Source organism: Streptomyces colonosanans (genome assembly GCF_001866645.1).
GTDB lineage: Bacteria > Actinomycetota > Actinomycetes > Streptomycetales > Streptomycetaceae > Streptomyces > Streptomyces colonosanans.
In genome coordinates this window covers 1-57,671 of record NZ_MLYP01000083.1, presented here as the reverse complement: position 1 = coordinate 57,671, position 57,671 = coordinate 1, and the positions used below count along the sequence as shown (strand labels likewise).

The following is a 57,671-nucleotide window of genomic DNA, read 5'->3' as shown; positions in this document are numbered from 1 at the left end:
TCGCCGACCTCGTTGCGCAGCGCCTGGACGGCGAGCGCGCCCCGGTCGTAGACCGCGATGTCGAACTGGTTGTCCGGGCCGGGGTCACCGGGCCTGACCGTCCAGAACGCGTCGTCGGCCGCGTGCGAGGCGTACACGTAGTCCGCCAGCTCCTGCGTCGTGCCCTTGCCCTCGTGCTCCGACCACAGCCACTGTGCGTACCGCGCGAAGCCCTCGTTGATCCAGATGTCCTTCCAGCCCTTCAGCGACACGGAGTCGCCGTACCACTGGTGGGCCAGCTCATGTACGACGACCGAGGTGTTCGTGCCGTTCGCGAACTGCCTCGGGCTGTAGTACACGCGGGTCTGCGTCTCCAGCGCGTACCCGGTGGTCGTGTTGGGGACGTACCCGCCGACCGAGTTGAACGGGTAGTGCCCGAGGTAGCCGGTCAGCCAGTCGACGATCTCCCCGGTGCGCTCCAGGCTCGCCCGTGCGGCCTTGTCCTTGTCGCCGAGGTCCTTGCTGTAGGCGTTGATGATCGGAACGCCGTTCGACGTCTTCCCCGTGGTGACGTCGAATTTGCCGATTGCGAGCGTGGTGAGATAGGTCGCCTGCGGCTTGTTCTGCCGCCAGGTGTAATTGGTCCAACCGTGCTTCGAACTCGTCGGCTGCAGCGTGCCGTTGGAGATCGCCTGGGTGCCGTCCGGCACGTCCACCGACACGTCGTATGTCGCCTTGTCGCTGGGGTGGTCGTTGCTCGGGAACCACCACCAGGCCGCCTCGGGCTCGTCCGCGGCGATCGCGCCGTCCGGGGTGCGGTGCCAGGTGCTGAAGCCGTAGGCGCTCTTCGAGGACGGCACCCCGCTGTAGCGGACCACGATAGTGAGCGGTGTGCCCTTGCGCAGGGGGTTCGCCGGGGTGACCTCCAGTTCGTGCTGGCCGGAGGCGGCGAAGGCGGCCTTCGCGCCGTTCACCCGCACCTCGCTCACATCCAGCAGGAAGTCCAGGTCGAAGCGCGACAGGTTCTGCGTGGCCTTGGCCCGGATGGTCGCCGTGCCCTCCAACTCGTCCGTCGCGGGCTGATACTTCAGCCTGAGGTCGTAGTGGGAGACGTCGTATCCGCCGTTGCCGTAGTACGGGTAGTAAGGGTCGCCGATTCCCGGAGCTCCGGGCTGGTAGTCGGCCGCCGATGCCGGGATCGCCAGCAACAGGGAAGCAGCCGCGAGTGCGCCCGGCGTGATGAGTCTGCGATGCACGAGAACTCCAAGTCGTAGGGGCACGAAGCCTGTTCGGAGCCTATTCAGCCTCAGCAGCCCCAGGCATGTCCATGGCACCTGCGGTCACTGAGACGACCTGTGACAGCAGGTCCCCTTCCGAGTACCGACCGTTGACGGCCCCTCAGACGGCCGGACACGCCAGCCCGGCCGCCTCCCGCGCGCACCCCCACGCCACCGTGACACCGGCTCCGCCGTGCCCGTAGTTGTGCACCAGCGTCCCACCGCCGGGGAGCACCTCACGCTCCAGCCGTACGGCCTCCCGGGCCGGCCGCAGTCCCACCCGGTGGTCGAGGACCCGGGCCCCGGCGATCTCCGGCCGCACCGCTGCACACCGGGCCACGATCGCCTCGGCCGTGCGCGGATCGGGCGTCAGCGACCAGGCGTCGTCCTCGGCGGTGCCGCCCAGGATCAGCCCGCCGGGCTGCGGGAAGAAGTAGGTGCCCGCTTCGGACGCGTGGTCCACCGACGTCAGCCAAGTGGTGATCCCAGGGTTCTCCACCACGACGAGCTGCCCGCGCACCGGGCGCATCAGCGGATCGGGAACCAGCTCACGGGCGCCCATGCCCGTGCAGTTGACCACGACGGACGCCTCGGCAGCGGGCTCCGCCAGATCCGTGACCGTACGCTCCTCGACCCGCCCGCCGGCCCGCAGCAACCGGCCGCGCAGCCATGGCAGATGAGTCGACATGTCGATGAGCGGAAGCCGCGCCCACAGCCCGGTCCCGGCGTACTCGGCATCCGTCGTGACCCGAAGGCCCTTGACCCCCGAGGCCCACGGTCCCAGTTCGTCCAGCCGCGTCTCGCCGTGTACGCCCTCGGCCATACGCACGCCCGTCTCCTCGGGTCGCGCGGCCAACTCCTCGTACACGCGGAGCGTCTCAAGGGCCCACTCGCCCACGAGGGACTCGGGTTCGATCCGGTACGGCCACCACAGCGCGCCCGCGACCGCCGAAGTGGTCCGCTCGGCGGGCTCCCGCACCCACACCCGCACCCGTCTGCCGCTCTCCGCCAGGACGATCGCGGTCGTCAGACCGATGACGCCGCCGCCCACCACGATCACATCATCGCTTCGATCTCTGTCCACGCAGGGACGCTAGCGGAATGTGTCCTGCCGTGCTCACATCACCCACGATGTGGGAATACTCACAGCATGTCCCTCGAGTACGCGACCTTCGGCCTGGCACCGGCGATCCGTGCCGGTGGTGTTCTCGCCAACGGTGACTACCAGGTGCACCGGGATTTCGTGGACTTCGTCGTCGACGGCCACCCGCTGCTGTTCCGGCTCTCCGACCTGGACGCCGTCTCCCCGCTCGCCGCCGACATACCGCCCGCGATCTTCACCGCGCAGGTGCACAGCCTCCTGCTGGAGGCCGACGCCCCGCTCGAGGGCGGCCGTTACATCATCTACGGCTGCCCGGAGTGCGAGGACCTGGCCTGCGGGGCCGTCACCGCGGTCATCGAGAGGGACGGCGACGACTTCGTGTGGCGTGACTTCGCCTGGCAGACGGAGGCTCGGGCGGATCTGGAGCTGAACGGCTACCGCGGGATCGGGCCGTTGCGCTTCCGCGGCGACGAGTACCGCGGCGCCCTCACGGCCCTGCTCGACGACCGGTCGGCGACGCGGCGCCGGGTCCTGCTGATCGGTGCCCGCGTCGCCGTCCTGGCCCGGCTGGCCGCCGCACTGCGCACGATCGGCATCGGGGCGGAGATCGCGCACGACGCCACCGGCGTGCCCGCCGAGGAACTGCGCACCTATGGCGCGGTGGCCTTCGGCAGGGTGGTCGGCGAACCGGAACGAGCCGCCCTACGGCAGTCCTTCGCACGCGTCGGCGCCGACGTGGCCTACGTCGACGGGCTCGCCCCGATCGTGCCCCTCCTCGTCGCTCAGATCGAACATGCCCTCGATCGCAGCCCGGTGGAGCGCCGCCGCCTCACCCATCTGGCCGCCACCGGCGGCGCAGCGGAGATAGAGGTCACCTCTACGTGCCGGGTCCGCGTCACCCTCTACCGCCAGGACCGCCTGCACCGCGTCCACACCCGCGAGGTCTTCGACGACGTCCTGGAACCGGGCCGCCATCGCATCGCCCTCGATCCCCGGACGACGAAAGGGGAGTCCTACGTGGTGGCCCGGACGACGGGAAGCGTGCTGGCGGCGGAAGTAGTCCACTGAGAGGGGCAAACGCCGCCTGCCGGGGCACTAGGATCGGCGGTCTGATGACTGCCACCCTCGTCGCCAAGAACCTCGCCGCCGGGCACGGCGACCGCTCGCTCTTCTCCGGGCTCGACCTCGTCGTGGCGCCCGGGGACGTGATCGGGCTCGTCGGTGCCAACGGCGCCGGAAAGTCCACTCTGCTGCGGTTGCTCGCCGGACTGCTCACCCCGGAGCAGGGCGAACTGCGCCTGTCCCCGCCGACCGCGACGGTCGGGCATCTGCCGCAGGAGCAGGAGCGGCGGCCGGGCGAGACGGTCCGGGAGTTCCTGGCGCGCCGCACGGGCGTGGCCGAGGCCCAGCGCGTCATGGACGAGGCCACCCAGGGGCTCGTCGACGGGACACCGGGTGCCGACGACGCGTACGCGGTGAGCCTGGAGCGCTGGCTCGGCCTCGGCGGCGCGGACCTCGACGAGCGTGCCGAGGACATCGCCGACTCCCTCGGACTCGGCGTCGGCCTGGACCAGCCGATGACATCCCTGTCCGGCGGCCAGGCGGCCCGCGCCGGGCTCGCCTCGCTGCTGCTGTCCCGCTACGACGTCTTCCTGCTCGATGAGCCGACGAACGACCTGGACCTGGACGGCCTGGAGCGACTGGAGCGGTTCGTCGGCAGCCTGCGGGCCGGGACGGTCGTCGTCAGCCACGACCGCGAGTTCCTCACCCGGACGGTCACCAAGGTCCTCGAACTCGACCTGGCGCAGCGGCAGATCAACCTCTACGGCGGCGGATACGAGGCCTACCTCGAGGAACGCGAGAGGGACCGCCGGCATGCCCGGGAGGAGTACGAGGAGTACGCCGACAAGAAGTCGGCCCTCCAGGAGCGGGCTCAGACGCAGCGCTCCTGGATGGACAAGGGCGTGAAGAACGCACGGCGCAAGGCCGGCAACGACAACGACAAGATCGGTCGCAAGTTCCGCAGCGAGGCCAGCGAGAAGCAGGCCGCGAAGGCGCGGCAGACCCAGCGCATGATCGAGCGCCTGGAGGCTGTCGAGGAACCCCGCAAGGAGTGGGAACTGCGCATGGAGATCGCGGCGGCCCCGCGCTCGGGCGCGGTCGTCGCGGCCCTGACGGACGCCGAAGTGCGGCGCGGCGACTTCACGTTCGGACCGGTGTCCCTGCAGATCGACTGGGCGGACCGGGTGGCGGTGACGGGAGCCAACGGCGCGGGCAAGTCGACGCTGCTGGGCGCGCTGCTGGGCCGTGTCCCCCTGGACGCGGGGCGCGCTTCCCTGGGCTCGGGCGTGCTGATCGGCGAGGTGGATCAGGCCCGCAAGCTGTTCCACGGCCCGGAGTCCCTGCTGGAGGCGTTCCGCGCGGCGGTCCCGGACACGGACCCGGCCGACGTCCGTACGCTGCTCGCCAAGTTCGGCCTCAAGGCGGACCACGTCCTGCGCCCGGCGGCGACCCTCTCGCCGGGCGAGCGCACCAGGGCCGCCCTGGCACTGCTGCAGGGCCGGGGCGTCAACCTCCTCGTCCTGGACGAGCCGACGAACCATCTCGACCTTCCGGCCATCGAGCAGCTCGAATCCGCCCTGGACTCCTACGAGGGCACGCTGCTCCTGGTCACCCACGACCGCAGGATGCTCGACGCGGTACGGGTGACACGCCGACTGGAGGTCGCGGACGGCAAGGTCACCGAGCATTAGGCACGACGGGGGCGCGTCGCCGTCTCCGGGTAGCGGACGACGGTCCGCACCACCCTTTGGACAAGCGGGCCTGGTCCCTCCGCGACATCGCGGAGGGACCAGGCCCGAGGTTTCAGCGTCGGCCGTTCTTCGAGTCGAGCAGGCCCGCGCGGCGCAGCGCGTCGGCCATCGCACTGTTGGCCGGCGGGGGAGCCTGGCGGGAGCCGCCGCCCTGGCGGCCCTGCCGCTGCTGCGGGGCACGCCCGCCACGCTGCTGGCGCCCGCCGCCGCTCTGCTTGTCCTTCGCAGCGGCCTCGTCGTCCAGGCGGAGCGTCAGCGAGATCCGCTTGCGCGGGATGTCGACGTCCAGGACCTTCACCTTGACGATGTCGCCCGGCTTCACCACGTCCCGCGGGTCCTTGACGAACGTCCTGGACATCGCGGAGACATGGACCAGCCCGTCCTGGTGGACACCGATGTCCACGAAGGCACCGAAGGCGGCGACGTTCGTGACGACGCCCTCCAGGATCATCCCCGAGGACAGGTCGGAGATCTTCTCGACGCCCTCCTTGAACGTGGCCGTCTTGAACGCGGGCCGCGGGTCGCGGCCCGGCTTCTCCAGTTCCTTCAGGATGTCGGTCACGGTCGGCAGACCGAACGTCTCGTTCACGAAGTCGGACGGCTTCAGCGAGCGCAGCGTCGACGTGTTGCCGATGAGGGAGGCCACCTCCTGGCCGGAGGTCTTCACCATGCGCCGCACGACCGGGTACGCCTCCGGGTGCACGCTGGACGCGTCCAGGGGGTCGGTGCCGCCCTGGATGCGCAGGAAGCCCGCGCACTGCTCGTACGCCTTGGGCCCGAGCCGGGCTACGTTCTTCAGCTCCGCGCGCGAGGTGAACGGGCCGTTGGCGTCACGGTGCTTCACGATGTTCTCCGCGAGCCCGGAGGAGACGCCGGAGACCCGGGCGAGCAGCGGGGCCGACGCCGTGTTGACGTCCACGCCCACGCCGTTCACACAGTCTTCGACCACCGCGTCCAGCGAGCGCGACAGCTTCACCTCGGACAGGTCGTGCTGGTACTGGCCGACACCGATGGACTTCGGGTCGATCTTCACCAGCTCGGCCAGCGGGTCCTGCAGGCGACGGGCGATGGAGACCGCGCCGCGCAGCGACACGTCCATGTCCGGCAGCTCCTGGGAGGCGAACGCCGAGGCCGAGTACACGGACGCGCCCGCCTCGGACACCACCACCTTGGTGAGCTTCAACTCCGGGTGCTTTGTGATCAGTTCACCGGCGAGCTTGTCGGTCTCGCGGGACGCCGTGCCGTTGCCGATGGCGATCAGTTCGACCGCGTGCTCCTTGGCCAGGCGCGCCAGCTTGGCGATGGCCTCGTCCCACTTGTTGGCCGGGACGTGCGGGTGGATGACGTCCGTCGCGACGACCTTGCCGGTCGCGTCCACCACGGCGACCTTCACGCCCGTACGGAACCCGGGGTCCAGGCCCAGCGTCGCGCGCGTGCCGGCCGGGGCGGCGAGCAGCAGGTCGCGCAGGTTCGCCGCGAAGACGGCCACCGCCTCGTCCTCGGCGGCCGTGCGCAGCCTCAGGCGCAGGTCGATGCCGAGGTGGACGAGGATACGGGTGCGCCAGGCCCAACGGACCGTGTCCAGCAGCCACTTGTCGGCGGGTCGGCCGCGGTCGGCGATCTCGAAGCGGTGCGCCACGATCCCCTCGTAGGACGACGGCACCGAGGACGATTCAGCGGGCTCCTCCGGCTCCAGGACGAGGTCGAGGACCTCCTCCTTCTCGCCGCGCAGCATGGCGAGGATCCGGTGCGAGGGCAGTTCGGTGAAGGGCTCGGCGAAGTCGAAGTAGTCGGCGAACTTGGCGCCCGCCTCCTCCTTGCCGTCCCGCACCTTGGCGGCCAGGCGCCCGCGCACCCACATACGCTCGCGCAGCTCGCCGATCAGGTCGGCGTCCTCGGAGAAACGCTCGGTGAGGATGGCCCGCGCGCCGTCCAGGGCGGCCTGCGCGTCGGCCACTTCCTTGTCGGCATCCACGAAGGCGGCGGCCGCGGCCAGTGGCTCGACCGTCGGGTCGCCGAGCAGCCCCTCGGCCAGCGGCTCAAGGCCCGCCTCGCGCGCGATCTGCGCCTTCGTGCGCCGCTTCGGCTTGTACGGCAGATAGACGTCCTCCAGGCGCGCCTTGGTCTCCGCGCCCCGGATCTGCGCCTCCAGCTCCTCGGTGAGCTTGCCCTGTTCGCGCACGGACTCCAGGATCGCCGTGCGCCGGTCCTCCAGCTCTCGCAGATAGCGCAGCCGCTCCTCGATCGTGCGCAGCTGCGCGTCGTCGAGCATCTCGGTCGCTTCCTTGCGGTAGCGGGCGATGAAGGGCACCGTCGAACCGCCGTCGAGCAGCTCGACCGCGGCCCTCACCTGCCGCTCCCGTACGCCGAGCTCCTCGGCGATCCTGCCTTCGATGGACCCTACGAGGGGTGTGGTCACGATCCCGTACCGCCTTCTCCACTGAGGTTGCGCGGCAATTGTGGCAGGTGGCACCGGCGAGGGGGGATCAGGGCGCCACTCGGCCGCGTCGCTCCGCCGACGTGGTCCAGGAGAACCGCGGATGCCGGCGCTCCAGGAACGCGGCGACGCCCTCCTCGGCGTCGCCGCTGCCGCGCGCCTGCCCGGCCCAGTACGCGTCCCGGTCCGTCCGCCCGTTCACGAACTCCTTGGCGGCGGCCTGGGTCAGCTGGGAGCGCGAGACCAGCAGGCGCGTGAACTCCGTCACCCGCTTGTCGAGTTCGCCCTCGGGTAGCACCTCGTCGACCAGCCCCGTGCGCAGGGCCCGCTCGGCGTCGATCAACTCGCCCGAGAACAGGAGGTGCTTGGCGGTGCCGGGGCCCACCAGCGACGTCAGCCGCCGGGTGGAGGAGGCCGGGTAGACGATCCCCAGCTTGGCCGGTGTCACCCCGAACAGCGCGCCCTGGTCCGCGAACCGCAGATCGCACGCCGCCGCCAACTGCGCCCCGCCGCCCACGCAATGGCCGCGGACCGCCGCCAGCGTCGGCTTCGGGAACGCGGCCAGTGCCTCCTCGGCCCGTACGGCCAGCGTCTGCGCCTGCTCCGGTGACCCCCGCAGCGTGGAGATGTCGGCGCCCGCGCAGAACGTCCCGCCCTCGCCGGTGAGCACCAGCGCCCGGACGCCCGGATCGGCGGCCAGCACGTCGAGCAGGGGCGGCAGCGCCTCCCACATGTTGGCCGTCATGGCGTTCCGCTTGGCCGGATGGTGAATGACGACGGTCGCGACCCCGTCGGTGACGCTGTGCAGCAACTGCGGCTCCATGGGCCGGATGCTATCCGCACGCCGCAGGGCGGACAGGGCGGGGTGGGCGTCACAGCCGTACAACCCGAAGAGTTCCGAAGGTGGCGCAACAGGGACAGGAGTGGTCGCGCGATTGACCGTGTCATACGCCAACGGTCAGATGTCGTCGATATCTGGTGACTTGTGCTCAGTCTTTCGGTGCGGACCAGCGCGTTCCCAACACTCGACGTGTGGTGACAATCGAGCGCAAGGGTGGCGACCGGACAATGGAGAACCGAGGGCGGGGGTCCGGCCCGCGCCCTGAGAGCGGTGGGAACGTACCGCACGACGGCAGAGCGCAGGGACCGCTGCCGTACGAGGGTGTCTGGCGGTTCACCGCCGCCGCCGTGGACGCCTCGGTGCCGCAGGCGCGGCACGCCGTCCGTGATCTGCTCGGCCGCCAGGGTGTGCCCGTCTCGGACGACATCGTGCAGGCCCTGCTGCTGATCGTCTCCGAGCTGGTCACCAACGCCGTCCGGCACGCGGCGCTGCTGTCGCCGATGCTCGCCGTGGAGGTCGCCGTCGGCCCCGAGTGGGTGCGGGTGGCGGTGGAGGACAGCCACCCCTACCGCCCCAGCGCCCTGGAGGCCGACCACGGCCGGACCGGCGGCCGCGGACTGCTCCTCGTCCGTGAGATCACCAGGGAGGCGGGTGGGGCGTGCGAGGCGGAGCACACGGCGAGCGGCGGCAAGGTGATCTGGGCGGCCCTGCCGCTCAAACCCGTATGGACCGTATGAGTCCGTCCAGCCGCGCGGGCCGGACGGACCACCGGGTCACCAGCCCGCGGACGGGCCCGTCAGCTCCCTGATCGCCGGCCTGGCCGCGTCCAGGACCGTCATGAACCACGACGAGAACGTGTCCTTCGCATGCCGCTCCGCCAGTTCCCCGGGGGTCACGAAGGCCGTCGCGGCGACCTCTTCCGGGTCCTGGCGCACGGAGGACTGCACCAGCCCCACGAACAGGTGGTTGAACTCCTGCTCCACCAGGCCCGACTCCGGGTCCGGGTGGTTGTAGCGGACTGTGCCCGCTTCGGTCAGCAGCGAGGGGGAGGTCCCCAGCTCCTCGTACGTCCGCCGGGCCGCCGCCGCGAACGGGGCCTCGCCCGGGTAGGGGTGGCCGCAGCAGGTGTTGGACCAGACACCGGGGGAGTGGTACTTGCCCAGCGCCCGCTGCTGCAGCAGCAGACGGCCGTGCTCGTCGAAGAGGAACACGGAGAACGCCCGGTGCAACTGTCCCGGTGGCTGATGGGCGGTGAGCTTCTCCGCGGTGCCGATCGTGGTGCCGTTCTCGTCGACGAGCTCCAGCAAGATGGATTCGGCGGTGCCGTTCGACGCGTGGTGCGTCGTAGTGGCAGGTGTGATCGGCATACCCATCCCTCGCATCGGTTGTTCCGCCTCAAGTCTGCCGTACGCATCCGGCGCTCTCGGCACTTCGTGACGCCCCGCATGTCCCGCCCCGGCTGAACGGACGGGAATCCACGGCCCTCACGGAACAGACGTCGAAAGCGGCCGGCCGCTTGATCGTGCCCGCAGTCACGGACGGGGAACCCCGCTCCCGCGCTTCGGTCACAGGTGTTCCGCCGGGCCCGCCAGGAGCGTGCGCCGGTCGGTCACGACGGGCCGCCAGGTGGTGCGGCAGTCGGTCTTGCCGGGGCGGCTCCACTGTCTCACGCAGCCCGCATCGATCCACTTTTCATAAGTAATGCCGTCAATGCGAGGTTAGTGAGCGTGCGCGATGTCGCGAATGTGTGGTTATGGGCTCGCGGTTTGTGGCGTGCCCCTTCGATCCCCGATGATGATCGCGGCGGCGGCCGCGCGGACCGCGTCGAATCAGCCCATGAACGGTCGGTGAATACCGGCTTTCAGGCGTCCGATAGCCTCTGCCGACATGCCGCCCGGCCTGTGCCCCGGGTGCCCGCACCACACACAAGACCGGCGCTCGTGCGCGCCGGGCCTCAGGGAGTGAGTTCGTCTGTCGACCGCCATCCTCACCGGCCAGCCGGTCCCCGGATCGTCGCTCGAGGGCGATCTGCGGTCGCTCGGCTTCGATGTGCGGGTTGCCACCGACGCCGGTGACGCCGAGACACTCCTCGCCGCCGTGCCGACGGACCAGCGGGTCGCGATCGTCGACGCACGTTTCGTGGGTCATCTGCACGCGCTTCGCCTCGGCCTCACCGACCCCCGCTTCCCGGCCGCTGCCCTGCCCGGCGCCGTCACCGTCCAGCCCGCCGCTCGCCAGGCACTCACCCACGCCCTGGCCGGCGGGCAGTCCGCGGTGATCGACGGGCCGTCCTCCAAGGCCGCGGCCCCGGGCGAGCAGGCAGGTGCCGCCACCGTCGCCGACACCCTGGCCGAGTGCATCACCGCGGCCCTCGACACCGACGGCGTCCCGGTCCACCGCCCGGAACTCGGCACCCTGGTCGCCACCGTCCCCACGGACCCCCAGGCACGCAACGAGGCCCGTCAGGCGGTCGCCGCCGTCGATGACGAGGCCGTCCGTCTGCGCAGCGCCGTCAAGGCCCGCGACGGCTTCTTCACCACGCACTTCATCAGCCCGTACTCGCGCTACATCGCCCGCTGGTGCGCCCGCCGGGGCCTCACCCCCAACCAGGTCACCACCGCCTCGCTGATCACCGCCCTGATAGCGGCGGGCAGTGCGGCCACCGGCACTCGCGGCGGTTTCGTGGCCGCGGGCGTCCTGCTGATCCTTTCCTTCGTACTCGACTGCACCGACGGTCAGCTCGCCCGCTACTCGCTGCAGTACTCCACGCTCGGCGCCTGGCTCGACGCCACCTTCGACCGCGCCAAGGAGTACGCCTACTACGCCGGCCTCGCCCTCGGTGCGGCCCGCGGTGGCGACGACGTCTGGGCGCTCGCCCTGGGCGCGATGGTCCTGCAGACCTGCCGGCACGTCGTCGACTTCGCCTTCAACGAGGCGAACCACGACGCGACCGCCAACACCAGCCCCACCGCCGCCCTCTCGGACCGCCTCGACAGCGTCGGCTGGACGGTCTGGGTGCGCCGGATGATCGTCCTGCCGATCGGTGAACGCTGGGCGATGATCGCCGTCCTGACGGCGGTCACCACCCCGCGCATCACCTTCTACGCGCTGCTCATCGGCTGCGCCTTCGCCGCGACCTACACGACGGCGGGCCGTGTGCTGCGCTCGCTCACCCGTAAGGCGCATCGCACCGACCGCGCCGCGCGGGCCCTGGCGGACCTGGCGGACAGCGGGCCGCTCGCCGAATACGCGGCCAAGTGGCGCAGCCCGAACACGCGGATCCACTCCAGTACTCCCGTGCTGTCGGCGGCCTTCGGCGTCGCGGCCCTCGCCGCGGCCCTCACCTCAGGTGACGCCTGGACAGCCGTAGTGGGAGCCGCCGCCTACGCGGGCGCGTCCGGCCTGGCTCTGTCCCAGCCCCTCAAGGGCCCCCTCGACTGGCTGGTTCCCCCGCTCTTCCGCGCCGCCGAATACGGCACCGTCCTGATCCTGGCGGCCAGATCCGAGGCGAACGGGGTACTCCCCGCGGCGTTCGGGCTGGTGGCGGCGGTCGCCTACCATCACTACGACACGGTGTACCGCATCCGCGGCGACGCCGGAGCGCCACCGCACTGGCTGGTGCGCGCGATCGGGGGGCACGAAGGCCGGACGCTGTTGATCACCGTCCTGGCCGCGCTGCTCACGGCGGCACTGTTCAAGGTCGCGCTCACGGTCCTCGCCGTCTACGTGGCCTTGGTCGTGCTCGTCGAGAGCATCCGTTTCTGGGTCGCCGCCCACAAGGGTGGCGCGCCCGCCATACACGACGAAGGAGAACCCGCATGATCGGCCTCGTGCTGGCGGCCGGCGCCGGACGGCGCCTGCGCCCCTACACCGACACCCTGCCCAAGGCGCTGGTGCCGGTGGGGCCCGAGGGCGAGGAGGACGGCATCACGGTCCTCGACCTGACCCTCGGCAACTTCGCCGAGGTGGGCCTGACCGAGGCCGCGATCATCGTCGGCTACCGCAAGGAGGCCGTGTACGAGCGCAAGGAAGCGCTGGAGCAGAAGTACGGCCTGAAGCTCACGCTGATCGACAACGACAAGGCCGAGGAGTGGAACAACGCCTACTCCCTGTGGTGCGGCCGTGACGCCCTCAAGGACGGCGTGATCCTCGCCAACGGCGACACCGTCCACCCGGTCTCCGTCGAGAAGACGCTGCTGGCCGCCCGCGGCGACGGCAAGAAGATCATCCTCGCCCTCGACACGGTGAAGAACCTCGCCGACGAGGAGATGAAGGTCGTCGTGGACCCCGCCAAGGGCGTCCAGAAGATCACCAAGCTGATGGAGCCGTCCGAGGCGACCGGCGAGTACATCGGCGTCACCCTCATCGAGGGTGAGGCCGCCGCGGAGCTGGCCGACGCGCTGAAGACCACCTTCGAGCGGGACCCGCAGCTGTACTACGAGGACGGCTACCAGGAGCTGGTCAACCGCGGCTTCAAGATCGACGTGGCTCCGATCGGCGACGTGAAGTGGGTCGAGATCGACAACCACGACGACCTCGCCAAGGGCCGGGAGATCGCGTGCCAGTACTGACGAGGCTGATCCCCTCGCCGGTCGCTGTCGACATCCGGCCGGGGGCGCTCGATGATCTGGCGACGATCCTGTCCGACCAGCGCATCGCGCCCTCCGGCCGGTTGGCCTTCGCGATCAGCGGCGGTTCCGGCCGGGTACTGCGCGAGCGCTTCGCCCCGTCGTTCCCGGAGGCGGACTGGTTCGACGACGCCGACGGGACCATCGACGGCGCGGTGAAGCTCGCCGACTCGATCAAGAAGGCCGGTCGCTACGACGCGGTCATCGGTCTCGGCGGCGGCAAGATCATCGACTGCGCCAAGTACGCCGCCGCACGCGTGGGCCTGCCGCTGGTCGCCGTGGCCACCAACCTCGCCAACGACGGCCTGTGCTCACCCGTCGCGACGCTCGACAACGACGCGGGCCGAGGTTCCTACGGCGTACCGAACCCGATCGGCATCATCATCGACCTCGATGTGATCCGCGAGGCACCGGTCCAGTTCGTACGCGCGGGCATCGGCGACGTGATCTGCAAGATCTCCGCCGTCGCCGACTGGGAGCTCTCGCACCGTGAGACCGGCGAGCAGATCGACGGCCTCGCCGCCGCGATGGCCCGGCAGGCCGCCGAGGCGGTACTGCGCCACCCCGGTGGCGTGGACGACGACGCGTTCTTGACGACGCTGGCCGAGTCCCTGGTCCTGTGCGGCATCTCGATGTCCGTTGCCGGTGACAGCCGTCCCGCCTCGGGCGCCTGCCACGAGATCAGCCATGCCTTCGACCTGACCTTCCCCAAGCGCAGCGCGCTCCATGGTGAGCAGTGCGGTCTCGGGGGCGCGTTCGCGACGTTCCTCCGCGGCGACCGGGAGACCGCGGGACAGATGGCCGACGTGCTGCGCGGCCACGGTCTTCCGGTCCTCCCGGAGGAGATCGGTTTCACCGTGGACGAGTTCGTCGAGGTCGTGGAGTTCGCTCCGCAGACCCGACCGGGCCGCTACACGATCCTCGAACACCTCGACCTGTCCACCGACGAGATCAGGGACGCTTACGCCGACTATGCAAAAGCCATCGGTAGCTGAGCTCCGCCCGGTCGTTCACCCCGCGGGCGTGAAGGACCGACGGAGCGGTGAGCACTGGGCCGGACGGCTCTACATGCGTGAGATCTCGCTGCGCATCGACCGCCACCTGGTGAACACCAAGGTCACGCCCAATCAGCTGACCTACCTGATGACCGTCTGCGGAGTCCTCGCGGCCCCGGCGCTGCTCGTACCAGGCATCTGGGGCGCCGTGCTCGGCGTGGTGATGGTCCAGCTGTACCTGCTCCTGGACTGCGTCGACGGCGAGGTCGCACGCTGGAAGCAGCAGTTCTCGCTCGGCGGGGTCTACCTGGACCGGGTCGGTGCCTATCTCACCGACGCCGCGGTCCTCGTCGGGCTCGGCCTGCGTGCCGCCGACCTGTGGGGTTCCGGGCGGATCGACTGGCTCTGGGCGTTCCTGGGGACCCTGGCCGCCCTCGGCGCGATCCTCATCAAGGCGGAGACCGACCTCGTGGGCGTCGCACGTCACCAGGGCGGTCTGCCGCCGGTGAAGGAGGCCGCGTCCGAGCCGCGCTCCTCCGGCATGGCGCTGGTCCGCCGGGCCGCGGCGGCGCTGAAGTTCCACCGGCTGATCCTCGGGATCGAGGCGTCCCTGCTGATCCTGCTGCTCGCCGTCGTGGACCAGATCAGGGGCGACCTGTTCTTCACCCGGCTCGGCACCGCCGTCCTCGCCGGTATCGCGCTCCTGCAGACGCTGCTGCACCTGGTGTCCATCCTCGTCTCCAGCAGGCTGCGGTGAGCGCGGCCATGCGGGTCGGCGCGGTGATCATCACGATGGGCAACCGTCCGGCCGAGCTCCGCGCCCTCCTGGACTCGGTGGCCCGGCAGGACGGCGACCCCGTCGAGGTCGTCGTGGTCGGCAACGGCTCGCCCGTCCCGGACGTCCCCGACGGCGTCCGCACGGTCGAACTGCCCGAGAACCTCGGTATCCCCGGCGGCCGCAACGTCGGCATCGAGGCCTTCGGCCCCGGCGGCACCGACGTCGACATCCTCCTCTTCCTGGACGACGACGGCCTGCTCGCTCGCGCCGACACCGCCGAGCTGTGCCGTGCGGCCTTCGCCGCCGACCCGGATCTCGGCATCATCAGCTTCCGTATCGCCGACCCCGAGACCGGCGAGACCCAGCGGCGCCACGTGCCGAGGCTGCGCGCCTCCGACCCGATGCGGTCCTCCCGGGTCACCACCTTCCTCGGCGGCGCCAACGCCGTCCGCACGAAGGTCTTCGCCGAGGTCGGCGGCCTTCCGGACGAGTTCTTCTACGCTCACGAGGAGACCGACCTGGCCTGGCGGGCCCTGAACGCCGGCTGGCTCATCGACTACCGGTCGGACATGGTGCTGTACCACCCTACGACCGCCCCCTCGCGGCACGCGGTCTACCACCGCATGGTCGCCCGCAACCGCGTCTGGCTGGCCCGCCGCAACCTCCCCGCCCTCCTTGTCCCGGTCTACCTGGGCGTCTGGATGCTGCTCACGCTGCTGCGCCGCCCCTCACGGGCCGCCCTCAAGGCGTGGTTCGGCGGGTTCCGGGAGGGCTGGACGACTCCGTGCGGAACCCGGCGGCCCATGAAGTGGCGTACGGTATGGCGCCTGACTCGGCTGGGCCGTCCTCCCGTCATCTGACAAGCTCTTCACTCGACGACGACAGCAAACGGGCGGGACCCAGCTCCCGGCTCCCGCCCGTGCCCGAGCAGAGTGTGCATCCCGAAGATGGAAAGTGTTCCTGTGAGTGAGACAACGCATGACGGCGGAGTCGCGGTGAGCACCCGCCCGTCGCCCGATGACGGACTGAGCCCGACCGAGCTGGCCGCCAAGTACGGGCTCGCGGTCAGCGGAGCCCGGCCCGGACTCGTCGACTACGTCCGCCAGCTGTGGGGACGTCGTCACTTCATCCTCGCCTTCTCGCAGGCGAAGCTCACCGCCCAGTACAGCCAGGCCAAGCTCGGCCAGGTGTGGCAGGTCGCCACCCCGCTGCTGAACACGCTCGTCTACTACCTGATCTTCGGCGTGATCATGAAGGCCGGCCGGGGTATGTCGCTCGACACGTACATCCCGTTCCTGGTGACCGGTGTCTTCGTCTTCACCTTCACCCAGAGCTCGGTCATGGCCGGCGTCCGCGCGATCTCCGGCAACCTGGGCCTGGTGCGCGCCCTGCACTTCCCGCGGGCCTCGCTGCCCATCTCGTTCGCGTTGCAGCAGCTCCAGCAGCTGCTCTTCTCGATGATCGTGCTGTTCGTCGTGGCGATAGGCTTCGGCAGCTATCCGAGCCTGTCCTGGGTGCTGATCGTCCCCGCTCTGGTGCTGCAGTTCTTCTTCAACACCGGCCTCGCGCTGATCGTGGCGAGACTGGGCGCCAAGACCCCGGACCTCGCCCAGCTGATGCCGTTCATCATGCGCACCTGGATGTACGCGTCCGGCGTCATGTTCTCCATCAACCACATGCTCGCCGACCGACCCGAGTGGGTCGTGCGGGCGCTGCAGGTGAACCCGGGCGCCATCTACATGGATCTGATGCGGTTCGCGCTCATCAAGGACTACGGCGCCTCGAACCTCCCGCCGCACGTCTGGGCCATCGCGCTGTTCTGGGCCGTCGCCGTCTTCGTCGGCGGGTTCGTGTACTTCTGGAAGGCGGAGGAGCGGTACGGCCGTGGCTGAGCAGAACACCGGGGCGAGGATCCCCACCGTCATCGCGGACGAACTGCACATCGTCTACCGCGTCAACGGCGCCAAGTCCGGCAAGGGCAGCGCCACCGCCGCCCTCAGCCGTATCCTCAAGCGGGGCTCCGACGATGCGGCGCGCGGCGTGCGCAAGGTGCACGCGGTCCGCGGTGTGTCCTTCGTCGCCTACCGCGGCGAGGCCATCGGCCTCATCGGCTCCAACGGTTCCGGCAAGTCCACGCTGCTGCGCGCCATCGCCGGACTGCTCCCGGCCGAGCGGGGCAAGGTCTACACCGACGGCCAGCCCTCCCTCCTCGGCGTCAATGCGGCCCTGATGAACGACCTCACGGGCGAGCGCAACGTCATCCTGGGCGGTCTCGCCATGGGTATGTCGCGGGAGCAGATCAGGGAGCGCTACCAGGAGATCGTCGACTTCTCCGGCATCAACGAGAAAGGCGACTTCATCACGCTGCCCATGCGTACCTACTCCTCCGGCATGGCGGCCCGGCTGCGGTTCTCCATCGCGGCGGCCAAGGACCACGACGTCCTCATGATCGACGAGGCCCTGGCCACCGGTGACCGCAAGTTCCAGAAGCGCTCAGAGGACCGCATCAGGGAGCTGCGCAAGGAAGCCGGCACGGTGTTTCTGGTCAGCCACAACAACAAGTCGATCCGTGATACCTGTGACCGTGTCCTGTGGCTGGAACGCGGCGAGCTGCGCATGGACGGCCCGACCCAAGAGGTCCTGAAGGAGTACGAGAAGTTCACGGGCAAGTAGCCCCCCGTGCCAAGGGCCCTGCCGGAACGCTCCGGCGGGGCCCTGCGTCTGCAAAGGAAAGGCCAACTCTGTTTGGCCTTGGGAATCTTGACGCCAATCGGTGTGTTGTTGTGATGCGCAGGACACCCCGACGAAGCCCACTGCGTTGTACAACGTAAGCTGTACTGGTCCTGATTCGCGGCAATGGGGCGATAATGCGCCTGCACCCCCACACCTGCCGCGCTGTGCGGACAGCCAGGCGGCGTGTCCGAAATGGGATGTATTGGGTCGGCAGTGTAGAACGGGAGATGTGACGGCAATGGCTACGGAAAGTCTCCGGCTCCGCGAGGCATGTGCCGTCTCCGCGCCGGGCGGCGAGCGGTGATCGAAGCCGGGACGGCGCGCACCGGTGACCCGGAGCGCGACACCCTCGACAAGGCCGCGGACGAGAACTTTCCTGTGGCCCCGTTCTTCTTGCCCAGGGTTTGGCGTGCGGATCTGATGGCCGTTTACGGCTTCGCCCGCCTCGTCGACGACATCGGCGACGGCGACCTCGCCCCCGGCGGCGCCGACGCCCGCCTCCTCGGTGTGTCGCCGAAGGAGGCCGAGGACCGCCTCGTCCTCCTGGACGCCTTCGAGGCGGACCTGCACAGGGTCTTCGAGTCGACGCCGAGTCACCCCCTCCTGGCCCGCCTCCAGCCCACGGTCGAGCGCGCCGGCCTCACTCCGGAGCCGTTCCTCGGCCTGATCGCCGCCAACCGCCAGGACCAGCTCGTCAGGCGCTACGAGACGTACGACGACCTCCTTGCGTACTGCGAACTGTCCGCCAACCCGGTCGGACGGCTCGTCCTCGCCGTCACCGGAGCGTCCACGCCCGAGCGCATCCGGCGCTCCGACGCGATCTGCACGGCGCTGCAGATCGTGGAACACCTCCAGGACGTCGCCGAGGACCTCGGCCGTGACCGCATCTATCTGCCCGTCGAGGACATGAAGCGCTTTCATGTCCAGGAGGCGGACCTCGCCACGCACACAGCAGGCGCATCGGTGCGCGCACTGATTGCGTACGAAGCAGAACGCGCCCGCGATCTCCTGAATGAAGGTGCCCCCCTCGTGGGTAGCGTCCACGGCAGGCTGAGGCTGCTGCTTGCGGGCTTCGTGGCGGGAGGCAGGGCGGCGATCGACGCGATCGTCGCCACCGAATACGACGTACTTCCCGGCCCCCCCAAGCCCGGCAAGCTCCGGTTGCTGCGCGAGGTGGGCGTGACTCTGCGAGGAGAGGGGTGATCGGGACTGTGGAGTCAGAACAGCACGTGTCCCCGCCGGTACTCGCCGCGTACAGCTACTGCGAGGCCGTGACCGGGCAGCAGGCCCGTAACTTCGCCTATGGCATCAGACTTCTGCCGACGGCCAAGCGCCGTGCGATGTCGGCGCTGTACGCCTTCTCCCGGCGGGTCGACGACATCGGTGACGGCGCGCTGGCGGCCGACGTCAAGAGGGCGCGGCTGGAGGAGACCCGGGCACTGCTGGCCCGGATCCGCGACGGCAGGGTGGCCGAGGACGACACCGACCCGGTCGCGGTCGCCCTCACCCATGCCGCCGGGTACTTCCCGATCCCGCTCGACGGCCTCGACGAACTCATCGACGGCGTCCTCATGGACGTACGCGGCGAGACGTACGAGACCTGGGACGACCTGAAGGTCTACTGCCGCTGTGTGGCCGGAGCCATCGGACGGCTCTCGCTCGGTGTGTTCGGCACGGAACCGGGGGCACGCGGCGCCGAACGCGGGCCGGAGTACGCGGACACGCTCGGGCTCGCGCTGCAACTCACCAACATCCTCCGGGACATCCGTGAGGACGCCGAGGGCGGCCGCGTCTACCTGCCCGCCGACGACCTCGCCAAGTTCGGCTGCTCGGCCGGGTTCCACGGACCGACGCCACCGGAGGGCTCGGACTTCGCAGGCCTCGTGCACTTCGAAGTGCGTCGGGCCCGTGCTCTCTTCGCCGAGGGCTACCGGCTGCTGCCCATGCTCGACCGGCGCAGTGGCGCCTGTGTCGCCGCCATGGCCGGCATCTACCGCCGGCTGCTGGACCGCATCGAGCGCGAGCCGGAGGCCGTGCTGCGCGGCCGTGTCTCGCTGCCCGGCCGTGAGAAGGCGTACGTCGCCGTGCGCGGCCTCTCGGGCCTCGACGCGCGGAACGTGTCCCGGCGGACCATCAGGAGGCGTGCCTGATGGAGAATCCGGCCCCAGGCGACTTCATCGGCGAAAAGCGGCAGGCAACCCTCCGGTGCGGCGCGGCGTCCCTGAACGAGACGGCCCACCGTGCATCGTTCAAGCACCACGGCGGACCGGCAGGGGAGGAAGCACGATGAGCGACGGCACACGGCCCGAAGGCCCGGCCGCGGACACCGCGGACCGCCCGGTCAGGCCGTCCGCCCCCGGGACGTCCGCCGTGGTCGTCGGCGGGGGGCTCGCCGGAATCACGGCCGCGCTCGCGCTCGCCGACGCCGGGGTGCGCGTCACCCTGCTGGAAGGGCGCCCACGCCTGGGCGGTCTCGCCTTCTCCTTCCAGCGCGGGGACCTGACCGTCGACAACGGACAGCATGTCTATCTGCGGTGCTGCACCGCGTACCGCTGGTTCCTCGACCGCATCGACGCGGCCGCGCTCGCGCCCCTGCAGGATCGTCTCGACGTGCCCGTTCTCGACGCGAACGCAGTTCCCGGACGACGGCTCGGCAGACTACGGCGCGACGCACTGCCCGTGCCGCTGCATCTCGGGCGCAGCCTGGCCACCTACCCCCATCTCTCGCTCGCCGAGCGCGCCAAGGTCGGGCGTGCCGCGCTGGCGCTGAGAGCACTCGACCTCGCGGACCCCGCGCTCGACACGCAGGACTTCGGCAGCTGGCTCGCCGCGCACGGCCAGTCGGCGCGCGCCATCGAGGCGCTGTGGGACCTGGTCGGCGTCGCCACGCTCAATGCCGTGGCCGCGGATGCTTCGCTGGGGCTCGCCGCGATGGTGTTCAAGACGGGTCTGCTGTCCGACCCGGGCGCGGCGGACATCGGCTGGGCCTGCGTCCCGCTGGGCGAACTGCACGACCGGCTGGCGCGCAAGGCGCTCGAGTCCGCGGGCGTCCGTACCGAGGTCCGTACACGCGTCACCTCCATCTCCCCTTACGGGAACGGGCGTTGGAGCGTTCAGGTTCCCGGCGAACGGATCGAGACCGACGCGGTGGTCCTCGCCGTGCCGCAGCGCGAGGCCCACGACCTGCTGCCCGCCGGCGCCCTCGACGCCCCCGAGCGGCTGCTCGAGATCGGCACCGCGCCGATCCTCAACATCCATGTCGTCTACGACCGCAAGGTGCTCGGGCGGCCGTTCTTCACCGCGCTCGGTTCCCCGGTGCAGTGGGTCTTCGACCGCACCGAGGCGTCCGGGCTGCGCGAGGGCCAGTACCTCGCGCTGTCGCAGTCGACCGCGCAGGATGAGATCGACGAGCCCGTCGCCGCGCTGCGCGAGCGTTATCTACCGGAACTTCAGCGGCTGTTGCCCGCGACCCGCGGCGCCGAAGTGAAGGACTTCTTCGTGACCCGGGAGCGTACGGCGACGTTCGCCCCCACCCCCGGCGTCGGGCGGCTGCGGCCCGGCGCGCGCACCAAGGCCCCCGGCCTCTGTCTGGCCGGAGCGTGGACCGCCACAGGGTGGCCCGCGACCATGGAGAGTGCGGTCCGCAGCGGCGTCAGTGCGGCGGGCGCCGCACTGGATGCCCTGGGCCGGTCCGGCGCCCGCCTCCCCGACCCTTTCGAGGAGGCGGCATGAGCGTCGATCCGAACGAGAGAGGCCCCCGCACCCCCGGTATCGCAAATAGAGGAGAGACTGTGCCCACTGTGCCCCCGGCCGAGAAGGCTGCCGACGCGGTGGACGTGTCCGCGCTCCTGGAGCGCGGCCGGACCCTGGCCACCCCGGTGCTGCGGGCGGCCGTCGACCGCCTGGCGCCGCCCATGGACACCGTCGCCGCCTACCACTTCGGCTGGATCGACGCCGCAGGCAACCCCGCGGACGGTCACGGCGGCAAAGCCGTGCGCCCCGCGCTGGCCCTGCTCTCCGCCCAGGCCGCGGGCAAGGCCCCCGAAGTGGGCGTGCCCGGCGCGGTCGCGGTCGAGCTGGTGCACAACTTCTCCCTGTTGCACGACGACCTGATGGACGGCGACGAGCAGCGCCGCCACCGCGACACCGTGTGGAAGGTCCATGGTCCCGCCCAGGCCATCCTCGTCGGCGACGCCTTGTTCGCCTTGGCCAACGAGGTCCTGCTGGAACTCGGCACCGTCGAGGCGGGGCGCGCCGCCCGGCGCCTGACCACCGCCACACGCGCGTTGATCGACGGTCAGGCACAGGACATCTCCTACGAGCACCGCGACCGCGTCAGTGTCGCGGAGTGCCTGGAGATGGAGGGCAACAAGACCGGTGCCCTGCTGGCCTGCGCCTCCTCCATCGGTGCGGTCCTCGGCGGCGCCGACGACCGCATTGCCGACACCCTGGAGAAGTACGGCTACCACCTCGGCCTCGCGTTCCAGGCCGTCGACGACCTCCTCGGCATCTGGGGCGACCCGGAGGCCACCGGAAAGCAGACCTGGAGCGATCTGCGTCAGCGCAAGAAGTCCCTGCCGGTCGTGGCCGCGCTGGCCGCGGGCGGACCGGCCTCCCAGCGGCTCGGCGAGATCCTCGCCGAGGACGCCAAGAGCAGTGACTTCGAGAACTTCTCCGAGGAGGAGTTCGCCGCGCGCGCCGCGCTCATCGAGGAGGCGGGCGGCCGCGAGTGGACCGCCGAGGAGGCTCGTCGCCAGCACGCGATCGCCATCGAAGCCCTGGACTCGGTCCAGATGTCCCAGGAGGTGCGCGCGCAGTTCACGGCGCTCGCCGACTTCGTCGTCGTACGGAAGAGATGATCACTATCGGTCGAATACATCTCGCGTAGTCGCCGGCCGGTGCGGCCCCACTCTTGGCGTCTCCCCCCAGTCTCGGCTGGGGGGACCCCCATGAGCGAGGGACCCCCTCGCTGACGCGCACCGGCCGACGGCGGACCCACAGCAGGACGACTTGCACGACTGCACGAAGGGGAAGCCATGACAGCGACGACCGACGGAAGCACCGGGGCCCTGCCACCCCGCGCTGCCTCGGCCAGCGACACCAACGAACCGCTCCCGCAGGCGGCCGGGACGGTCGGCACACGAGACGCCGCCGAGCGCGCTATGTGGCGCGCGACGGACTTCCTGCTGTCACGCCAGGACGCCCAGGGCTGGTGGAAGGGTGCCCTCGAGACGAACGTCACCATGGACGCCGAGGATCTGTTGCTCCGTCAGTTCCTGGGAATCCGCGACGAGAAGACCACCGAAGCCGCCGCGCTGTTCATCCGCGGCGAGCAGCGTGACGACGGCACCTGGGCCACCTTCCACGGCGGACCGGGCGAACTGTCCACCACCATCGAGGCCTACGTCGCGCTGCGCCTGGCCGGCGACGCGCCGGACGAGCCCCATATGGCGAAGGCGTCCGCATGGGTCCGTGAGCGGGGCGGCATCGCCGCCTCCCGCGTCTTCACCCGGATCTGGCTCGCTCTGTTCGGCTGGTGGCGGTGGGAGGACCTGCCCGAAATGCCGCCGGAGATCATCTACTTCCCCAAGTGGATGCCGCTGAACATCTACGACTTCGGCTGCTGGGCGCGGCAGACCATCGTGCCGCTCACCATCGTCTGCGCGAAGCGCCCGGTGCGCCCCGCGCCCTTCCCGCTCGACGAGCTGCACACCGACCCGGGAGGCCCCAGGCCCGCCAATCCCCTTGCGCGCGTGGCAAGTTGGGACGGCGTCTTCCAGCGGCTCGACAAGGCGCTGCACCAGTTCCGCAAAGTCGCCCCGCGCCGACTGCGCAGGGCCGCCATCAACTCCGCCGCCCGCTGGATCATCGAGCGGCAGGAGAACGACGGCTGCTGGGGCGGGATCCAGCCGCCCGCGGTGTACTCGATCATCGCCCTGCATCTGCTCGGCTACGACCTGCAGCATCCTGTGATGCGCGAGGGGCTCGCGTCGCTGGATCGTTTCACCGTGTGGCGCGAGGACGGCGCCCGCATGATCGAGGCCTGCCAGTCCCCGGTGTGGGACACCTGCCTCGCTACCATCGCGCTCGCCGACGCTGGCGTACCCGCTGACCATCCGCAACTGGTGAAGGCCGCGGACTGGATGCTCGGCGAGCAGATCGTCCGGCCCGGGGACTGGTCGGTGCGACGTCCCGGACTGCTCCCGGGCGGCTGGGCGTTCGAGTTCCACAACGACAACTACCCCGATATCGACGACACCGCAGAGGTCGTCCTCGCGCTGCGCCGTGTCAAGCACCCCGACGCGGAGCGGGCCGAGAAGGCGATCGGGCGCGGGGTGCGCTGGAACCTCGGCATGCAGTCGAAGAACGGCGCATGGGGTGCCTTCGACGTCGACAACACCAGCCAGTTCCCCAACCGGCTGCCGTTCTGCGACTTCGGGGAGGTCATCGACCCGCCGTCCGCCGACGTCACCGGTCACGTCGTGGAGATGCTCGCGGTCGAGGGACTCTCCCACGACCCCCGCACCCGCCGCGGCATCGCGTGGCTGCTGGACGAACAAGAGCCCGACGGCTCGTGGTTCGGTCGCTGGGGTGTCAACTACGTCTACGGCACCGGCTCGGTGGTGCCCGCGCTGGTTGCCGCGGGGATCCCTGCCGCGCACCCGGCGATCCGCCGTGCCGTGGGCTGGCTGGAGAGCGTCCAGAACGACGACGGCGGCTGGGGCGAGGACCTGCGCTCCTACCGGGAACCCGGGGAGCTGAGCGGCCAGGGCGCCTCCACGGCCTCGCAGACGGGGTGGGCGCTGCTTGCACTGCTGGCGGCCGGGGAGAGCGACTCCAAGGCCGTCGAACGCGGCATCAAGTTCCTCGCCCAGACCCAGAACGAGGACGGCTCCTGGGACGAGCCGTACTTCACCGGCACCGGCTTCCCCTGGGACTTCTCCATCAACTACCACCTGTACCGGCAGGTCTTCCCGCTCACCGCGCTCGGCCGCTACGTCCACGGCGAGCCGTTCGCCGAGGCCAAGGGGAGCTGATGAGCAAGAAGCCCGACGCGGCCCCGCTGCTGATCGCCTGCGCGCTCGGCATCGAGCAGTTCGCGCTGCGCAGCGGCGACCGGGCGGGCGCCGACGGGCCCGTCACCGTACTCCGCACGGGTATGGGACCCCGGTCGGCCGAGCGTTCGATCACCCGGGCGCTGGCCGACCCGGCGCTCGCCGGGGCGGCCGTCCTCGCCACGGGCTTCTGCGCGGGCCTCGCTCCCGGTATGCACCCCGGCGACCTGGTCGTCGCCGAGGAGGCCTGGGACCCGCGCGGCACCACCCCGTGTGTGGGCACGGAGCTACTGGTCAAGGAACTCGTGCGTACCGTCCCGGGGCGCACCGTCCACACCGGGCCGCTCACCGGCTCGGACCACGTCGTCCGAGGTCAGGAGCGGTCGGAACTACTTGCGACGGGCGCCATCGCGGTCGACATGGAGTCTGCCGCGACGGTCCACAGCGCCGTGCGCGCGGGGGACCGCCCGGTTGCGGCCGTCCGGGTGGTCGTGGACGCTCCAGAACATGAACTCGTCCGAATCGGCACCTTGCGCGGTGGAATATCGGCTTTCCGCGTCCTACGTGCCGTCCTCCCAGCTTTCTTCGAATGGCACCGTTCTTTGCTGCTCCCTCGGAGGTGAGCCAGATGGCTATGCCGCTGCGTCAGACCATCAAGGTCGCTACGTACCTGTTTGAACAGAAACTCAGGAGGCGGGACAAGTTCGCGCTGCTGGTCGAACTGGAACCCCTCTTCGCCTGCAACCTGAAGTGTGAGGGCTGCGGCAAGATCCAGCATCCGGCAGGCGTGCTCAAGCAGCGCATGCCGGTCGCACAGGCCGTGGGAGCGGTTCTCGAGTCCGGTGCACCGATGGTGTCCATCGCAGGTGGAGAACCGCTGATGCATCCGCAGATCGACGAGATCGTGCGGCAGCTGGTGGCCAAGAAGAAGTTCGTCTTCCTGTGCACCAACGCGCTGCTGATGCGCAAGAAGATGGACAAGTTCAAGCCCTCGCCCTACTTCGCCTGGGCCGTGCACATCGACGGGCTGCGTGAGCGGCACGACGCCTCCGTGGCGAAGGAAGGCACCTTCGACGAAGCGGTGGAGGCCATCAAGGAGGCCAAGCGACGCGGCTTCCGGGTCACCACCAACTCGACCTTCTTCAACACCGACACCCCGCAGACCATCGTGGAGGTGCTGAACTTCCTCAACGACGACCTGCAGGTCGACGAGATGATGCTGTCGCCCGCCTACGCCTACGAGAAGGCCCCCGACCAGGAGCACTTCCTCGGCGTGCAGCAGACCCGCGAGCTGTTCAAGAAGGCCTTCTCGGGCGGCAACCGCAGGCGGTGGCGGCTCAACCAGAGCCCGCTCTTCCTGGACTTCCTCGAGGGCAAGGTCGACTTCCCGTGCACCGCGTGGGCGATCCCGAGCTATTCGCTCTTCGGCTGGCAGAGGCCCTGCTACCTGATGAGCGACGGGTACGTGGCCACGTACCGGCAACTGCTGGAGGAGACCGACTGGGAAAAGTACGGCCGAGGCAAGGATCCGCGCTGCGCCAACTGCATGGCGCACTGTGGGTACGAGCCGACCGCCGTGCTCGCCACCATGGGCTCTTTGAAGGAGTCGCTGCGGGCCGCGCGCGAGACCATGACCAGCGGAAAGCAGCGGTGACGGGATGACCGCCATTCCCTTGGGTGTTCCCGAGGTTCCCGTCCGTCCGCTGGCGCAGCGGCGCGTGTCGCGACAGATCCACGTCGGGCCGGTGGCGGTCGGGGGCGGGGCCCCGGTGTCGGTGCAGTCGATGACGACGACCCGTACGTCGGACATCGGCGCCACGTTGCAGCAGATCGCGGAGCTCACCGCGTCCGGCTGCCAGATCGTCCGCGTCGCCTGCCCCACCCAGGACGACGCGGACGCCCTCGGCACGATCGCCCGCAAGTCGCAGATCCCGGTGATCGCGGACATCCACTTCCAACCGAAGTACGTGTTCGCGGCGATCGAGGCGGGCTGTGCGGCCGTTCGGGTGAACCCCGGCAACATCAAGCAGTTCGACGACAAGGTCAAGGAGATCGCGAAGGCGGCCAAGGACCACGGCACCCCGATCCGGATCGGGGTGAACGCGGGCTCGCTGGACAGACGGCTGCTGCAGAAGCACGGCAGGGCGACGCCCGAGGCGCTCGTGGAGTCGGCGCTGTGGGAGGCGTCGCTCTTCGAGGAGCACGGCTTCCGGGACATCAAGATCTCGGTCAAGCACAACGACCCGGTCGTGATGGTCAACGCCTACCGCCAGCTCGCCGAGCAGTGCGACTACCCGCTCCACCTGGGTGTCACCGAGGCCGGGCCGGCCTTCCAGGGCACCATCAAGTCGGCCGTCGCCTTCGGTGCGCTGCTCTCCCAGGGCATCGGCGACACCATCCGGGTGTCGCTGTCCGCGCCTCCGGTCGAGGAGGTCAAGGTCGGCATCCAGATCCTGGAGTCCCTGGGCCTGCGGCAGCGGCGCCTGGAGATCGTCTCGTGCCCGTCGTGCGGGCGCGCCCAGGTCGATGTGTACAAGCTGGCCGAGGAGGTCACGGCGGGCCTGGAGGGCATGGAGGTGCCGCTGCGGGTCGCGGTCATGGGGTGTGTGGTCAACGGTCCGGGGGAGGCGCGGGAGGCGGACCTGGGGGTCGCCTCCGGCAACGGCAAGGGCCAGATCTTCGTCAAGGGCCGGGTCATCAAGACCGTGCCCGAGTCGAAGATCGTGGAGACGCTCATCGAGGAAGCGATGAAGATCGCCGAGCAGATGGAGAAGGACGGCGCCGGGTCCGGAGAACCGGCCGTCACCGTGAGCTGAACAGCAGGGACCGAGAGGGGGCCGAGCGTGTCGATTCTGGAGAGCATCCGGGGACCACGCGACCTGAAGGCGCTGTCCGAGTCAGAGCTTCGTCAACTGGCCGAGGAGATCAGGGAGTTCCTGGTCCATGCGGTCGCCAGGACCGGTGGCCACCTGGGGCCCAATCTGGGAGTGGTGGAACTCTCCATCGCTCTCCACCGGGCCTTCGAGTCGCCGGTCGACCGCATCCTGTGGGACACCGGTCACCAGAGCTATGTACACAAGCTATTGACGGGGCGTCAGGACTTCTCCAAGCTGCGCGGCAAGGGCGGTCTGTCCGGCTATCCGTCGCGTGAGGAGTCCGAGCACGACATCATCGAGAACAGCCACGCCTCCACGGTGCTCGGCTGGGCCGACGGGCTCGCCAAGGCCCGGCAGGTGCAGGGGGAGAAGGGCCATGTCGTCGCGGTCATCGGGGACGGTGCGCTGACCGGCGGCATGGCCTGGGAGGCGCTCAACAACATCGCCGCTGCCAAGGACCGTCCGCTGATCATCGTCGTCAACGACAACGAACGCTCCTACGCGCCGACCATCGGTGGCCTCGCCAACCACCTCGCCACCCTGCGGACGACGGACGGTTACGAGAAGGTCCTGGCCTGGGGCAAGGACGTGCTGCAGCGTACGCCCGTCGTCGGCCACACCGTCTACGAGGCACTGCACGGGGCGAAGAAGGGCTTCAAGGACGCGTTCGCGCCGCAGGGACTGTTCGAGGACCTCGGCCTGAAGTACGTCGGGCCGATCGACGGGCACGACCTCAGGGCCGTCGAATCGGCGCTGCGCCGGGCGAAGCGCTTCCACGGTCCGGTAGTGATCCACTGCCTCACCGAGAAGGGCCGCGGCTATGAGCCCGCGCTCGCCCACAAGGAGGACCACTTCCACACCGTCGGCGCGATGGACCCGCTCACCTGCGAACCTCTTGCGCCGACGGGCGGCCCCTCGTGGACCTCGGTGTTCGGCGACGAGATCGTGCGGATCGGCGAGGAACGCGAGGACGTCGTGGCGATCACGGCGGCCATGCTGCACCCGGTGGGTCTGACCAAGTTCGCGGAGCGGTTTCCCGACCGGGTGTGGGACGTGGGGATCGCGGAACAGCACGCGGCGGTGTCCGCGGCCGGTCTCGCGACCGGCGGGCTGCACCCCGTCGTCGCCGTCTACGCGACTTTCCTCAACCGGGCCTTCGACCAGCTTCTGATGGACGTCGCCCTGCACCGCTGCGGGGTCACGTTCGTCCTGGACCGGGCCGGGGTCACGGGCGTCGACGGACCGTCGCACAACGGCATGTGGGACATGTCCGTCCTGCAGGTGGTGCCGGGACTGAGGATCGCCGCGCCGCGCGACGCCGACCAACTGCGGGCGCAGTTGCGCGAAGCGGTCGCGGTCGACGACGCGCCGACGCTGATCCGGTTCCCGAAGGAGTCGGTGGGCCCGGCGATTTCGGCGGTGGACCGGGTGGGCGGCCTGGATGTGCTGCACCGGGCCGACCGGCCCGAGGTGCTCCTGGTCGCCGTCGGCGTCATGGCACCCGTCTGCCTCCAGGCCGCCGAGCTGCTGGAGGCCCGCGGTATCGGCTGCACGGTCGTCGACCCGCGCTGGGTCAAGCCGGTCGACCCCGTGTTGCCGGGCCTGGCCGCCGAGCACCGGCTCGTAGCGGTCGTCGAGGACAACATCCGGTCCGCCGGTGTCGGCTCCGCGGTCGCGCTGGCGCTCGGCGACGCCGACGTCGACGTGCCGGTACGGCGGTTCGGGATCCCGGAGCAGTTCCTCGCGCACGCCAAGCGCGGCGAGGTGCTGGCCGACATCGGCCTCACGCCCGTCGAGGTTGCGGGGCGGATCAGCGGCTGCCTGGTGCCCAGGCAGCCATCATCCGCCGCGTCACCACGTCCGGTGCTCCCCCAAGCTCTTCGGGCAGAGGAGACCCCCGCTCTCGCCGCACCGGACGAAAGCCCGCGTACACCCGGTACGAGGGCTTCCGGCCGGCGCGCCGGTGCGGGAGCGCCCCGGACGCAACTCCTTGACGGGCGGACGATGCCTGCCGAGGCGGCGGCCGCCAAGGACGAGCTGTCCAAGGAGACACAGGGATGACCACTCCTTCCGGGAACCGGGAGTTCGATCTCGGCGCGCTCCTGGCCGAGCGCGGGGCCGAGCGCTACGAGCTGCATGCGAAGTACCTCAACCACCAGCTCCCGCGCATGCTTCACACCATCGGCTTCGACAAGGTCTACGAGTGCGCCGAGGGCGCCCACTTCTGGGATGCCGACGGGGGCGACTACCTGGACATGCTCGCCGGGTTCGGGGTGATGGGCCTGGGCCGCCACCACCCCGTGGTCCGCAAGGCGCTGCACGACGTCCTGGACGCACAGCTCGCCGACCTCACCCGCTTCGACTGCCAGCCGCTGCCCGGGCTGCTGGCGGAGAAGCTGCTGGCGCACAGCCCGCATCTGGACCGGGTGTTCTTCGGCAACAGCGGGACGGAGGCCGTCGAGACGGCGCTGAAGTTCGCCCGGTACGCCACGGGCAGACCGCGGATCCTGTACTGCGCCCATGCCTTCCACGGGCTGACCGCCGGGTCCCTCTCCGTGAACGGCGAGCCCGGCTTCCGTGACGGCTTCGCCCCGCTGCTGCCCGACACGGCGGTACCGCTCGGCGACCTCGACGCCCTCGCCCGGGAGCTGAAGAAGGGGGACGTGGCGGCCCTCATCGTCGAGCCCATCCAGGGCAAGGGCGTCCACGAGGCCCCGCCCGGCTATCTGGCCGCGGCCCAGGAGTTGCTGCACAGGCACAAGGCGCTGCTGATCGCGGACGAGGTGCAGACCGGTCTGGGCCGTACCGGGGATTTCTACGCCTACCAGCACGAGAGCGGCGTCGAACCGGACCTGGTGTGTGTGGCGAAGGCACTCTCCGGCGGCTATGTGCCGGTCGGTGCCACCCTCGGCAAGCAGTGGATCTTCAAGAAGGTCTACTCGTCCATGGACCGGGTGCTCGTGCACTCCGCGAGCTTCGGGTCCAACGCACAGGCGATGGCGGCGGGACTCGCCGTCCTGTCCGTCATGGAGAACGAACAGATCGTCGCGAACGCCCGTGTCGTCGGGAAGCAGCTGAAGTCCCGGCTGTCGGCGCTCATCGACAAGTACGAGCTGCTCAGCGACGTACGCGGCCGCGGCCTGATGATCGGCATCGAGTTCGGCCGGCCCAGCTCACTGAAGCTGCGCAGCCGGTGGACCGTGCTGCAGGCGGCCCGCAAGGGCCTGTTCGCGCAGATGGTCGTCGTCCCGCTGCTGCAGCGCCACCGGATCCTCACCCAGGTCTCCGGGGACCATCTGGAGGTGATCAAGCTGATCCCGCCGCTGATCATCGACGAGGAGGACGTCGACCGGTTCGTGGCGGCCTTCACCGCGGTCATGGACGACGCGCACGACGGCGGGCTGATGTGGGACTTCGGGAAGACGCTGATCAAGCAGGCGGTGGCGAACCGGTAGCCGCTGCCGAAGGTCCCGGCGGGTTTGCCTTTGAGGCAAGAAAGTTGCCTGAAAGGCAAACTTGCGGCTGAATAGAGGTATGAGCACTTCCGAGACCGGGCCAGCCGAGGACCTGCCCGCCGTCGCGCCTCAGTTGCGAGCGCTGCGTCGTCGTGCCTCCCTCACTCTGGAGGTCGCGGCCCGCTCCGCCGGGCTCTCGCCCGCACACCTGTCCCGGCTGGAGACCGGTCAGCGTCAGCCTTCGCTGCCGATGCTGCTCGCCCTCGCTCGTATCTACGGTACGACAGTCTCCGAACTGCTCGGCGAGACCGTCGCCGACCGGGACGCGGTCGTGCGCGCCCCCGAGATGGAGCCCACGAGGGCGGGCGGCTGGACATACTGGCAGGCCGGCGCATCGGGCCGCGGGATGCAGGCCCTGCGCGTCCACGTCCCTCCCGGCACCCAGAGCGACATCGTGCGCGTCCATCCCGGTGAGGAGTGGCTGTACGTCCTCAAGGGGCGGCTGCGGCTGTGCCTCGGTGACAGCGCGCACATCCTCGAGTCGGGCGACAGCGCGCACTTCGACTCGCTCACCCCTCACCGGATCGCGGCCGTCGATCATGACGGGGCCGAGCTGCTCTTCGTCCACACTCTGCTGCAGAGCCCGAACTCCGCGCTCTGCATCGGCCCCACCCCTGGAGAAACGCTATGACCGAGCACCCGCAGACCAGCCCCGAACGCAGGTCGATGGAGGAGAAGTTCCCCCGCGCCCTGTGGATACGTCTCGTCATCTACATCGCCGTCGGTCACCTCTTCGCCGGCTTCATCTGGCTGCTGTTCGAGCTCGGCGCGCAGAAGTAGGACGCGAGGCGGGAGAGACACGGTCCAGCGAGCGGAGGCGGTTCAGTCCAGTAGCCGCTCGCGAAGCCGCTCCCGCTGCACAGGTGTGACCCCGAGCCCCTGCTCCAGATAGGGGTCGATGCCGCCCCAGGTCTCCTCCACGGTCTCGAACGCCGCCGCGAGGTATTCGGCGCGTGCGTCGAAGAACGGGCTGAGCAGCTCCATCACCTCGGGGGAGTACGTTTCGGCCGACGAGCCGTTGCGGTGCACCTTGTACCGGCGGTGCTTGGCGTTCGACTCCAGATAGTCTGCGACGATCGCCTCGCGCTCGACCCCGAGGGCCAGTAGCGTGACCGCGACCGACAGGCCCGCGCGATCCTTGCCCGCGGCGCAGTGCATCAGCGCCGGCACGCTGTCCTCGATCAGCGCGTGCAGCACCTGGGAGTGTTCGGCCGTGCGCTCCGTGACCATCGTGCGATACGAGACGATCATGCGGTTCGCGGCCTTGCCATCGGCGAGCAGTGCGCGCAGTTGCTCCAGATCGCCGTCGCGGACCATCTTCCAGAACTCCGAGCCGTCGGCCGGGTCGGTCAGCGGAAGGCTGACGTTCCGCACGCCCGGCAGCTCGACGTCGGGCCCCTCCAGCTTCTTGTCCGCCGCGTTGCGGAAGTCGAAGATCGTGTGCAGGCCGAGGGAGGCGAGGAACGTCGCATCCTCCTGCGTCGCGTGCGCGAGGTGACCGCTGCGGAAGAGCACTCCCTGCCGCACACGCCGTCCGTCCACGGTCGGCAGACCGCCCACGTCCCGGAAGTTGCGCACTCCGGCCAGCTCGGGCTCGATCGACGGGACGTGCTGCGTCACGGGGGCTCCTCCCATCCGTCCACCGGCGCTGCTCGCCGACGGGCCGCGCCTCGACGATACGACATGGTTCATCAGGCAATCATCCGTGGCCGGACACCGGCGGTCCGGTACATCCGCGGCGACGAGACGGTTGTCCTCGCCCAGGGCTCCAGGCGCGGACAACCGTGACGAATCCGCCGCTCTTCCGCGACTGCATGGCCTCCCCTGGAGATGGCGTACAAATGCCATGAAGCGGGCATAGCGTTCTGCGGTGCGGTCGAGTGGAGCCCTATTCCGGGATATCGCCACCTCGGCGAGTGGTTTTTCTCACCATCCGTCAACCCCTTCCTACGGTCGCGTAGCTCACATCCGAAGGTGAATCATGGGGCGACGTGGCAGACGATTCGAAGAGTGACAACAGATCAGTGATCGGGTCGTACGTGGCGGTGGGGGACAGCTTCACCGAGGGCGTCGGCGACCCCGGCCCGGACGGGCAGTTCGTCGGCTGGGCCGACCGGTTCGCGGTGCTCCTCGCCGACCGGCGACCCGAGGGCGACTTTACGTACACGAACCTCGCCGTGCGCGGCAAGCTGCTCGACCAGATTGTCGCGGACCAGGTCCCGAAGGCCGTCGAACTCGCCCCCGACCTGGTCTCCTTGTGTGCGGGCGGCAACGACATCATCCGGCCCGGTACCGACCCCGACGACGTCGCCGAGCGTTTCGAGCGGGCCGTCGCCGACCTCACCTCCGTCGCCGGCAACGTCATGGTGACCACCGGCTTCGACACCCGCGGCGTGCCCCTGCTCAAGCATCTGCGCGGCAAGGTCGCCACCTACAACGGACACGTCCGGGCGATCGCCGACCGGTACGGCTGCCCGGTCCTCGACCTGTGGTCGCTGAAGACCGTCCAGGACCGGCGCGCCTGGGACGACGACCGCCTCCACCTCTCGCCCGAGGGACACACCCGGGTCGCCCTGCGGGCGGGGCAGATGCTCGGCATGGAGGTGCCCGCCGACCCGGACCAGCCGTGGCCGCCGCTGCCGCCGCGCGGCACGCTGGAGGTTCGTCGCGACGACATCCAGTGGGCGCGCGAGCACCTGGTTCCCTGGATCGGGCGACGGCTGCGCGGCGAGTCCTCCGGTGATTGCGTCGTGGCGAAGGGCTCCCTGTCGCCTGACGACATCCGGGAGCGGATCGCTCAGGCGGTCTGAGCGGCCCGACCCCATCGGGTAAGGCCACCGGCTCAGGCTCCCTGTTCCCGGTGGGCACGCAGGACACTACGTGCCCACCGGGCACGCTCGGCCTCGGTCGCCCCCGCGGGGACTTCTACCGGGCGGAGCTTCCTTCCGCCTGCCGGGCGGTGCTCGGTACGTCGCAGGATTCCTTGAAGCCCTGACTCGTCAGGCCCAGCGCCGAGTTGATGCGCGAGCGCAGGTTCTCCACCGCCACCATCGCGGTCAACTCGACGAAGGCGGGCTCGCCCAGCCGACCGACGAGCCGGGCGGCGAGGTCGTCGTCCACCTCGGGCGGTGTGGCCGTCATCGCCTCGGCGTACTCCATGACGTCCCGCTCCAGCTCCGTGTACACATCACTGTCCCGCCAGCGCGGCACATCGACCAGCTTCTCCCGGGCCACGCCCTGTTCCCGGCTCACCCAGTAGCCGAAGTCCATGCACCAGGAGCAGCCGATCGACGCGGCCGCCGCCATCTCGGCCAGCGCCTTCAGACCGCGGTCGAGCTTGTTCCATTTCGCCACAGCCTGCTCGAGCCGCACATCGGTCCACAGCAGACGGGGATGATGGGCGAGCGCCTTGCCCGGGTCCAGGACCTTGCCGTACGTCCGTTTCGAATACCACTCCATCACACGGAAGAAGACGGTGCGGCGCGGAGTTAGGGAGATACGGGCCATGGGGCACCTCCAGTACGTCATTCCCGGGCGCTCCATCGTGGGCGCCCGCACAGTGACGACGTACCGGCGCCCCTCGAATGTGACATCCGGCCCGCACAACGCGCTATACGCCGGGATCACCGCGCTGTCACGCGGACGACCCCGCGCTGTCAGAGGGGCCGACCATAATGATGGGCGTGACCGACTCACAGGAGGTGCCGTGACTGGTTCCCGTTTCCTGACCTCCGGGCTGCGCGCCATGCGGCCTGCGGCCTTCGGCGCGGACCCGAGTGGGGAGCGTCTGGCACGCATCCGTAGATCGCCGCACTTCGCGGACGGGGCCTTCGTGAACCCGGAGGGCACCCGGACCCGCCCGTCGGGTGGATCCGCGCTCGAGTTGGCGAAAGTCTTCTTCCGTAAGGAGGACCGCGCCCGCCGTGCCCCGGCCGGCACCGTCCCGGTGCACCCGACGACCTACGCCGACCTGGCCAGGCCCCCGGCGAGCGGGCTGCGGCTGACGTGGATAGGGCACTCCAGTGTGCTCGCCGAGATCGACGGACACCGGGTGCTCTTCGACCCGGTATGGGGCGAGCGCTGCTCACCGTTGGAGTTCGCCGGCCCCAAGCGGCTGCACCCCGTGCCCCTGCCGCTGGCCGCGCTCGGCCCCGTCGATGTCGTCGTCATCTCCCACGACCACTACGACCACCTCGACCTGCCCACCATCAAGGCCCTGGCCGACACGGACACCGTCTTCGCGGTTCCGCTCGGCGTCGGCGCCCATCTGGAGCACTGGGGAGTCTCGGCGGACCGGCTGCGCGAGCTGGACTGGCACGAGTCGACGAAGGTCGGCGGCATCACCCTGACCGCCACGCCCGCCCGCCACTTCTGCGGCCGCGGCCTGCGCAACACGCAGCACACGCTGTGGGCGTCATGGTCCGTGGCCGGTGACGAGCACCGCATTTACCACAGCGGTGACACCGGTTACTTCGAGGGCTTCAAGGAGATCGGCGCCGAGCACGGCCCGTTCGACGCCACGATGATCCAGATCGGGGCCTATTCCGAGTTCTGGCCGGATATTCATATGACGCCCGAGGAGGGTATGACCGCCCACCTCGACCTTCAAGGCGGCCTGTCGCACGGTGTGATGCTGCCGATCCACTGGGCAACCTTCAATCTCGCCCCGCATCCGTGGGCCGAGCCGGGGGAGTGGACGCTGGCCGCGGCCGACGCGGTCGGACAGGCAGTCGCCGTCCCTGTTCCGGGCGAGCCCTTCGAGCCTGCCGGAATCCTCCCCACGCGCCCCTGGTGGCGGGATGTCTCCCTGCCGCTGAACCGCACGTGGCCTGTTCCGGAGATCACCCCAGAGGTGTCTCGTGACGACCTCGACCTTGTGGGCGAGCGCTGACCGTGGATGAGCTGAAGCGCGTGACGGACGTCCTTGCAACCATGTCGGAAGCCGAGCGGGAGCATGCCCTGCGAGTTATCGACGGGCCGCCGCGTCGGCAGAGTCAGGAACGAGCGTCGGATTTCCGGCCGTTGCCCTCCGCCAGCCGTAGGGGCGCGAGTGTGCGAGTGACCACGAATGGCGCGTAGCGCGGTGACAGCGAGAATTGTGCCCCGTCAGGCGGGCCACTCTCTCGACGCAGGAGAACCTCCAGTGGGTTCTTCGTCTGCTGGTGGTGCATCACGTGCATGCCTTTGCTGCACCAGCCCCTCGGAGATGTCGGCGAGCAGCCCCCGCCGCCGGTGGTCGACGTCGCTCCGGTCCTGGATGCCTGGCCGTACGAAGACCATGGCCAGAAAGCCGAGCGCGTAGGACAGCATGTCCGCCACGAACGGCAGGATGTGGCCGGCGGTGAACAGGGCACCGCCCAGCGGGCGTCCGGCCAGGTCGGCGGCGAGTTCGAGGGCCTGGTTCTGGGCGACCGCGGTGGGCAGTTGGTGCCGCGGGACGATGTGCGGCAGCGCCGCGGACTCCGCGAGCTGGAAGAACACGGAGCACGCGCCGTCCAGGAAGACAACCGCCAACAGGGCCGCCACAATCAGCCTTTCGACCGCCGGCGCCAGCACGACGGGACCGTGCAGCACAACCCGGACACCGTCGGCCGCCAGCATCACGTGCCTGCGGTCCCAACGGTGGACCAGTGCCCCGGCCGGCAGGTACAGCACCAGGAATGGCAAGGTCTGGGTGAACCCCACGCCCCGCCTGGAACGGTGAGTCCGTCTGCGCGAGCACCAGTAGCGGATAGGCGAGCGTGGTGACCCGCATGCCCACCGTCGAGACGACCTGGCCGCTCCACAGCAGCATGAAGTCTCGGTTGCGTCGCCGGGCGGCTGTCAGCGATCCGTGGCCGGTGATTCTGCGTAAGAGGTGTACCAGGCCCCGGAGTCGGCGAACGAGGTCAGGAGCGGACCTGCGGATGGTCGAGGTTCGACCGCCGTCTGGCGTGCGACTACGAGACCCTGCCCGCCCACTCCGAAGCGTGATCTATCTCGTCATGACCGGCCTGATGGCTCGCCACCTCACGGACGAAGCCACCACCTCCTGGCCCGACCCGAACGCATATCTCGGGATGAAACATCATGAGAAGACGACCTCTCGCGGGACGAACCGGGACAGGCTCAACTTACGCAAGGATCCCTGCCATTCCGCCCCGTACAACGTCCCCCTTCTTTCAGCCACGGTAGTGGCCATGCCGTGTTACTTACGCAACGTTTACGAACGAGGAACCTCAAGATCTCAGGTTCCCCGGCTGCAAGGAACGTTGGATTCCGGTCATCTGTTTTGCCATGAATACCCCAAGCAATAGTAAAGATCTACGGTGCATGCATGTCTTTGTCGATCACAGGAAGGGTGTGTGGACATTGCATGCACGAATAGCCGGTCTGCGCCGCACAAGACGGGCGCGGCTCGCTGTCGGAGCGGCATTACTGCTGGTCGCGGAAAGCTTCGCTGGCGGCTGGCACCGCAGGAGCGGCCGTGCCGTCTCCCGCGGCGGCGTCTGCAGGGTCTGCCGCTGAGGTGTCGCAGCCTTCGAAGGCCGAGATCCTGGCCTCTGACATCGCCTGGGCGGCGAAGCACGCCAAGGGTTCGAAGGCATGGGCGCTGACCGAGGCGAAGAAGACCGGCAAGAAGGTCGTCGTCACTGACGAGACCACGCCCACCAGTTACACCGTCGCCAACCCCGACGGCACCTTCACCACCGAGCTGACCGCCGGCCCCGAGCGAGTGTGGAAGGGCGGCAAGTGGCAACAGGTCGACGCCAACCTCGCCCAGAACGCCGACGGCAGCATCACCCCAAAGGTGCACCCGGGCGGGCTGCGCCTGGGCGGTAGGGGCGGCACCCTGCCTACGTCGCTGCGCGCCGCACAGAATGAAACAGCTCGTGACCTGGTCACCCTCGGCAGCGGCGACCAGCAGGTCACGCTCCAGTGGAAGGGCGGCCTGCCGCAACCCGAACTCGACGGCACCCGCGCCCGTTACAGGAACGCGGTGCCCGGCGCCGACGTCGTCGTCGAAGCCACCCGCACCGGCTTCGAGCAGTTCGTCGAGATCGGTGACCAACCGTCCGGCGCCTATTCCTACACCCTGCCGATCAAGGCCAAAGGGCTGACTGCCAAGGCCGACCAGGACGGCTCCGTCACCTTCCGGGACGCCAAGACCGGCGATGCGCGGGCCACCATGCCTGCCCCGGTCATGTGGGACGCGTCCGTCGACAAGGTCTCCGGCGAGCACACCCACCGCGCCCGCGTCGACATGAGGGTCGTCAACAAGGGCGCGGGCGAGGTCGACCTGGTCATCACCCCGTCGGCGGCGTTTCTCGCCGACCCGGCAACGAAGTACCCGGTCACTGTCGACCCATCCACCTCCGCGCTGGCGAACACCTTCGACACCTATGTGCAGCAGGGCGAGACCGTCGACTGGTCCACCGATGTCGAACTCGACTTCGGTAACCCCGGCACCAAGAACGCCGACGGTACCCCGCGCACCGCGCGCTCGTTCATCTCCTGGAACACCACACCGATCCAGGACGCGCTAATCGTCGACACCAACCTGTCGCTGTGGAACTTCCACTCCGGCAACACCGACTGCAGTGCCCAGTCCTGGACCATCTGGAACACCGGGTCCCCGTCCACGTCGTCGCGGTGGACGTCTCAGCCCGCATGGCACCAGCAGTTCCATTCCTCCACGCAGACCAAGGGCAACCCGGGCTGCGCCTCGACCCAGCCCGACGGCTGGATCAACGCCGACGTCGACACTCTCGTGCAGACCTGGGCCTCGGTCAAGGTCACCCGCGGCCACATGGGTCTGCGCGCCGCGACCGACGACGTCAAGGCGTGGAAGCGGGTCAACTCGGCGAACGCCACGGCAAATCAGCCCAAGCTGTCCGTGACGTACAACTACCGGCCGTCCGACGGTATGGACCGTCAGGCCGGCGCGCCGTTCAAGTCGTACGCGGGGGTGTGGGCGGTCAACACCACCACCCCGACCCTGCGCGACACCTTCACCGACCCGGACGGCGACAAGGTCAACGGCACCTTCCAGATCTACGACGCCGCCACCAACATCCCGATCACCACCCAGGCCGGCGACGGCCTGATCGTCTCGGATTTCGTCGCCTCCGGTAAGCCTGCCTCCGTCACCGTGCCGGCCGGGCAGCTGAAGGACGGCAAGACCTACAAGTTCCGCACCAACGCCTACGACGGCACCCACTACAACCTCAACTGGTCTCCCTGGACCCAGTTCGTCGTCCTCACCACCCCACCGGGGGCGCCGGCGAAGATTGCCTCCACCGACTACCCCGAGGGCGCGTGGACGCCGAACAAGGGCACCGGCAATTTCGACATCACACCTGGGGCCGGTGATGTCCGAGGCATTGAGAGCCGTACCAACGGTGGCGCCTGGACTGTGGAGAAGCCCGCCGTTGCCGGTAAGCCGACCACTGTGACGGGCATGCCGGATGAGCGGGGCATGAACCGTATCGAGGGCCGCGCCGTCGACCGGGCTGACAACAAGGGCTTGGTGAAGGTCTACGACTACGGCACCGGCCAGGGGCCGATCAGCGGCGACACTGCCATCCCGGACGGCGGTGCCGACCAAGACCCCATCCCGGAGGAGGAGCCCTACGAGGCGGAGGATGTTCCTGAGAAGCAGCCAAGCCCGCATGGTGCTCCGTCGGAGCCCGGAAGCCGGGACAACTGCTACACGACCGATAACCCTGACATCGAGATGTGTCAGAGCCGTAAGTACGACACCGAGATCACAAGGGCAGCGACGGCGCTTGCGGCGCCCACCGATGCTCTCGTCTCCTGGTGCAGTGACCCGACGGTCGGCGGATACACGCTCACCTGCCGTGAAGGCTGTCACAAGGTCGGTGTAGTGGTCGACTGGTGGCAGATCAGCAACAATCAACCGCCCAAGCACATCGGCACCGCCATCTTCCTCGTCCGTGAAGAGATGAAACTGGACAACAAGGGTGAGTGGCTCCAGCGGAACTTCATCGCTCCGCTTGACATCCAAAGTTCGCTCGGCACTGTGTCGCTCGACTACTGGGACGCCGCTTGTGGTGTAAGCGTCTGCGACAAGGAGTTCGTCGGCCCCGAATTTACCGGACCGACCTCCTGGACCAGCACCTCGTCGGTGACCGAGCAGAAAGTCCAGACTCGTAAGTTCATCTGGAAGACGGCTGCCGTTGGCACGTCCCAGGAGTTTGACCGAGGCAGTTTCCTCGGCTTCAAGGCGTCCGCTGCTCCTGGTGCGGTGAAGGTCACCGAGCCGAGCTGGGTGTTCTGGGGACAGATCCGCTGTGACCAGATGATGCCGAATGCGGCGTCCGTCGGCTGTGTCTTCCCCAAGTACACGCCGATGTTCAACCTGAAGCACAAGTATGCTGAAGGTGCCGCGCTCTACTACATGGAGATGCGCGACAAGCTCGACTGGCACCCCGGCAGCAAGAAGCACAACAGTCCGCTGCACCGTGAATTCGACACGGCCAAGCGAGACCAGAACCGCGCTCTCGTCTGTCCGGACAGTGGTCCGTACGCACTGAAGTTGCACCCGCTGGCGACCGGTGACAAGAAAAACACTCAGTGCGATGAGTACGCCTTCGCGGCCTCCAAGGAGAGCGGCGGATCGCAGGCGGATGTCACTAACGGTACACAGTGTCTGCAGGCGTATGCCCGTAAGGACGCTGACGGTAAGTGGCGTCTCTACGACGACCTGAGGGCGCCGAACACGGCACCCACGTACACGGAGAAGTGCGCCCGTGCCACCATGGCCGGTGCCCAGAATGAGCGTGCTGGCTCCCGCCTCTCGGGCTTCTACACCAAGCAGCGAATGCTGGACAATGATGCGTACTTCATCGATGTCCCCGGTCTGGTCAGGCCGTAGCAAGTAGACAGAAGAAGACCCCCTTCTGCTGATCTGCGGGAGGGGGTCTCTCGCGTCCTAATCCTGGATCTTCTCCAACCTCCAATTGAGGTAGCTGGGTGGGCCTTCGTCCAGTTGAGGAACGAGCGAGTACTGGGGCGAGCAGGGCATAGGGGATCCGGACTCCAGGGACTCGGCCATCAGCCTGATCATCTCCCCCAGGCTCTTCCAGCGGACTGCGGTGACCTCGTTGTCCTCATAGTCGATCTCGATGATGTTGCCGTAGGTATCGCCGGGCCGGTGGTCGATGAGGAGGCTCTCCCCCGTGTGTGTGCCGGCGATCGGGAGCCACAGCGGGTCCGCCCACGGATCCAGAATCCAGGTCTCGGGATCCTCATCACGCTGCTCATTGAACTCGTCGAGCATTTCCTCCATGTACTCCGGCCCGCCCTTGAGCGCTTCGACGTCGTACGGGACGTAGCCGCCCGGCCAGATGGGGGCGTCATACATGGGGGCGCCGCCGTGGATTCCGAGCCACTGCACGAGATGGGGATGGAGCGGGTACGAGATGGCGTCCTGGAGGGACCGGATGGCCTCTTGGGAGGCAGGCGGGTGCAGCTTGGAGAGAGCACTGGTGCATTGGTGCTCTCGAAGCCAGGTCTCGATGTGCTCCCAGGCGCGTATGAGGTCGTTCATCAGCGCATCCTGACACACAGCTGGCAACCCCAAGAGCCCCCGAGAGTCATCGCGGGCAGAAGAACACAGATACCGGCTGTGTGCCGTGCAAGGCGTGAGATCAACTGTGACGAGTTCCCGTTCGCCTCGACCTATCAGTCCGCTGGGATGAAGAAGACCGACGGAGGCAAGGCCCCAGCACCCAACGGCGACGCGGACTGCATCCAGACAGTTGCCGCTTATGCCGGCGACAACAGGAAGGCGGCCACAGAATGGCGCTACGGCCGGTGGCTACCTGGCGCACCGCACGGCGAGGACGGGCGTCAACTGGTCCGTGATCCATAAGTGGTGAGTTACGGCCGACCGAATCTCTGACAGCGATCGCCGAGCGAGGTGAAGCTCCGGGGGTGGCAGCCGCTCGTCGACGGTCCGAGCGCTCCGGAAGGGCGACGCTCGCCGCGCTGCGGCTGTGGTGCAGCCCTGTCGGATGCTGAGGACTTCTCGCGTCCTGATTCTGGATCTTCTCCAACTTCCAGTCGGGGTAGCGGGGTGGGCCTTCGTCAGTTCGACGACGCAGCCCCCGGGAGGTGAGGCGACGCATCGGCCTCACATTCCGGTGCGCTGTGTTGTCGAACTGGTGAGGGCAGATGCGAGCGAGGGAGCTGTCGATACCATGACCACCCGATCCGAGCCAGGACACGGCCGGCCCGATCCGGGCCTGGACGCGATCATGAGCGAGCGGCGTCAGCTGATCAATCTCGCGTACCGGCTTCTGGGCTCCCTGGCCGAGGCCGAGGATGCCGTCCAGGAGACGTACGCCCGCTGGTACGCCATGTCCCGGCAGCAGCAGGACGCCATCGAGTCCCCCGGTGCCTGGCTGACGACGGTCGCCGGCCGCATCTGCCTCAATCTGCTCGGCTCGGCACGGGCCCGGCGAGAGACCTACGTGGGTGAATGGATTCCTGAGCCGCTGCCCGGGCGTACGGAGTGGATCAGCGGGCGGCCGGGCGGTGCGACCGCCGACCCGGCCGACCGGGTCACCCTGGATGAGTCGGTCAACCTGGCGTTCCTGGTCGTGCTCGAATCGATGACCCCGGCCGAGCGCGTCGCGTTCATCCTGCACGACGTCTTCTGCCACTCCTTTGCCGAAGTGGCCGAGATCGTCGGCCGTACCCCGGCGGCATGCCGCCAGCTGGCCTCCTCGGCCCGCCGCCGCATCCGGACCTCGCAGCCTTCCGCGACTCCGGCAGCCCAGCGCGCCGGCATCGTCAGGGACTTCAAGCAGGCATGGGAAGCCAAGGACATCGACGCCCTCATCGGCCTGCTCGACCCCGACGCCACGGCGATCGCCGATGGCGGCGGCCTCGCCACCACCTTCCTGCGCCCCATCGAAGGCGGCGAGCAGGTCGCGCACGCCTGGGTCGAAATCGCCCGCCGGAGGCCCGGCAACATGACGTTCCTGGAGAGTTCGGTCAACGGCCAGCCCGGCCTGGTGGCTGAGCAAGACGGCGTCACCGTGACGGTGTTCGCGTTCGAGGTCGCGGGCGACCGGATCAAGCACATCTGGGTAGTACGCAACCCCGAGAAGCTCCGTCGCTGGACGACGTGCTGAGGCGCGCCTCCATACCACCGGGTCTGCTCACAGCCGCCACCCAGTAGGGTCTGCCCTACCTCGTGCCCGGGGGCTTGCCGGAGTGTCCGAGGTCAGCCGTGCATGATCTTCTGTTCGCACGTGAACCGTGCGAGAGAAGGCGGAAAGTTGAAGGCTCGGATCGGATACGTCGCGTGGGTCGCAGGTGTAGCGCAGTTCTTTGTGGCCCACGGGATCGTCGAGTCGGCCTGGAGCAGGCCATACAGCTGGGCGCGGAACAACATCAGCGACTTGGGTAATGCACACTGCGCCATGCAGTCGGAACCTGAACCACGCTATATCTGCTCGCCCGAACACGGCCTGATGAACGCCTCGTTCGTGGCTTTGGGGACGCTCCTCGTCGTCGGTGTCGTCTTCGCCGGGGCTCTTTGGCGCAGAGGTGCGACCGCGATCGTGGCCCGGTGCCTGTTGGCCTGTGCCGGCGTGGGATTCGTGTTGGCCGGGCTGGCGCCTGCGGACGTCCACGAGAATCAGCATGTCCTCGGTGCGCTGCTCATCATGGCCGTGGGCAACATCGGCCTCGTGTTGGCGGGAGTCGGTCTGGCGGACGATGTGCCGGGTCCGCTGCGCTGGGCGACCAGTCTGCTGGGAGCAATGGCGCTCACGTCCTTCGGGCTCCTTCTCTCCCACCGCTATCTCGGACTCGGGATGGGAGGCATGGAGCGGGTAGCGGCGTTCGCCCTCTTGGTGTGGACGCTGTCAATCGGTGTCCGCGGCCTGTTCCACCGGGCGACTCGCATGCAGGATGCGTCGCCGAGAAGACATGCCGCGCAGGCCACCCGCAGCTGAGTGGGGAGCGAAGAGCAGGTCTTGATCACCGGCGGGTAGGTTCGGGCCATGACTGAGGACTGGCGGATGGACCGGATCGGGGCTGCTCTGCGCGGCAAGAATCCGACTGTGCTGCGGCGGCTTGAGTCTGGCTTCGCGGTGATCGGCGACGTTCAGTTCCTGCCCGGGTACTCAGTTCTCCTCACGGACGAGCCGGCTGTTCAACGGCTGTCTGACCTGCCGAGAGCCAAGCGGCTGTCGTTTCTGTCCGACATGGACCAACTCGCAGAAGCGGTCGAGAGGGCCTGTCGGCGACTGGACCCCGATTTCCGTCGGGTCAACCTGGAGATCCTGGGGAACGCCGATCCGTTCTTGCATGCCCATGTCTGGCCGCGGTTCGAGTGGGAGCCGGCCGAACTGGTGGGCAAGCCGGTGTGGCTGTATCCGCGTGACCGGTGGAGTGACCAGCGGTTCAGGCTCGGCGCGCAGCACGATGTGCTGCGGGATGCGATCGGCAGTGAATTGGACCGGTTGCGTTCGACGGCCTGACGGTGTGGGCCCGCCGACCGTCAGGTCGGCGGGCCCGGTGATCAGTGGCGGTCGGTGGGCCTCCCGACGCACCCCCGGTGGCGGGCTGTGTCCCTGGCGTTGAACCGCAAGGGGCCCGTCCCGGAGCTCACCGCGCAGGCGTCTCGTGACGACCTCGACCTTGTGGGCGAGGGCTGACCGTGGATGGGGCAAAGCGGCCCTCGCTCGCGGCGGCCGTCCATAAGGTCTTCAGAGGCGGCGCGGTCTTCAGGGACGGCGTTCGATGGCGATGATGGCGGCGTCGTCGCCGATGTGGCCCTTGGCGTGGCTGAGCAGGTCCTTGTGGACGTACTGGACGAGGTGCTCCGGACCGCCGTTTCCGTCCCAGGCGGCGACCCGCTCGGGCAACGGGTAGAAGGTGCCTTCGGGGTTCCGTGCTTCTATGACTCCGTCGGTGTACAGGAGCAGGATGTCGCCGGGCCCGAAGTCGAAGGTGTCGACCACGTACTGGTCCTCGGAGGGTGCGATCAAACCGAGCGGGAATCCCGGACTGCGCGCTTCCAACGGGCTGACCTTGCCCTCGCGCAGCAGCAGGGGCGGCGGATGGCCGCAACTGATCATCTCCACCACGCCGACGTCGTCGGGTATGTCCAGCACCAGAGCGGTCACGAATGACTCCGCGCCATCGGGGTCCTCGTCGGTATCGCGCGCCCACTTCCAGTGCATGGCGTGCCCCAGATGCATCACCATGCGCCGCAGGGGAAGGTTGCGATAGGCGGAGCCGTGAAAAGCCCCGAGCAGGAGGGAAGTGTCCTCGATGGCGGGCAGCCCCTTGCCTCGGACATCGCCGATGACCAGCCGAGTCGTGCCGTCGCAGCGCACAGCCGCGTACAGGTCGCCGCCGACCTGAGCCTCCTCCTCGGCTGCTATGTAGTCGGTCGAGATGCGCAGGGGGCCGGAGCGTCGGGGAAGAGGCCGCATCAGGACTTCTTGCGTGGCTACCGCCACGGAACGTGTTCGTGCAAGCTGCAGCTCCTGCAGGCCACGCACGTAGCGGAGGGCGACCAGGAACCCGGAGACGACCGCAATGCCGAGGGCCTGTGCTTGCAGGGTCGCGGTGATCGGGGTGTTCTGAAGGACGGGCACGAGGAACTGGCATGTCACGGCAAGCGTGCCCATGAGCCCCGTGAGGAGCGGACCGGCGAAAGACGCGGTGATGGCGGGGGCAACGACCAACAACGGCCCCAGTTCGACACCCGGAGTCAGGACATCCGCTACCGTGATCGCAACGATCAGGGCGATCGGAATCACGAGAAGCGCGTGGCGCCCCCGGATCGCCGAGTGAATGTCCGATGCATCCAGCTTTGTGCCCATACCATATGTTTGCACCCGGGATAGTGTGGCGCCCAACGCCCACAGTCGCGGCCGAGATCCCCGGAAGCCGCCCCGCGCGACACGGCACCGCCGGGCATGCCTCAGGCCCGCCGCCATGCGACTCGATCACGCCGTTCCCAAGATCAGGGCGTCGACACGCACATGTCGGCCGCAGCCCTCGCCGGGCGGGTCCACGATCGCCGTCTACGGTTCGGCTGCCAGGCGCAGTCCCAGCCCGGCCAGGACGGCGCTGGAGATCTGCTGCGGCTTGGTGAATCCGATGACACGGAGCACGCCCGTGTACTGCCGCGCGTCGGCGATGGACGTGGGATCGTCCGCCACGTGAAGCGCGCGTAGCGCCATGACGGACCGGGCTCGTGATGCGTGAGTCCGGCCTGTCGTGGCGCTTGCTGAGCCAGAGCGCTGCGTCGCCTTCGCGACGCGTGCTCGGCGCGACGTACTCCAAGGCGGCGCAGGGCGGTGCCGAAGTCCTCACTGTCGTGGAGCGAGGGGAGGCAGGGGGAGGCCTGGCCTGGCCAGGGCGCTCTGCGCAGCCGCAGAGGTGTCAGGCGTCGCCGCGCTCCGCGTATGCCGTCAGCTCCGCGAGGAACTCCTCGCGCACGGCCGGTGCCGCCCAGGAGATCTCGATCGCGTTGCGCTGCAGACGCACCAGGTCGGCGTCGCAGAGCGCCGCGGGCTCGCGCAGGGCGGCCAGGTTCTCCGCCACATAGCCCGGGAAGTACGCGGGGTCGTCGGAGTTGACCGTCACCTTCACGTCCTGGTCGAGCAGGGCACGGATCTCGGCGGCCTTCATGCCGTCGGTGACATGGGCGTTGGAGATCGGACACACCGTCAGGCCAAGGCCCCGCGTGCGGATCCGCTCGATCAGGGACGGGTCCTCCAGGGCGTTCACCCCGTGATCGATGCGGTCGACACCGATCTCCTCGATGACCTGGCGGATGTGCTCCGTCGAGTTCTTCTGGTCGACGTCGCAGTGCATCGTCAGCCGGAAACCCTCTGCGCGTGCCCGGGCGAAGACCTCGCGGAACTTCACCGGCGGGTTGCCCGCCTCGTCCGAGTCCAGGCCGACGCCGATGATCCACTCCTTGTAGGGGAGTGCCTGCACCAGCGTGGCCATCGCGAACTCGGCCTGGAAGTCGCGCAGGAAGCACATCACCAGGCGGCCCTTGAAACCGGTGGCGCGCTCGGCGTCGTCGAGGGCTCGGGTCAGACCGCGGATGACCGTGTCGAAGGCGACGCCGCGCGCGGTGTGCGCCTGCGGGTCGAAGAAGATCTCCGCGTACCGCACGTTCTGGGAGTGCGCCTTGGCCGCGTAGGCCGCCGCGAGGTCGTAGAAGTCCTGCTCGGCGCGGAGCACGGACATCCCCTCGTAGTAGACGGAGAGAAAGCCGGGCAGGTCGTGGAAGTCGTACGCGGTGCGCAGCGCGTCCTCGTCGGCGTACGGCAGCTCGATGCCGTTGCGCTGCGCCAGCGCGAACTTCAGGCCGGGCTCGAGGGTGCCCTCGATGTGCAGGTGCAGCTCACACTTGGGCAGGCCGGCGATGAACGCGTCCACGGTGGCGGGAGCGGTGGTCATGAGTGAACTCCTCGGCTGGTGGTGTCAGTTGGCGGTGGGGCGCAGGATGTCGACGACGTCCTGGGTGTGGTAGTTGACGACGCCCAGGTCGGTGACGGCGTACTCGGGGATGGCGGTGATCTCCAGGAAGATCAAGTAGCCGAAGGCGGAGGGAAGTTCACAGCCGAGTGCACGGGCGGCGGCCTCCAGGCGGTCCTCGGCGTCGGCCATCTCCTCCGGGGTGAGGTCGGCGACGATGCCTGCCACCGGCAGCGGCAGGAACTCCTTGATCTCGCCGCCGTCCACGACGACCTGCCCGCCGCCCTGCTCGGCCAGGTGGTTCACGGCGAGGGCCATGTCGGCGCGGTCGGCGCCGACGCAGACGATGTTGTTGTCGTCGGGGGCGGCGGAGGAGGCGATCGCGCCGGAGCGCAGTCCGAACCCGTTGATCATCGCGGTGACGGTGCAGCCGCCGTTCTTCCCGTAGCGTTCGGAGACCGTGACGTACAGGGCGTCCTGTGCGAGGTCGGCGCGGACGGTGCCGTCCACGACCGGCAGGGTCATCTCCACGCCCTTGCGTACGAACGGCACGGTGCGGTCCATCTCGACGACCAGGACCCGGGCCTCGTCGCCCTCGGCCGCGACACCGATCGTGCCCTCGGTGACCGGGGCGACCTGGAAGGCGGGGGAGAGGACGGCGGAGCGCTCGGGGGCCTGCGGCGCCTCGACGGTCCGCCCGTCCCGCGCGACCAGCCTGCCGCGCGCGAACACCCGCTCCACCTGGAACGACTCGGGGGAGTCGACGATCAGCACGTCAGCGTAGCGGCCCGGCGTGATCGAGCCGACGAGGTGGTCGATGCGGTACATCTCCGCGCAGTTGAGCGTCGCCATCTGGATCGCCTCGACCGGCCGCACGCCCGCCTTGATCGCCATGCGCACCAGCTTGTCGAGGTGGCCCTCGCGCAGGATGTCGGCGACGTGCATGTCGTCCGTGCAGAAGCCGACGCGCCGCGACTGGGCGCCGAACTCGGTGACGGTGCGCACGTTCTCGTTCATGAAGTGCGCCACCGACGACTCACGGATCAGCAGCGACATGCCCGCGCGCAGCTTCTCCAGCGCCTCCTCGGCGCTGTAGCTCTCGTGGTCGAGCCGGACGCCCGCGGCCGAGAGCGCGTTGATCGTGGTCGTCGCGGCCATGGGCGCGCAGCCGAAGATCGGCAGACGGTTGCGGTGGGCGAGTTCGAGGGCGCGCAGCACCTTCTCGTCGCGGTTGAGGACGAACTCGGCGACGGTCTCCCACACCCCGAAGCAGTCCACCCAGCCCTGAGTCTCGGCGTGCTCGTCGGGCCCGAAGGAGAAGCCGACCGTCGTCTCGGGCAGCGTGTACGGCGTCTTGAACGGCGCCCCCCAGAAGATCTTCATGGGGCTCGCCTCCGCCTCGCGCAGCGCCTCGCGCACCCCCTCGAGCCCGGCCACCACGAGGAACTGGTCGAGCCCGGAGACGACCGAGGTGGTGCCGTAGCGGACGGCGGCGTCGGCGAACATCGTCACCGACAGCTTCGAGCACTCCAGGTGCAGGTGTCCGTCGATGAGCCCCGGCGTCAGGTACTTGCCGGTCGCGTCGACGATCTCGGTGTCCGGACCCTCGTACCCGGAGACGTCACCGGTCGCGGCGATCCGGTCGCCCGTGATGGCGACATCGGCCGGGTAGATCTCGCCGGTGCAGACGTTGACGAGCTGTCCGCCCCTGATGACGCGGTCGGCCTTGACGACGCCCTCGGAGGCGTCGATGAGTGCGCAGAGGCTGGGCTGGTTCATGGGGTGGCTCCAGAAGGTGGTGCGAGGGGGAAGCGGGACGGGTCAGGCGCCGGGTGTCAGTTCGGCCTCGGCCCGGACGGTGCGGCGGGCGAGCAGCCAGTACGAGACCCCGGCTACGAGGGATCCGGCGAACACCGAGAGGTCCAGGCCGCCGGCGGCGCGGGACAGCGGGCCGACGAACACGGCGGAGTCGACCCAGAGCACGGCGGCGGCAAGCCCGAGCAGTACCGCGACCAGACCGGCCGGGCGGACCCCGCCCTTGTGCCAGTAGATGCCGCGACGGCCGGTCTCCGCGGGGAACAGCGACGGCACGTCGTAGCGACCCCGGCGCAGCGCCCAGTCGGTCAGGTAGACGGCGGCCCACGGGCCGAGCCACAGCACGATCAGGCTCAGGAAGTTGGACAGCAGGGTGTAGAAGTCGGCGGAGAAGACCGCCCACAGCGTGATGCCGGTGCACAGCGACAGGTCGATGAAGACGACCATCCAGCGCTTGATCGGCAGGCCGACGGCCAGCAGGTTCAGGCCCGAGGAGTACATGTCGGTGGTGTTCACCGCGAGCAGCGACACGATCGCGAGCAGCAGGTACGGGGTGCTGAACCAGCCGGGCAGGATCTCCGGGAGACCGGAGATCGGGTCCGCGGCGTTGGTGGTCGCGGTGGCGACGGCGGCGCCGAGGATCTGCAGCAGGATGTTGGGCACCATGCCGCCGAGCGCGGCGCACGCGAACACCTTGCGGGGAGCGGATTCGGCGGGCAGATAGCGCGAGTAGTCACTGCCCATGTCGGCCCAGGACAGGCCGCCCGAGGCGGTGACCATGGCCAGGACCAGGGAGACGGTGACGAGAGAGGGTGCCTGGCCGTGGGTGCCGAAGTCGGCCTTGGGCGCGACGAGGACCGCCATCACCGCGAACATCGCGGCGAAGATCCAGGCGAAGTACTTCTGCACCTTCATGATCAGGTGGTATCCGGCCAGCGGCAGCAGCATCTGAAGCCCTGCCGCGACCGCGATGACCAACAGCTTCACGGGTGTGCCGGTGGTGATTCCGGCCTGGTCGACCAGTGCAAGACCGGCGAGCACGATCAGCACCATGCCCCCCGCCTCGAATCCGACCAGCATCACCCAGCTCAGCAGCGCCGGGATGCGCCCGCCGCGCGGACCGAAGGCGGCCCGTGAGATCGAGTGCGTGGAGGTGCCGGTGCGCGGGCCCTGGAGGCTGGTCAGACCGGTGACGGCGAAGCCCAGCACGTTGCCGGCGACGATCAGCGCGACCGCGTACCAGAAGGACAGGCCGAAGGAGACGACGAGCGCTCCGTAGACGACCGTGAAGACGGTGGTGTTGGTTCCGGCCCAGAGCCCGAGCAGCCGGCTCGGCCCGCCCTGGCGCTCCTCGGCGGGTACGGCGTCGATACCGCGTTGCTCGACCGTGAAGACGGACGCGGGGGACGCGGCGGGCGGGGTGGTTGTGGTGGATCCGGGTGGGGCGGCGGCGGTGGATCCGGGCGGGGCGGTGGTGGTGGCCTCGGCCATGGTCGGCAGGCGTCCTTTGCGGACTCGCGTCCCGGCCTGGAGGGACGGGACGGGGATGTACGGGGAGGTCCGGCAAGGCCGGAACAGGGGTGCACGGCGGTGTGCGAGGGGTCGGCAACCCCCGGGGCACGCCCCGGGGTATCCCGTGAAGACATTGCCCAAACGTTTTGGCAACGTGCTGGACGGTAATGCCTAAACGTTTTGGCAGTCAAACCGGTAAGCTCAGCGCCATGTCAGATGTCACAGAGCCGACGGGCCGCGCAGTGTCACGGGAAGCAGCTGCCGCCTCCCGGACGCCGGGTGCGCCCAAGGGGGGCGGGCTGCGCGAGGTCGCCCGCCGGGCCGGTGTCTCCGTCACCACCGCCTCGCACGCGCTCAACGGAGTCGGCCGGGTCGGCGCCGAGACCCGCGAGCGGGTCCTCGCCGTCGCCGCAGAGATCGGCTACCGCGCCAACCCCAACGCGCGCGGGCTGCGCGGCGCCCGTACCGGGCTGCTCGGCCTGACCCATCGCACCGCCGTGGAGGGTGGCATCACCGACATCGAGTACTTCGTCAAGATCGTGAACGCGGCGACCTGGACCGCGATGGCGCACGACTACTCCCTCGTACTCGTCCCGCCGTCGCTGGACGGGCGCCCCTTCGACTCATTGCCGCTGGACGGCACCATCGTCATCGACCCGCTCACCGACGATCCGCTGCTGACCCGCCTCTCGGGCATGGGGGTCCCCGTCGTCACCACGGGCCGCGACCTGTCCCGCAAGGACGCGTTCCCCTGGGTCGACAACGAGTTGTCCACCTGCGCCGTCGCCGCCCTCGACCATCTCGCCGCCACCGGCGCCCGCCGCATCGGGCTGCTGACCGGATCGACCGGCCAGTCCTACGACGAGGACGCGGCCGCCGCCTACCTCGAGTGGTGCGAGCGCACCGGCCGCCCCGTGCTCATGGACCGGGCCGAGTCCGGAACCGACTCCACCGCCGCCGCGCACCGCCTGCTCACCCGCCCCGACCGGCCCGACGCCGTGTACGTCGTGATGGAGAAGTTCGGCTTCGCCACCCTCGCCGTCTGCCGCGAACTCGGCCTCCGCGTCCCCGACGACGTACAGATCGTGGTGGGTGCCGACGGCGAGTTCGCGCGCAGCGCGCGCCCGGAGCTCACCGCGCTCGACCTGGCACCCGAGGAGATCGGCAGACAGGCGGCCGAGCTGCTGATCGACGTGATACGGCAGCCGCCGCCGGCCGGAACCAGGCCTGAACACCGTCTTGTCCCGGCCAAGTTGCTGCCGCGCGCCTCCACCCGGCTGGTGGCTGAGGAGCGTTGAGGGCGTTCGGCCTGACGCATGGCGGACCGTGCCGGCACGGTGTGCTCAGCCAAGCTGCCGAGGCGTTCGGCTGAGCAGGGGTTCAGGCGGGATCAACTCCCGCTCATTCTCTGGGAACGGGTGGTGCGGGACGGGACGTGTCGTCCCTCTGCCAGGCGCCGACACCGACCTTCCCCGTCGTGCCCAGATCCAGCTCCGGTGTCACCATCACCGCATCGGCGCCGGGTTTCGCCACCACCCTCACATAGGGCGCATCCATGGGATCGCTCCCCATGCCGGTGGTGTTGCGCCAGATCAGCCCGGCGCGGGCGCTCTCCCCGGGCCTCAACACCAGCGGCTGGGGCTTGACGTCCGCTCCGGTGCCCGTGGCGATGGTGTCGCCGCCGTGGAGGATCCTCACGCTGTCGACCAGCTCGTGCCCCTCGTCGAGAAGCTGCAACTGCGGGTAGCCGTTGAGGCGATAGGCGTCCGTCCCACAGTTCGTCAGGTGCAGCCCGACGGCGCGCAGTCCCATGGCGGCATCGCCGTCATCGACGTACACGCGCACTCCCGAAGGCGGACAGGGGCCTGCTTCAGTCGGTGCCTCGGCAGTGGGGACACTCCTGACCTTGATGATCTTCACGCGGCGCGCCTCGCCGCGTGCGCCCCCGGGTAGCTCGCCCAAGTCGACTGCGTGCTGCACGGTCTGACCGGGCTTGACGGACGGCACCGTCTGCTTCGAACTCTCCAGCGCCGCTCCAGAACTCGACAGCAACTGGAAGGTGATCGTGTAGGTGACGGCTTCCGTTGCCTCGTTGGTGACCTCGAAGGCCGGGCAGGCGGCCGCACCGACGATCTTGACTCCGTCCGTCTTCGGGTCGGACGGGTTTCCAGGCAAGGCCGAACTGCTGGTCCCGGCGGGCTTGCCGCAGGAGGGATCGTTGACGCCGTCCGGGGAAGATCCGCACGCCGGGAGCAGCAGCGCGCCGGCGATGGCAGCGGGCAGGGCGAGGGCGACGCGACGCATGCGCCAAGTTGATCAGGCTTGATCACCTCGGGCTGTGACGGAGGTCACGATTCGCGAGGCATTCTTGAACACGCGCTCCGATCAGGCGTATCGGGCGTGCGTCCCGTGGTCCGATCTCGGGTGCGGCTTCGGCCGCCGGTGACGAAGTCTTGAGCGTGGCCATACGCGCGGAGGGGTCGGGCGGTCGGTGACCCCTGCCAGGGGCGTGAAGGAAAGCTGCGGCCGAGCTTAAGAAAACCTCGATGGACCGGGACGCCCGCCGTACGGCAGATTTCTACGAGATCTCACCCCTCTCCCCGGCGCGGGCTCCTTCGGCACGCCCTCGTCCGGGGCCTCACTCACAGGAGCCATCGCGTTGAAGGCGCTGGTCAAGCAGAAGGCGGAGCCCGGCCTGTGGCTCACGGACGTTCCGGAGCCGCAGATCGGCCCCGGTGACGTACTGATCAAGGTCCTCAGGACCGGGATCTGCGGCACCGACCTGCACATCCGGTCCTGGGACGGCTGGGCCCAGCAGGCCATCCGGACCCCACTGGTCGTCGGGCACGAGTTCGTCGGCGAGGTCGTCGCCACCGGCCGGGACGTCACGGACGTCAAGGCGGGTGACCGGGTCAGCGGCGAGGGCCACCTGGTGTGCGGGAAGTGCCGCAACTGCCTGGCCGGGCGCCGTCATCTGTGCCGCGCGACGGTCGGCCTGGGCGTCGGGCGTGACGGCGCGTTCGCCGAGTACGTGGCCCTGCCCGCCACCAATGTGTGGGTGCACCGCGTCCCCGTCGACCTCGACGTCGCCGCGATCTTCGACCCGTTCGGCAACGCCGTGCACACCGCCCTGTCCTTCCCGCTGGTCGGAGAGGACGTACTGATCACCGGCGCGGGCCCGATCGGTCTGATGGCCGCCGCCGTGGCCCGGCACGCAGGCGCCCGTAACGTCGTCATCACCGACGTCAGTGAGGAGCGCCTGGAACTCGCGCGCAAGATCGGCGTGAGCCTGGCGCTCAACGTCTCCGACGCCACCGTCGCCGACGGCCAGCGTGCGCTCGGACTGCGCGAGGGCTTCGACATCGGCCTGGAGATGTCCGGCCGCCCGGAGGCGATGCGGGACATGATCGCGAACCTGACGCACGGCGGCCGGATCGCCATGCTCGGACTGCCGTCCCAGGAATTCCCCGTCGACTGGGCGCGGATCGTGACCTCCATGATCACGATCAAGGGCATCTACGGCCGCGAGATGTTCGAGACGTGGTACGCGATGTCGGTCCTGCTGGAGGGCGGCCTGGACCTCGCTCCCGTGATCACCGGCCGCTACGACTACCGCGACTTCGAGACCGCGTTCGAGGACGCGGCCGGCGGCCGGGGCGGCAAGGTCATCCTCGACTGGAGCGCGTGAGCGTTTCCCGACGTCCCCGACCCGCACATTTCTCTAGGAGCCCCTTCATGTTCGACTCCGTGCGCGACGACCTCCGCGCCACCCTCGACGAGATCCGTGCCGCCGGTCTCCACAAGCCCGAGCGCGTGATCGACACTCCGCAGTCCGCGACAGTGAACGTCACCGCCGGCGGCCGTCCGGGCGAGGTGCTCAACTTCTGCGCCAACAACTACCTCGGGCTCGCCGACCATCCCGAGGTGATCGCCGCCGCCCACGAGGCCCTGGACCGCTGGGGCTACGGCATGGCGTCCGTGCGCTTCATCTGCGGCACGCAGGAGGTGCACAAGGAACTGGAGGCCCGGCTCTCCGCGTTCCTCGGCCAGGAGGACACGATCCTGTACTCCTCCTGCTTCGACGCCAACGGCGGTGTCTTCGAGACCCTCCTCGGCCCCGAGGACGCGGTCATCTCCGACGCCCTCAACCACGCCTCGATCATCGACGGCATCCGCCTGTCCAAGGCCCGCCGCTTCCGCTACGCCAACCGTGATCTTGCCGATCTGGAACGGCAGTTGAAGGAGGCCGAGGGCGCACGCCGCAAGCTGGTCGTGACCGACGGTGTCTTCTCCATGGACGGCTACGTCGCCCCGCTGCGCGAGATCTGCGACCTCGCCGACCGCTACGGCGCCATGGTCATGGTCGACGACTCGCACGCGGTCGGCTTCGTCGGTGCCGGCGGTCGTGGCACCCCCGAGCTGCACGGGGTGATGGACCGTGTCGACATCATCACGGGCACCCTCGGCAAGGCGCTCGGAGGCGCGTCCGGCGGTTACGTCGCCGCCCGTGCCGAGATCGTCGCCCTGCTGCGCCAGCGCTCGCGGCCGTACCTCTTCTCGAACACCCTCGCCCCGGTGATCGCGGCGGCCTCGCTCAAGGTGATCGACCTGCTGGAGTCGGCGGGCGACCTGCGCGAGAAGCTGGCGGGGAACACCGCTCTCTTCCGTCGCCGTATGACGGAGGAGGGCTTCGACATCCTGCCCGGCGACCACGCTATCGCCCCCGTCATGATCGGCGAAGCGGCGAAGGCCGGACGCATGGCCGAGCTGCTGCTGGAGCGCGGCGTGTACGTGGTCGGCTTCTCCTACCCGGTGGTGCCGCAGGGCCAGGCCCGTATCCGCGTGCAGCTGTCCGCCGCGCACTCCACCGAGGAGGTGAACCGCGCGGTCGACGCGTTCGTCGCCGCCCGGGCCGAGCTGGACACCTGACCAGCCCCGGCATATTGCGATAATCGACTGCATGATCGAAGCGCGGCGGCTCCACATCCTTCGTGCGGTGGCCGACCACCGCACGGTGACGGCGGCTGCCGCCGCGCTCTATCTGACCCCCTCGGCCGTCTCTCAGCAGCTCACCGCGCTGGAGCAGGAGACCGGCCACCGGCTCGTCGAGCGCGGCGCCAAGGGGGTACGGCTGACCCCGGCCGGTGAGATCCTGCTTGGCCACACCCATGCCGTCCTCGCCCAACTCGAGCGCGCCGAGGCAGAGTTGGCTGCATACAGCGCGGGCTCGGCGGGCACGGTGACGCTCGCCTCGTTCGCCACCGGGATCGGCATGGTCGTCGCCCCGGCGCTGGCCCGGCTGGCACGCAGCGCGCCCGGTATCCGGGTCCGCGTCCAGGACGCCGAGGGTGACGCGAGCCTGCCCATGGTTCTCGACCGGCAGGTCGATGTGGCGGTCGCCGTCGAGTACCGCGGTGCGCCCGGCGCCGACGACCCCCGGCTGACGCACATCCCGTTGTACGCCGAGCCCTTCGACGCGGTCGTCCCGGTCACCCACCGGCTCGCCGACGCGGACGAGGTCCCGCTCGCCGAACTGGCCAAGGACCCGTGGATCGGCCCGTACCCCGGCAACCCCTGCCATGACGTGGTCGTCCTGGCCTGCGAACATGCCGGATTCCAGCCCCGCCTCGAACACTCCTCCGACGACTTCCGCGCCGTCGTCGCGCTCGCCTCGGCCGACGCGGGCGTGGCCCTGGTACCCCGCTCGGCCCTGCGCGGCATGGACCTGACCGGGGTGGTCGTCCGCCCGGTCGACGGCGTCGCTCCCACACGCCGGGTGTTCGCGGCCGTACGCCGCGGCGCGGAGGGGCATCCGCTGATCCGGCCCGTGCTGGACGCGCTGGCGGCGGTCGCGACGGTGAACTGAGGGCGCCACATCCCGGGCCCCGACGCCGCCTGCCCACTGGGACGGGCTCACCGCCCGTCTCGCCGGACTGCGGGCCGCACGCGGCGGCTTCCTGGACGAGCAGGCGGAGCGCAGCGGGATGAGTCGCTCGACCCTCTCTCGCGCAGAACGTGCCGCGATCAGCCCGACGGCCTCCATGTCGAACCGGCTCCGCGGCGATGACGACCGCACCATGTGCCGGCTGCCGAGCGAGGTCGAGACCGAGCCGGCGCTGCCGGTGCGGGTCCTCTCCGCCCCTGAGCGACCGCCGGTTGTCGGTGGCGTTGGCTACTGTGCCGGACATGCAGGATGCCGAAGACGTACGCCGTATCGCCCTCTCCCTGCCCGATACAGCGGAGAAGATCGCCTGGAGCATGCCCACGTTCCGGGTTGCGGGGAAGATGTTCGCCACGCTGCCTGAGGACGAGACGTCCATTGCGGTGCGCTGTCCCAAGGAGGAGCGGGACGAACTGGTTCTGGCCGAGCCCCGGAAATTCTGGATCGCCGGTCACGAGGCGCAGTTCGCGTGGATCAGGGTGCGCCTTGCCGCTCTGGAGGACGAGGGCGAACTGCGCGACATCCTCGCCGACTCCTGGCGCCAGGCGGCCCCGTCCCGGCTTCTCGACCACCATCCGGAGCTGGGCCTCCCGGCCGACGGCTGACCTGCGCACTCGTAAGGAACCAACGGGCCCTTTGGCGTGTCCCCGGCGAATGGCGCGCAAAACCGGTGCGCGACCAGGGTCCCGAGTGCGGTATTGTTTCCGTGCACGTTCGGACCGGGGAAAGCCCAGGTCAGACGGGCAACGGGACGTGGCGCAGCTTGGTAGCGCACTTGACTGGGGGTCAAGGGGTCGCAGGTTCAAATCCTGTCGTCCCGACAGTGATGTCGGAAGTTTCCGCAGGTCAGGGGCTCTCTTTGGAGGGCCCCTGATGCGTTGGCGGGAGCGGGCTGGGAGCCCTCTTC

At 69.3% G+C, this 57,671-nt stretch carries 49 protein-coding genes and 1 tRNA gene (1 of these 50 running past the window's edge); 35 read left to right on the top strand and 15 right to left on the bottom strand.

Annotation, left to right across the window (positions count from 1 at the left end; translation table 11 throughout):
* Positions 1–1,235, bottom strand: the 5' portion of a protein-coding gene (locus tag BIV24_RS27770) for a M1 family metallopeptidase (RefSeq protein ID WP_071369216.1). 259 nt of this gene lie to the left of the window's left edge; the window shows 1,235 of its 1,494 coding nt (coding positions 1–1,235); it begins with the start codon at positions 1,233–1,235; its stop codon lies beyond the left edge, outside the window.
* A 142-nt stretch (positions 1,236–1,377) separates the two neighbouring features.
* A complete protein-coding gene (locus BIV24_RS27765; protein ID WP_071369215.1) occupies positions 1,378–2,316 on the bottom strand; it encodes an FAD-dependent oxidoreductase in 939 nt (312 codons plus the stop codon).
* A 90-nt stretch (positions 2,317–2,406) separates the two neighbouring features.
* Between BIV24_RS27765 and BIV24_RS27760 the strand changes: the two genes are divergently transcribed.
* Positions 2,407–3,426 (top strand): oxidoreductase, encoded by a 1,020-nt coding sequence (locus tag BIV24_RS27760; protein ID WP_071369214.1) that lies wholly within the window; start codon positions 2,407–2,409, stop codon positions 3,424–3,426.
* Positions 3,427–3,470: 44 nt separating this feature from the next.
* Positions 3,471–5,111, top strand: coding sequence for an ABC-F family ATP-binding cassette domain-containing protein (locus tag BIV24_RS27755; protein ID WP_071369213.1), 1,641 nt, complete (start codon positions 3,471–3,473; stop codon positions 5,109–5,111).
* A gap of 112 nt (positions 5,112–5,223) precedes the next feature.
* Here the strand turns inward: BIV24_RS27755 and BIV24_RS27750 are convergent, their stop codons facing one another.
* A complete protein-coding gene (locus tag BIV24_RS27750; protein ID WP_071369212.1) occupies positions 5,224–7,590 on the bottom strand; it encodes a Tex family protein in 2,367 nt (788 codons plus the stop codon).
* 67 nt (positions 7,591–7,657) lie between these two features.
* Positions 7,658–8,431 carry an enoyl-CoA hydratase/isomerase family protein gene (locus tag BIV24_RS27745; RefSeq protein ID WP_071369211.1) on the bottom strand — a complete coding sequence of 258 codons (774 nt, stop codon included), beginning with the start codon at positions 8,429–8,431 and terminating at the stop codon, positions 7,658–7,660.
* A gap of 245 nt (positions 8,432–8,676) precedes the next feature.
* Between BIV24_RS27745 and BIV24_RS27740 the strand changes: the two genes are divergently transcribed.
* Positions 8,677–9,186 carry an ATP-binding protein gene (locus BIV24_RS27740; RefSeq protein WP_071369210.1) on the top strand — a complete coding sequence of 170 codons (510 nt, stop codon included), beginning with the start codon at positions 8,677–8,679 and terminating at the stop codon, positions 9,184–9,186.
* 36 nt (positions 9,187–9,222) lie between these two features.
* Here the strand turns inward: BIV24_RS27740 and idi are convergent, their stop codons facing one another.
* A complete protein-coding gene (gene idi, locus BIV24_RS27735; protein WP_071369209.1) occupies positions 9,223–9,816 on the bottom strand; it encodes an isopentenyl-diphosphate Delta-isomerase in 594 nt (197 codons plus the stop codon).
* A 604-nt stretch (positions 9,817–10,420) separates the two neighbouring features.
* Between idi and BIV24_RS27730 the strand changes: the two genes are divergently transcribed.
* From BIV24_RS27730 to BIV24_RS27640, 20 genes are all read left to right on the top strand, one after another.
* Positions 10,421–12,271 (top strand): DUF5941 domain-containing protein, encoded by a 1,851-nt coding sequence (locus BIV24_RS27730; RefSeq protein WP_071369208.1) that lies wholly within the window; start codon positions 10,421–10,423, stop codon positions 12,269–12,271.
* The gene (locus BIV24_RS27725; RefSeq protein ID WP_071369207.1) at positions 12,268–13,020 is read left to right on the top strand and encodes a phosphocholine cytidylyltransferase family protein; all 753 of its coding nucleotides are present in this window, start codon (positions 12,268–12,270) and stop codon (positions 13,018–13,020) included. The genes BIV24_RS27730 and BIV24_RS27725 overlap by 4 nt, the downstream gene beginning before the upstream one ends.
* On the top strand, positions 13,008–14,072 hold the full coding sequence (locus BIV24_RS27720; protein ID WP_071369206.1) for an iron-containing alcohol dehydrogenase family protein: 1,065 nt from the start codon (positions 13,008–13,010) through the stop codon (positions 14,070–14,072). Before BIV24_RS27725 ends, BIV24_RS27720 begins: the two co-directional genes overlap by 13 nt.
* Entirely contained in the window at positions 14,050–14,829 is a 780-nt protein-coding gene (locus BIV24_RS27715) for a CDP-alcohol phosphatidyltransferase family protein (protein ID WP_071369205.1), read from the top strand. The genes BIV24_RS27720 and BIV24_RS27715 overlap by 23 nt, the downstream gene beginning before the upstream one ends.
* A gap of 8 nt (positions 14,830–14,837) precedes the next feature.
* The gene (locus tag BIV24_RS27710; protein WP_071369204.1) at positions 14,838–15,710 is read left to right on the top strand and encodes a glycosyltransferase family 2 protein; all 873 of its coding nucleotides are present in this window, start codon (positions 14,838–14,840) and stop codon (positions 15,708–15,710) included.
* Between the two features lie 102 nt (positions 15,711–15,812).
* Positions 15,813–16,742 (top strand): ABC transporter permease, encoded by a 930-nt coding sequence (locus tag BIV24_RS27705; RefSeq protein ID WP_071369203.1) that lies wholly within the window; start codon positions 15,813–15,815, stop codon positions 16,740–16,742.
* Entirely contained in the window at positions 16,735–17,523 is a 789-nt protein-coding gene (locus tag BIV24_RS27700) for an ABC transporter ATP-binding protein (RefSeq protein WP_071369202.1), read from the top strand. The genes BIV24_RS27705 and BIV24_RS27700 overlap by 8 nt, the downstream gene beginning before the upstream one ends.
* A gap of 360 nt (positions 17,524–17,883) precedes the next feature.
* Positions 17,884–18,786 carry a squalene synthase HpnC gene (gene hpnC / locus BIV24_RS27695; protein WP_107459762.1) on the top strand — a complete coding sequence of 301 codons (903 nt, stop codon included), beginning with the start codon at positions 17,884–17,886 and terminating at the stop codon, positions 18,784–18,786.
* On the top strand, positions 18,783–19,733 hold the full coding sequence (gene hpnD, locus BIV24_RS27690; protein WP_071369200.1) for a presqualene diphosphate synthase HpnD: 951 nt from the start codon (positions 18,783–18,785) through the stop codon (positions 19,731–19,733). The genes hpnC and hpnD overlap by 4 nt, the downstream gene beginning before the upstream one ends.
* Positions 19,733–19,873 (top strand): DUF6380 family protein, encoded by a 141-nt coding sequence (locus BIV24_RS36565; RefSeq protein ID WP_425442599.1) that lies wholly within the window; start codon positions 19,733–19,735, stop codon positions 19,871–19,873. Before hpnD ends, BIV24_RS36565 begins: the two co-directional genes overlap by 1 nt.
* Entirely contained in the window at positions 19,870–21,315 is a 1,446-nt protein-coding gene (gene hpnE, locus BIV24_RS27685) for a hydroxysqualene dehydroxylase HpnE (RefSeq protein WP_071369199.1), read from the top strand. The genes BIV24_RS36565 and hpnE overlap by 4 nt, the downstream gene beginning before the upstream one ends.
* The gene (locus BIV24_RS27680) at positions 21,312–22,442 is read left to right on the top strand and encodes a polyprenyl synthetase family protein (protein ID WP_079168573.1); all 1,131 of its coding nucleotides are present in this window, start codon (positions 21,312–21,314) and stop codon (positions 22,440–22,442) included. The genes hpnE and BIV24_RS27680 overlap by 4 nt, the downstream gene beginning before the upstream one ends.
* A 177-nt stretch (positions 22,443–22,619) precedes the next feature.
* Entirely contained in the window at positions 22,620–24,620 is a 2,001-nt protein-coding gene (shc, locus tag BIV24_RS27675) for a squalene--hopene cyclase (RefSeq protein ID WP_071369197.1), read from the top strand.
* Positions 24,620–25,261 (top strand): phosphorylase family protein, encoded by a 642-nt coding sequence (locus BIV24_RS27670; protein ID WP_071369196.1) that lies wholly within the window; start codon positions 24,620–24,622, stop codon positions 25,259–25,261. Before shc ends, BIV24_RS27670 begins: the two co-directional genes overlap by 1 nt.
* A gap of 5 nt (positions 25,262–25,266) precedes the next feature.
* Complete coding sequence (gene hpnH / locus BIV24_RS27665; RefSeq protein WP_071369195.1) at positions 25,267–26,292, top strand: adenosyl-hopene transferase HpnH; 1,026 nt, start codon at positions 25,267–25,269, stop codon at positions 26,290–26,292.
* Between the two features lie 4 nt (positions 26,293–26,296).
* Positions 26,297–27,454, top strand: coding sequence for a flavodoxin-dependent (E)-4-hydroxy-3-methylbut-2-enyl-diphosphate synthase (ispG, locus tag BIV24_RS27660; protein WP_071369194.1), 1,158 nt, complete (start codon positions 26,297–26,299; stop codon positions 27,452–27,454).
* 27 nt (positions 27,455–27,481) lie between these two features.
* A complete protein-coding gene (dxs, locus tag BIV24_RS27655; protein WP_425442598.1) occupies positions 27,482–29,575 on the top strand; it encodes a 1-deoxy-D-xylulose-5-phosphate synthase in 2,094 nt (697 codons plus the stop codon).
* Entirely contained in the window at positions 29,572–30,969 is a 1,398-nt protein-coding gene (locus tag BIV24_RS27650) for an aspartate aminotransferase family protein (protein WP_071369193.1), read from the top strand. Before dxs ends, BIV24_RS27650 begins: the two co-directional genes overlap by 4 nt.
* A 79-nt stretch (positions 30,970–31,048) precedes the next feature.
* The gene (locus BIV24_RS27645) at positions 31,049–31,660 is read left to right on the top strand and encodes a helix-turn-helix domain-containing protein (protein WP_071369192.1); all 612 of its coding nucleotides are present in this window, start codon (positions 31,049–31,051) and stop codon (positions 31,658–31,660) included.
* 35 nt (positions 31,661–31,695) lie between these two features.
* The gene (locus tag BIV24_RS27640; protein ID WP_071369229.1) at positions 31,696–31,809 is read left to right on the top strand and encodes a DUF6126 family protein; all 114 of its coding nucleotides are present in this window, start codon (positions 31,696–31,698) and stop codon (positions 31,807–31,809) included.
* 42 nt (positions 31,810–31,851) lie between these two features.
* On the opposite strand, the gene BIV24_RS27635 is transcribed toward BIV24_RS27640, so the two are convergent.
* Positions 31,852–32,649 carry a tyrosine-protein phosphatase gene (locus tag BIV24_RS27635; protein ID WP_071369191.1) on the bottom strand — a complete coding sequence of 266 codons (798 nt, stop codon included), beginning with the start codon at positions 32,647–32,649 and terminating at the stop codon, positions 31,852–31,854.
* 404 nt (positions 32,650–33,053) lie between these two features.
* On the opposite strand from BIV24_RS27635, the gene BIV24_RS27630 reads away from it, so the two are divergent.
* A complete protein-coding gene (locus tag BIV24_RS27630) occupies positions 33,054–33,839 on the top strand; it encodes an SGNH/GDSL hydrolase family protein (protein ID WP_071369190.1) in 786 nt (261 codons plus the stop codon).
* 115 nt (positions 33,840–33,954) lie between these two features.
* Here BIV24_RS27630 and BIV24_RS27625 read toward each other — a convergent pair whose 3' ends face one another.
* The gene (locus BIV24_RS27625) at positions 33,955–34,536 is read right to left on the bottom strand and encodes a carboxymuconolactone decarboxylase family protein (RefSeq protein ID WP_071369189.1); all 582 of its coding nucleotides are present in this window, start codon (positions 34,534–34,536) and stop codon (positions 33,955–33,957) included.
* A 199-nt stretch (positions 34,537–34,735) separates the two neighbouring features.
* Between BIV24_RS27625 and BIV24_RS27620 the strand changes: the two genes are divergently transcribed.
* Positions 34,736–35,920 (top strand): MBL fold metallo-hydrolase, encoded by a 1,185-nt coding sequence (locus tag BIV24_RS27620; protein ID WP_071369188.1) that lies wholly within the window; start codon positions 34,736–34,738, stop codon positions 35,918–35,920.
* A 215-nt stretch (positions 35,921–36,135) separates the two neighbouring features.
* On the opposite strand, the gene BIV24_RS27615 is transcribed toward BIV24_RS27620, so the two are convergent.
* Complete coding sequence (locus BIV24_RS27615) at positions 36,136–36,714, bottom strand: MFS transporter (protein WP_071369187.1); 579 nt, start codon at positions 36,712–36,714, stop codon at positions 36,136–36,138.
* An 823-nt stretch (positions 36,715–37,537) separates the two neighbouring features.
* Here BIV24_RS27615 and BIV24_RS36290 point away from each other — a divergent pair.
* Positions 37,538–40,906 (top strand): DNRLRE domain-containing protein, encoded by a 3,369-nt coding sequence (locus BIV24_RS36290; protein WP_071369186.1) that lies wholly within the window; start codon positions 37,538–37,540, stop codon positions 40,904–40,906.
* A 57-nt stretch (positions 40,907–40,963) separates the two neighbouring features.
* Here the strand turns inward: BIV24_RS36290 and BIV24_RS27605 are convergent, their stop codons facing one another.
* Positions 40,964–41,581 (bottom strand): SMI1/KNR4 family protein, encoded by a 618-nt coding sequence (locus BIV24_RS27605; protein WP_071369185.1) that lies wholly within the window; start codon positions 41,579–41,581, stop codon positions 40,964–40,966.
* A gap of 652 nt (positions 41,582–42,233) precedes the next feature.
* Here BIV24_RS27605 and sigJ point away from each other — a divergent pair.
* The 3 genes from sigJ (at position 42,234) to BIV24_RS27590 (ending at position 44,528) form a co-directional block, all read left to right on the top strand.
* Complete coding sequence (gene sigJ, locus BIV24_RS27600; protein ID WP_071369184.1) at positions 42,234–43,172, top strand: RNA polymerase sigma factor SigJ; 939 nt, start codon at positions 42,234–42,236, stop codon at positions 43,170–43,172.
* Positions 43,173–43,274: 102 nt separating this feature from the next.
* Positions 43,275–44,000, top strand: coding sequence for a DUF998 domain-containing protein (locus BIV24_RS27595; protein WP_079168571.1), 726 nt, complete (start codon positions 43,275–43,277; stop codon positions 43,998–44,000).
* A gap of 48 nt (positions 44,001–44,048) precedes the next feature.
* The gene (locus BIV24_RS27590; protein ID WP_071369183.1) at positions 44,049–44,528 is read left to right on the top strand and encodes an HIT family protein; all 480 of its coding nucleotides are present in this window, start codon (positions 44,049–44,051) and stop codon (positions 44,526–44,528) included.
* A gap of 246 nt (positions 44,529–44,774) precedes the next feature.
* On the opposite strand, the gene BIV24_RS27585 is transcribed toward BIV24_RS27590, so the two are convergent.
* From BIV24_RS27585 to BIV24_RS27570, 5 genes are all read right to left on the bottom strand, one after another.
* On the bottom strand, positions 44,775–45,818 hold the full coding sequence (locus tag BIV24_RS27585) for a PP2C family protein-serine/threonine phosphatase (protein WP_245766958.1): 1,044 nt from the start codon (positions 45,816–45,818) through the stop codon (positions 44,775–44,777).
* 267 nt (positions 45,819–46,085) lie between these two features.
* Positions 46,086–46,223 (bottom strand): hypothetical protein, encoded by a 138-nt coding sequence (locus BIV24_RS34610; RefSeq protein ID WP_177198837.1) that lies wholly within the window; start codon positions 46,221–46,223, stop codon positions 46,086–46,088.
* Positions 46,224–46,446: 223 nt separating this feature from the next.
* A complete protein-coding gene (add, locus tag BIV24_RS27580) occupies positions 46,447–47,478 on the bottom strand; it encodes an adenosine deaminase (protein WP_071369181.1) in 1,032 nt (343 codons plus the stop codon).
* Positions 47,479–47,502: 24 nt separating this feature from the next.
* A complete protein-coding gene (locus BIV24_RS27575) occupies positions 47,503–49,275 on the bottom strand; it encodes an adenine deaminase C-terminal domain-containing protein (protein ID WP_071369180.1) in 1,773 nt (590 codons plus the stop codon).
* 42 nt (positions 49,276–49,317) lie between these two features.
* Positions 49,318–50,802 (bottom strand): purine-cytosine permease family protein, encoded by a 1,485-nt coding sequence (locus tag BIV24_RS27570; RefSeq protein WP_079168570.1) that lies wholly within the window; start codon positions 50,800–50,802, stop codon positions 49,318–49,320.
* A 230-nt stretch (positions 50,803–51,032) separates the two neighbouring features.
* Between BIV24_RS27570 and BIV24_RS27565 the strand changes: the two genes are divergently transcribed.
* Entirely contained in the window at positions 51,033–52,121 is a 1,089-nt protein-coding gene (locus tag BIV24_RS27565; RefSeq protein WP_071369179.1) for a LacI family DNA-binding transcriptional regulator, read from the top strand.
* Between the two features lie 103 nt (positions 52,122–52,224).
* Here the strand turns inward: BIV24_RS27565 and BIV24_RS27560 are convergent, their stop codons facing one another.
* Positions 52,225–53,127, bottom strand: a complete 903-nt coding sequence (locus BIV24_RS27560) for a DUF4232 domain-containing protein (RefSeq protein ID WP_071369178.1) — start codon at positions 53,125–53,127, stop codon at positions 52,225–52,227.
* Between the two features lie 355 nt (positions 53,128–53,482).
* Between BIV24_RS27560 and tdh the strand changes: the two genes are divergently transcribed.
* From tdh to BIV24_RS27535, 5 genes are all read left to right on the top strand, one after another.
* On the top strand, positions 53,483–54,511 hold the full coding sequence (gene tdh / locus BIV24_RS27555; RefSeq protein ID WP_071369177.1) for an L-threonine 3-dehydrogenase: 1,029 nt from the start codon (positions 53,483–53,485) through the stop codon (positions 54,509–54,511).
* Between the two features lie 47 nt (positions 54,512–54,558).
* Entirely contained in the window at positions 54,559–55,752 is a 1,194-nt protein-coding gene (locus tag BIV24_RS27550) for a glycine C-acetyltransferase (protein ID WP_071369176.1), read from the top strand.
* Positions 55,753–55,783: 31 nt separating this feature from the next.
* A complete protein-coding gene (locus BIV24_RS27545) occupies positions 55,784–56,689 on the top strand; it encodes a LysR family transcriptional regulator (protein ID WP_071369175.1) in 906 nt (301 codons plus the stop codon).
* A 320-nt stretch (positions 56,690–57,009) separates the two neighbouring features.
* Complete coding sequence (locus BIV24_RS27540) at positions 57,010–57,369, top strand: MmcQ/YjbR family DNA-binding protein (RefSeq protein WP_071369226.1); 360 nt, start codon at positions 57,010–57,012, stop codon at positions 57,367–57,369.
* Positions 57,370–57,511: 142 nt separating this feature from the next.
* Positions 57,512–57,585: transfer RNA gene (locus tag BIV24_RS27535), tRNA-Pro, on the top strand.
* Positions 57,586–57,671: the final 86 nt, after the last annotated feature.

What these genes read in the sequence shown, in the direction of transcription:
- BIV24_RS27575 (WP_071369180.1), bottom strand. Translation starts at nt 49,275, where the DNA reads ATGAACCAGCCCAGCCTCTGCGCACTCATCGACGCCTCCGAGGGCGTC.
- BIV24_RS27760 (WP_071369214.1), top strand. Translation starts at nt 2,407, where the DNA reads ATGTCCCTCGAGTACGCGACCTTCGGCCTGGCACCGGCGATCCGTGCC.
- BIV24_RS36565 (WP_425442599.1), top strand. Translation starts at nt 19,733, where the DNA reads ATGGAGAATCCGGCCCCAGGCGACTTCATCGGCGAAAAGCGGCAGGCA.
- BIV24_RS27595 (WP_079168571.1), top strand. Translation starts at nt 43,275, where the DNA reads ATGATCTTCTGTTCGCACGTGAACCGTGCGAGAGAAGGCGGAAAGTTG.
- BIV24_RS27560 (WP_071369178.1), bottom strand. Translation starts at nt 53,127, where the DNA reads ATGCGTCGCGTCGCCCTCGCCCTGCCCGCTGCCATCGCCGGCGCGCTG.
- BIV24_RS27680 (WP_079168573.1), top strand. Translation starts at nt 21,312, where the DNA reads ATGAGCGTCGATCCGAACGAGAGAGGCCCCCGCACCCCCGGTATCGCA.
- BIV24_RS27755 (WP_071369213.1), top strand. Translation starts at nt 3,471, where the DNA reads ATGACTGCCACCCTCGTCGCCAAGAACCTCGCCGCCGGGCACGGCGAC.
- hpnE (WP_071369199.1), top strand. Translation starts at nt 19,870, where the DNA reads ATGAGCGACGGCACACGGCCCGAAGGCCCGGCCGCGGACACCGCGGAC.
- sigJ (WP_071369184.1), top strand. Translation starts at nt 42,234, where the DNA reads ATGACCACCCGATCCGAGCCAGGACACGGCCGGCCCGATCCGGGCCTG.
- BIV24_RS27650 (WP_071369193.1), top strand. Translation starts at nt 29,572, where the DNA reads ATGACCACTCCTTCCGGGAACCGGGAGTTCGATCTCGGCGCGCTCCTG.
- add (WP_071369181.1), bottom strand. Translation starts at nt 47,478, where the DNA reads ATGACCACCGCTCCCGCCACCGTGGACGCGTTCATCGCCGGCCTGCCC.
- BIV24_RS27745 (WP_071369211.1), bottom strand. Translation starts at nt 8,431, where the DNA reads ATGGAGCCGCAGTTGCTGCACAGCGTCACCGACGGGGTCGCGACCGTC.
- BIV24_RS27565 (WP_071369179.1), top strand. Translation starts at nt 51,033, where the DNA reads ATGTCAGATGTCACAGAGCCGACGGGCCGCGCAGTGTCACGGGAAGCA.
- BIV24_RS27550 (WP_071369176.1), top strand. Translation starts at nt 54,559, where the DNA reads ATGTTCGACTCCGTGCGCGACGACCTCCGCGCCACCCTCGACGAGATC.
- BIV24_RS27625 (WP_071369189.1), bottom strand. Translation starts at nt 34,536, where the DNA reads ATGGCCCGTATCTCCCTAACTCCGCGCCGCACCGTCTTCTTCCGTGTG.
- ispG (WP_071369194.1), top strand. Translation starts at nt 26,297, where the DNA reads ATGACCGCCATTCCCTTGGGTGTTCCCGAGGTTCCCGTCCGTCCGCTG.
- BIV24_RS27740 (WP_071369210.1), top strand. Translation starts at nt 8,677, where the DNA reads ATGGAGAACCGAGGGCGGGGGTCCGGCCCGCGCCCTGAGAGCGGTGGG.
- BIV24_RS27570 (WP_079168570.1), bottom strand. Translation starts at nt 50,802, where the DNA reads ATGGCCGAGGCCACCACCACCGCCCCGCCCGGATCCACCGCCGCCGCC.
- BIV24_RS27605 (WP_071369185.1), bottom strand. Translation starts at nt 41,581, where the DNA reads ATGAACGACCTCATACGCGCCTGGGAGCACATCGAGACCTGGCTTCGA.
- shc (WP_071369197.1), top strand. Translation starts at nt 22,620, where the DNA reads ATGACAGCGACGACCGACGGAAGCACCGGGGCCCTGCCACCCCGCGCT.
- hpnH (WP_071369195.1), top strand. Translation starts at nt 25,267, where the DNA reads ATGGCTATGCCGCTGCGTCAGACCATCAAGGTCGCTACGTACCTGTTT.
- BIV24_RS27710 (WP_071369204.1), top strand. Translation starts at nt 14,838, where the DNA reads ATGCGGGTCGGCGCGGTGATCATCACGATGGGCAACCGTCCGGCCGAG.
- BIV24_RS27715 (WP_071369205.1), top strand. Translation starts at nt 14,050, where the DNA reads ATGCAAAAGCCATCGGTAGCTGAGCTCCGCCCGGTCGTTCACCCCGCG.
- BIV24_RS27725 (WP_071369207.1), top strand. Translation starts at nt 12,268, where the DNA reads ATGATCGGCCTCGTGCTGGCGGCCGGCGCCGGACGGCGCCTGCGCCCC.
- BIV24_RS27545 (WP_071369175.1), top strand. Translation starts at nt 55,784, where the DNA reads ATGATCGAAGCGCGGCGGCTCCACATCCTTCGTGCGGTGGCCGACCAC.
- idi (WP_071369209.1), bottom strand. Translation starts at nt 9,816, where the DNA reads ATGCCGATCACACCTGCCACTACGACGCACCACGCGTCGAACGGCACC.
- BIV24_RS27640 (WP_071369229.1), top strand. Translation starts at nt 31,696, where the DNA reads ATGGAGGAGAAGTTCCCCCGCGCCCTGTGGATACGTCTCGTCATCTAC.
- BIV24_RS27590 (WP_071369183.1), top strand. Translation starts at nt 44,049, where the DNA reads ATGACTGAGGACTGGCGGATGGACCGGATCGGGGCTGCTCTGCGCGGC.
- BIV24_RS27540 (WP_071369226.1), top strand. Translation starts at nt 57,010, where the DNA reads ATGCAGGATGCCGAAGACGTACGCCGTATCGCCCTCTCCCTGCCCGAT.
- BIV24_RS27645 (WP_071369192.1), top strand. Translation starts at nt 31,049, where the DNA reads ATGAGCACTTCCGAGACCGGGCCAGCCGAGGACCTGCCCGCCGTCGCG.
- BIV24_RS27670 (WP_071369196.1), top strand. Translation starts at nt 24,620, where the DNA reads ATGAGCAAGAAGCCCGACGCGGCCCCGCTGCTGATCGCCTGCGCGCTC.